The organism is Pseudomonas sp. AF03-9 (genome assembly GCF_020515815.1).
Taxonomy (GTDB): Bacteria; Pseudomonadota; Gammaproteobacteria; order Pseudomonadales; family Pseudomonadaceae; genus Aquipseudomonas.
On sequence record NZ_JAHPJF010000016.1, the window covers coordinates 1 to 57,671 of the forward strand.

Consider the following 57,671-nt stretch of genomic DNA (forward strand, 5'->3'; position numbering starts at 1 on the left):
GTTAAACTGCGATAGGGATGTATCTTCACAATCGTGACATTCTCGATTCTAATGCATTTGCTCTCATTTCTGATGGTTACCTAGGCTTAGGCAGCTCATGAACATTTATGACATGGTCTGTCGTTTAACATAATATACATTATGCGTAATACAATACACACCCAACAGGGGCGTTACAGGCCAGATTGCAAATCTCAAACCAAGGGTTACTCCCTGGCCAATGGCAATCCTCTCAACCCTCAACTCTTCTCGCTTCAAGGACTGTGTGCAGTGGTCAACTAATCCCGGACACGACGTTAAGTTTTTTCTCGGCCTGAGCCGGGCCCAGCCCGTCGTTGAACTGGTGCGCTCGAATCCAGTTGTACCGATGCATCAGGTGATAACTGATGTAGTGATACTCAAAAAAAAGGCGCTCCGAAGAGCGCCTCATTGTTCACCTTACTGCTCACTGACCGGCTTAGAGTCAGTAGACTCAGCCGCTCCGATCATGATGCGCTTAGGCTTCGCCTCCTCCGGTACAACTCTGAGCAAGTCAATACTCAGCAAGCCGTTGGCGAGCTTCGCGCCCTGCACCTCAATGTGATCCATCAAGCGGAACGACAGCCGGAACGCCCGCTGAGCGATACCTTGATGCAGGTAGGTGACATCTTCGTTGCTTTCTCGCTTATCACCAGCGACCGTCAAAACGCCTTTTTCAACCTGGATGTCTAAATCCGCCTCAGCAAGGCCTGCTACCGCGATGACAATTCGATAATGGTCATCGCCGTGCTTTTCGACGTTGTGGGGAGGATAGGAAGTTCCGGCCTCACTGCGAAGCGCCGATTCGAAAAGGTCATTGAAACGGTCAAAGCCGACCGAATGGCGGAAAAGTGGGGCCAACGAAAGAGTAGTAGCCATTGCTAAATCTCCTGAGTTTTCTCCAAGTGATTTGAGACGTGACCCTCATTCGGCATCACGTAAAACCCTAGGTAGGAACAGAAGACAAAAATTCAAGGGCGTTCGGAAAAATTTCCCTACGCAATAATCTTTATTTGTAATTTCGTGGCCTTTCAACGACATAGCAATGTTTGGGGCTCGGCGCTTTTGTAGTGCGTAAATCCGCAAGCATCGGTTACCCCTCAAATGTCAGGGGCTCCGGCCGGTAATTATGCCGTTGACGCGTGGTGGGTTATTTCGTGAATAAACGCCTTTCAGCCTTGGCAATACTGACAAAAAGGCGCCCTGACCCGCCTGACGCTATTCAAACAAGTTATAACTAAACTAAATAGTCATTTAGTTTAGTTATAATCAACCTACAATCTGAAACGATCCACCGACTGCGAAAGCTCCCCCGCCAACGATGACAATTCATCCGTCGTCGACGCAGTCGTGGCAATCACTCGGCTATTACTCTCCGACATGCCCGCAATCATCTCCACTTGATGGGCGATTTCATTGCTGGCCAGGCTTTGTTCGCCGATGGTGCGGGAGATGTCGTTGACCAACTCGGTGGTGCTCAACGTGGCCTGCAAAATCTCGCGGATGGCCCGTTCGACTTCCGCCGTCACCGCCATGCCTTTATCCACCTGTGCGACGCCCTCCTCCATGCTGGTCACTGCTTCCCGGGTGTTTTGCTGGATGCGTGCGACCATGCTGGCAATTTCCTGGGTGGACGTGCTGGTGCGGCCTGCCAGGCTGCGCACTTCATCGGCGACCACCGCGAAACCCCGTCCCTGTTCGCCGGCGCGGGCTGCTTCGATCGCGGCATTCAACGCCAGCAGATTGGTTTGGTCGGCGATGCCCTTGATCACTTGGATAATGCTGAAAATCGCCTCGGACTCCTTATCCAGCGTACGGATAACCTGGGCCGATTGCTGCGCCGAGCGGGCGATGCCGTCCATGTCACTGACGACTTGATGAATCACCCGGCCGCCGTCCTTGGCCAAGGACTCGGCCTGATGCGCCATATTCAACGCACGACCGGCGTGCCGGGTGATTTCCTCGATGCTGGCGGTCATTTCACTCGCCGCTGCCGCCATGGTGCTGGCCGCCGCGCTTTGTTGCTGGCTGCTGCCGGCCACTTCATGGCAGCCGTGGCTGAGTTTTTCACTCATGCCGTTGACGCCATGGGCGTTGCTGCGCACCACTTCGATCATGCCGCGCAAGTCGCGCTGCATGGTTGCGAGGCTGCGGATCAATGTGCTGGCTTCATCCTTGCGCGCCGGTTCGACAATCGGCTCGCTCAAGTTGCCTCGGGCGATGCTGGCGGCAATGCGGCTGGCGGCCTGCAGCGGCCCCATAATGCTCAACATGACCCAGCGGCCTTGCGCCAGCAGCAACAACAGGCTGGCAATCAGCACGGCGCCCAAGGTCAAGTTGGCGTTGCTGATCGTCTGTCGCGTGCCGACGCTGGTTTGTTGGGTGTTGGATTCGATCAGTTCGCTCAGGCCTGCCATTTGCTCTTCAAGCTGAGTGAAGGCGCTATTAAAGGTGCCCAGTTGCTCGCGTGCCGCTTCCGGATTGGCTAGGGCCAAAGTGACGATGCGCTCGCCGGCACTGATATAGGTGTCGAGGCTGGGTTTGATTTTTTCCAGGCTGGCCCTGAGCGAATCATCCAGCGGCAGCTTGAGGTTGTCCGCCAGGACCTGGCGAAAGTGCTCGGCGTGTTCCTTCAGCGAGCTGTTGACCTCGGCCTCGGTACTGGTGCTTTTGCCCAACCCCACCAACATCGCCGACAACACGTCCGCCCGCAGCGCGTCGTGCATCATGTCGGCTTCCATATGATTGCGCAGCACCGTCATGCTCTGCTCATTGTCCTGCACGGCGCTGCTCATCCGGCTGTTACCCACGTAGCTGGCCAGGCTCATGATCAAGGCGGTAATCAAGCCTGTCGCAATCAACAGCATCAAGCGTAGTTTAATCGTCATGCTGGTATCCCCGTGCCTGGCCGCCAATTGGGCTTCGCCTGAACTGTTATCGGCATCAATTGCTTGTTATTGAAGCCTAAGTTTGCGGATTTGCGCGGATACCTTAAGCTGGCCGGCCCTTGCTTGGCTGGAATAGCCCATGTCTCGAAGTATTGCTCGCCTCGCCCTGCTCCTGGGCTTGATCACCGCCGTCGGCCCGTTCGCCATCGACAGCTACCTGCCCGCGCTCCCCACCCTCGGCGCCAGCCTGCAAGCCTCGCCGGCTGCGGTGCAGATGAGCCTGACCGTGTTCTTCATGATCATCGGCGTGTGCCAGCTGTTCTATGGGCCGATCAGTGATGTATTCGGGCGCAAACCGCCGATTTACGCCGGGCTGGTGATTTTTGCGGTGGGCAGTGTCGGTTGTGCGCTGGCCCCGAGCATTGAAGTGCTGATCGGCTTTCGTGCGCTGCAGGCGTTTGGCGCCTGTGCAGGGATGGTGATTCCCCGGGCGATTGTGCGCGATCTGTACACCGGCCACGAAGCCGCACGCCTGATGGCCTTGCTGATGCTGGTGATGAGTGTTTCGCCGATTCTTGCACCGCTGGCCGGCAGCGTGGTGATTTCGATCTGGAGTTGGCGCGAAGTGTTTGCACTGCTCGCCGCGGTAGCCGTGGCGTGCCTGGTGATGACGGTCGTGCAGTTGCCCGAAACCCATCCCGCCGAACGGCGCCTGGGCAAAAACCTGGGCAACGCGTTTGGCAGTTACGGGGCGCTGCTGCGTGATCCGCTCTTTACCGGGCTTTCGGTCGTCAGCGGCTTCGGCCTGGCCACGTTCTTTGTATTCATCGGCAGCGCGCCGTTCGTGTATATCGAATACTTCGGCCTGACCCCCACCCAATTCAGCCTGTGCTTTGCGCTGAATGCGGCGTCGTTCTTTGCCATGAGCCAACTGACCGCACACCTCAGTGCGCGCTTTGGCCTCGCATCGGTGATTCGTTGGTCAGTGGTGGCAGTGGCAAGCGTATTGGGCACGCTGGCCGTGACCACACTGTGGGTCGACAGCCTGCCGTTGATGATGACGCTACTGTTCATCGGTTTCGGTTTTCTCGGCCTGTTGCTGCCGGCAGCGGGCGTTTTGTCCCTGGAGGACCACGGCGCGGTGGCGGGTTCTGCCTCTGCACTGCTGGGGGCGATTCAGATGATCACTGCAGCGGTGTCCATGACCGTGGTCGGCGTGTTTGCTGACCATACGCCGGCGCCAATGTTGATCGGCATTGCACTGTGTGCCGTCGCGGCGCTGCTGGTGACCCTGTGGACGTTACGCCGCTTGCCCGCTCACTTGAGCAGTGCCCCACCCTCCTCCTGATCCCGGGCAAGGCTCATCACAAATCAAACCGATCCACCGCCCGGCGCCGCTCGTTGTCCTCGCGCACGTCATAGCTGGCGGTGGTCTGGATATTGGTGTGGTGCGCCAGTTTCTGCGCAATCGACAGGTCATGCTCCTCGATCACCCGCGTGATAAATGAGCGGCGGAAATCATGGGGCATGATCTTCACGCCGACTTGCTCACCGCGCTGGCGGGCAATGTAGTAGATCGCGTGCTTGGTGATGCGTTCGCGGGTGATGTGGCTGCCCCGGCGGATGCGGTTGAACAGGAACGTGTCGTCGCTCTCGCCTTCTTTAAGCTGTTCACGCCGAAAATCCAGCCACGCCTGCAATTTGGCAAAAGCCCAGGCCGGCGCGTACTTGATCAGTTCCTTGTTGCCCTTGCCGATCACCCGCAAGCTGCGCTCTTCGAAGTTGATCTGCGCCAGGTCGAGGTTGACCGACTCCGACTTGCGCATGCCCGAACCGTACAAAATCCCGATCAGCGCCGCATCGCGCAGCCCTTGGGGGCGTGGGTCGGCGGCGCAGACGTCCATCATCTCGCGGATCAGCGTGCGCCGCAGGTTGCGGCCCTGGCTCAGGCGCGTGCCCGGCGTGGCCTTGACCGTGCGCATGCGCAACAGGTGTTCCTGGCTGATCAGGCTGAGGCGCCAGGCTTCATTCATCACGCCGCGCACTGCGTTCACGTACAGCGAAGAGGTGTTCGGCGCATAGCCGTCCTCGCGCAAGGCGGCGACCAGGGCGATCACATGTTCAGGTTGCAGCAGGTGCCAGTCGATGTCTTCGAGGTTGATGTCCTCGAAACCCAGGCGGTCGGCGGCGTCCTGCAGCACGTAGCGCATGGTCAGTTGGCTGGAGGGGGCCAGGCGGGTGAGGTAGAGGGTCAGAGGATTGCGAATGGACTCAGTCAAAATAGATCAGCCTTTGGATTAAATACCTCGAACAAACCATTGTTTAATCGAGGTATTTAGTGAATTGGCGAGGGCCGAGTCTAACCCAGCAACGGCCCTCGCACAAAGTCACGGCGCGACGTCGTCACCCTCGACAGAATCTTGCGGCTGGGTCTGGGTTTGGGTCTGGTTCCATTCGGTGTCCTGTTTCTGCATCAGGGCAAACCAGTGTTGGCGCATGAAGGTCAGGTACGCCTCGGGGGCCTTGGCGAAGTCTTTTTCCTCGCTGTAGCAACCCGGCAGCGGCAATTCGGTGCCCTGCTCCTTGTACTGGCTGACCAGCGCCTGCTGGGCGGCCACACCGCAATCCTTGGGCAGCGGCATGCCGCGCAGTGCGCCGGCCTCCTCGTCCCACCAACTGGCGCCATAGCGGTCGACGCCGCGCAGGCGGTATTTCTGGGATTTGCCCACGTGCATGATCAGCTTGAATTCATTGGGGCTCACGTCACTGGTGCAGGTACGCGAATAACCCACGGTGGCCTGGGTGATGCCATCACCGGACAGGTCGGTGACCTTGGTGGCATCCCGGTCGAAGCGAAGCGCCGCGTCGAATTCGCAATGCTGCACATCGTCGTAGAGCATCCACACGCGCTTGGGCCGGTTGCCATCGAGCAAATATTGCGCGGCATAGACAAATGCCGATTGGGTGCCATCGTCGTCGCGCTCGCTGAGTTGCTCGGCGAGTACCAGCAGGTTTTTGCCCTGGCGATCGTCCCATGTGTACGCGGCGATCTGCTTGCCGCGCACTTCGACCCCATCCGGCAGTTGCTCAATGCTGGTCAGCGCTACCCCAGCATCGGCCCGCACCGTCGTGACACACGCCACGGTCATCAACAACCCCATCAACACTGGCCGTAAAAGCTGCACGCTATTCATCCGATTACCCTGGCAAGAGAGCGCTTACTTTACCGGCACTTGGGGGGTATTGCAGAGAAGATTGTTGAATAAAATCGGTTACGGGCCCCTGCACGCGAGCGCTCGGCGCGATGTGTGGATCTTCTAGCTGAACACGGGCTGTCTACCTGTCAAATAAACGAGTTTTTCATATGCCTTTCATATTCGTACCACATTTTTGCGCTTAATCTTGGCTTCAGGACTTGAGAGCGAACCGCGACTTCCCCGACTAACCTGTTGATTACGCTTTACCTTTGCGTTTTATGAGCTTTACTTTAACCGCCTCCATGGAAGACCCCACGCCGTCTCAGGAAAGTCGAATGAATACGCCACTCCACCTTGTGTCAAGTCAGGCACGGCGCTGCCCGCCACTGATGACTGCTGTTTTCACGTTCCAAGTTGCTCTAGCCCCGAGGTCATGAATCTTTGAAACCCTACCCTATTCATTGTGTGTCGATCGTTATCCCGGTCTACAACGAACAAGAGAGCCTGCCTGAGTTGCTGCGTCGCACGACCGCTGCGTGCAAGCAACTGGCTTACGAATACGAAATCATCCTGGTGGATGACGGTAGTCGCGACAAATCCGCCCAAATGCTCGAAGACGCAGCCGCAGAAGATGGCAGCAACGTGGTTGCGGTAATCCTCAATCGCAACTACGGCCAGCACGCGGCGATCATGGCCGGTTTCGAGCAGTGCCGGGGCGAGGTGGTGATCACCCTCGACGCCGACCTGCAAAACCCGCCTGAAGAGATCCCGCGCCTGGTGGAGCAAGCCGCCCTGGGTTACGACGTGGTTGCCACAGTGCGCAACAATCGCCAGGACTCGGCCTTCCGCCGCTGGCCGTCACGCCTGATCAACCTCGCGGTACAGCGCTCTACCGGCGTGGCCATGACCGACTACGGCTGCATGCTGCGCGCCTACCGCCGCACCATTGTCGACGCCATGCTCGCCTGCCGTGAACGCAGCACCTTTATCCCGATCCTGGCCAACGGCTTTGCCCGGCACACCACGGAAATCCTGGTGCACCACGCCGAGCGTGAACACGGCGAATCCAAATACAGCGCCATGCGCCTGATCAGCCTGATGTTCGACCTGCTGACCTGCATGACCACCACCCCGCTGCGCCTGCTGTCGATCGTCGGTTTCAGCCTGGCCGGCCTCGGCCTGCTGTTCGCCCTCGCGTTGATCGTGCTGCGCCTGGCCTTCGGCGCCCAATGGGCCGGCGATGGCATGTTCGTATTGTTCGCGGTGCTGTTCATGTTCACCGGTGGCCAGTTCATCGGCATGGGGCTCTTGGGTGAATACCTGGGCCGCATGTACAGCGATGTGCGCGCCCGCCCACGCTTCTTTATCGAAAAAGTGCTGCGCAACACCCCGGCAGCACCGGCCCCCGTCGTCGTCGTTGACGGCCTGGTGTCCTCCCATACCACTTCTACTTCTCCTTCCGATCAGGTTTCGTCATGAATTCAAAAGCCGTTGTCTTCGCATACCACGATATTGGCTGTGCAGGTATTGAAGCCCTGCTGACTGCCGGCTACGACATTGCTGCGGTGTTCACCCACGCCGATGATCCCAAGGAAAACAATTTCTACGGTTCCGTCGCCCAGCTCTGCGCCCGCAACGGCATCCCGGTACACGCACCGGAAGACGCCAACCACCCGTTGTGGATCGAGCGCATCGCCAAGCTGAACCCGGAGTACATCTTCTCCTTCTATTACCGCAACCTGCTGAGCGAGCCGCTGTTGGCCACTGCCAGCAAAGGCGCGTTCAACCTGCACGGCTCGCTGCTGCCGAAATACCGTGGCCGCGCACCGGCCAACTGGGTCCTGGTCAACGGCGAAACCGAAACCGGCGTGACCCTACACCGCATGGTCAAGCGTGCCGATGCCGGCGCAATCCTGGCCCAGCAAAAAGTGCTCATCGAGCGCACCGACACCGGCCTGAGCCTGCACGCCAAACTGCGTGATGCCGCCACCAACCTACTGCGCGACGCCTTGCCGCAACTGGCCGCCGGCAAACTGAGCGAAACCGCCCAGGACGAAAGCCAGGCTACCTACTTCGGCCGCCGCACCGCCGCCGATGGCAAGCTGGACTGGAAAAAACCCGCTGAACAACTGTTCAACCTGGTCCGTGCCGTGACCCAACCTTACCCAGGCGCCTTCTGCGCCGTGGGCGAGCACAAGCTGATCGTGTGGCAGGCCGAGGTGGTCAAGGGCAATGAAGGCCTCGCCCCAGGTCGCGTGATCAGCGTCAACCCGCTGCGCATCGCCTGCGGTGAAGACTCCCTGGTGGTCAAGTTCGGCCAGCGCAACGAGAACGGCCTGTACCTGGCCGGCCCATCCCTGGCCGACGAACTGGGCCTGGTCGATGGCTCTGTACTGCGCGGCGCCGAGTCCGGCCGCAAGCCGCGTCGTACCCGGGTACTGATCCTGGGTGTGAACGGTTTCATCGGTAACCACCTGTCCGAGCGCTTGCTGCGTGACGATCGCTACGAGATCTACGGCCTGGACATCGGCTCCGACGCCATCGAGCGCCTGCGCAGCCACCCGAACTTCCACTATGTGGAAGGCGACATCAGCATCCACACCGAGTGGATCGAGTACCACATCAAGAAATGCGACGTGGTCCTGCCGCTGGTGGCCATCGCCACCCCAATCGAATACACCCGCAACCCGCTGCGCGTGTTTGAACTGGACTTCGAGGAAAACCTCAAGCTGGTGCGCTACTGCGTCAAGTACAACAAGCGCGTGATCTTCCCGTCGACCTCCGAGGTCTACGGCATGTGCCAGGACCAGTACTTCGACGAAGACACCTCCAACCTGGTGGTCGGCCCGGTCAACAAGCAACGCTGGATCTACTCGGTCTCCAAGCAACTGCTGGACCGCGTGATCTGGGCCTACGGCGACAAGGGCCTGAAATTCACCCTATTCCGTCCATTCAACTGGATGGGCCCACGCCTCGACCGCCTGGACTCGGCCCGTATCGGCAGCTCCCGCGCCATCACCCAGTTGATCCTCAACCTGGTGGAAGGCACGCCAATCCGTCTGTTCGACGGTGGCGAACAGAAACGCTGCTTCACTGACATCGCCGACGGCATCGAAGCACTGGCACGCATCATCGACAACGACAACGGCGTGTGCGACGGCCAGGTGATCAACATCGGCAACCCGGAAAACGAAGCCAGCATCCGTCAACTGGGCGAAGAGCTGCTGCGCCAGTTCGAAGCCCACCCACTGCGCGGCAACTTCCCGCCGTTCGCCGGTTTCCGCGACGTGGAAAGCAAGGCGTTCTACGGCACTGGCTACCAGGACGTGGCGCACCGCAAGCCAAGCATCGAAAACGCCAAGCGCCTGCTGAACTGGGAGCCAACCGTTGAGATGAGCGAAACCATCGGCAACACCCTGGATTTCTTCCTCAAGGAAGCCATGCTCGAAATCGCGGACAAGCGCTGATGCAGGCAGGTCTTCGCATTGACGTCGACACCTACCGTGGCACCCGTGAAGGTGTGCCGCGGTTGCTCGAATCCCTGGATGAAGCGGGGCTGAAGGCGACGTTCTTCTTCAGCGTTGGGCCGGACAACATGGGGCGCCACTTGTGGCGCCTGATCCGCCCGCAGTTCCTGTGGAAAATGCTGCGTTCCAATGCGGTCGGCCTGTATGGCCTGGACATCTTGCTGGCCGGCACCGCCTGGCCGGGCAAGCCGATTGGCCGCGACCTGGGGCATTTGATGCGCCAGGCCAAGGCCGCCGGGCATGAAGTCGGCCTGCACGCCTGGGATCACCACGGCTGGCAGGCCAATACCGGGCGCTGGAGCGAGGCGCAGTTGGTGGAGCAGATCCGCCGGGGCGTCGACACCCTCAGCGACATCCTCGGTGAGCGCATCGACTGTTCCGCCGCCGCCGGTTGGCGCGCCGATGAACGTGTGGTGCAAGCCAAGCAAGGTTTCAACTTTCGCTACAACAGCGATTGCCGGGGCACCAGCCTGTTCAGGCCGACATTGGCCGATGGCAGCGCGGGCACTCCACAAATTCCGGTAGACCTGCCGACCTTCGACGAAGTCGTCGGGCCGGTGGTGGCTGCCAAGGATTTCAATGGGTTCATCCTTGACCGCTTTGCCGAGTCGAAGCTGAACGTCTACACGATCCACGCAGAAGTAGAAGGGATTCTGATGGCCAACGATTTTCGCCAATTGCTCGCCCAGGCAGGGCAGCGCGGCATCGACTTCAAACCCCTGGGCGATTTGTTGCCTGCGGACCTGACCACCCTGCCCCAGCAACAGCTGGTGCGTGGCGCCTTGCCCGGCCGTGAGGGTTGGCTCGGAGTGCAGCAGGCATGATCCGGCGTCTGGCATTGCCCCTATTGCTGTTGGCCTTTGGTGTGTTCTACCTGTTGCCGCTGGCTACCCATGGCCTGTGGATCCCGGACGAAACCCGCTACGCCCAGATCAGCCAGGAAATGCTGCTGACCGGCAAGTGGGCATCGCCGCACTTCATGGGCATCCGCTACTTTGAAAAACCGGCGGCGGGCTACTGGATGATCGCGCTGGGCCAGGCGATCTTCGGGCAGAACCTGTTCGGCGTGCGTTTCGCCTCGGCGTTGAGCACCGGCCTGAGCATCCTGCTGGTGTACCTGGTGTCGCGCCGGCTGTGGAATGATCCGCAGAAAAGCCTGGTCAGCAGCGTGCTGTACATGAGTTTTGTCAGCGTCGCGGCCCTCGGCGGTTATGCCAACCTCGATCCGCAGTTCACCTTCTGGGTCAACCTGACCGGCGTGGCCTTGTGGTTCTGCTTCGACAGCACCACGCGCAATGGCCGCTTGGCCTCCTGGGCGCTGTTGGGTTTGGCCTGTGGCATGGGCTTTATGACCAAGGGCTTCCTGGCCTGGCTGCTACCGGTGCTGATCGCCCTGCCCTATGCCATCTGGCAGAAACGTTTGCGTGAACTGCTGGGCTACGGCCTGGTGGCCGTGGCGGTGGCGGTTGTGGTCAGCCTGCCGTGGGCGTTGGCGGTGCACCTGCAAGAGCCTGACTACTGGAACTTCTTCTTCTGGCACGAGCATATCCAACGCTTTGCCGGTGACGATGCCCAGCATGCCGAGCCGTTCTGGTACTACCTGCCGCTGCTGGTGGCGTTCTCGCTGCCGTGGGTTGCGCTGCTGCCATCCACCCTGAAACAGGCGTGGTTGCAAAAACGCCTGCCGAAAACCGCGTTCCTGCTGTTGTGGCTACTGATGCCTCTGGCGTTCTTCAGCCTGGCCAAGGGCAAGCTGCCTTCCTACATCATGCCGTGCCTGTTGCCGCTGGCCTTGTTGATGGGCTCGACCCTGGCCGACAAACTCGCCGAGGGCCGCAGCCGCGCACTGCGCATCAACGGTTGGTTGAACCTGGTGGTGGGCATCGTCGCGTTGCTGGCACTCACGTGGTTCCAATTGAAAAAGCCGGTGTACGAGCCGGGCCAGGAAACCCTCAGCCTGGTGCTGGTGTTCGTGTTCCTGTTCGGCTGGATCATTGCCAACCTGTTACAGGCAGCGCGCCCGCTGAAACTGTGGGCCGCACCGGTGCTCGGCAGTTGGTTGCTGGTGGCACTGGTGCCCGCCGCACTGCCCCATTCGGTGGTCTACAACAAGACCCCGGACCAATTCATCATCGATCACCTGCAAGCCCTGCGGCCGGCCACGGCACTGCTGAGCAATGACCTCGGTGCAGCATCGGCCCTGTCCTGGCGCCTGGCGCGGCCGGACGTGACGCTCTACAACACCGTCGGCGAAGTCAAATACGGCCTCACCTACCCGGATGCGACTCATCACAAGGTCGACACCACGCAGGTCCAGGCATGGATGAGCGATGCGCGCAAACAAGGTCCGGTCGGCGTGGTGATGCGCGTTAAAGGTGACGACGAAATCGCCGAAGTTGCACTGCTGCCAGCCGACGGCCAGCGCTTTGAACAAGGCAACATCGTGATTCTGATCTTCCCGCAGGTTGCTCCATGATCACCCTGCTCCTGTTACTGACCGCCTGCCTGCTCACGTGCATGGGCCAGGTCTCGCAAAAATTCGCCGTGGAAAGCTGGCGCGACCTGCCGGACGGTTGGGCGCTGAAACTTCGCTCGCCGTGGCTGTGGGCCGCATTGGTGTGCCTGGGCCTGGGCCTGCTGGTGTGGTTGCTGGTGTTGCAGCGCCTGGAAGTCGGTATCGCCTACCCGATGCTCAGCCTGAACTTTGTGCTGGTCACGCTGGTGGCACGTTTTGTCTTTCATGAACCCATCGATGGCCGCCATTGGTTCGGCGTGGCGCTGGTGATTGCCGGTGTTGTGCTGCTGGGGCGTCAGGTATGAGCCGCGTGCGTGGTTTTGCCCTGGCCTTGGCCAGCGTCGGCCTGGTCAGCGCGGCCCAGTTGGGCATGCGCTGGAGCATGACGCGCCTGCCGCTGCCCCACGAATGGCTGAGCACGCCCATCGATCTCGGTGCCCTGGGCGTGGTGATCCTGGCGATCTTCGCCTATGCGCTGTCGATGCTCTGCTGGCTCGGCGCGCTCAAGCACCTGCCCTTGGGCCGTGCCTATTCATTGCTGAGCATCAGCTACGCCCTGGTGTACCTGCTGGCGGCCAGCCTGCCGGTGTTCAACGAACAGTTTTCGCTTTCAAAAACCCTGGGGGTGGCGCTGGTCATCCTCGGAGTTCTGGTTATCAACTCCCACCGTGCTAGCCCCGCAAGCTCCAGGAATGCCCCATGAAAATCAGTGTATTTGGTAGTGGTTACGTCGGTCTGGTGCAGGCCACCGTATTGGCCGAAGTCGGTCACGATGTCATCTGCATGGACGTCGACAAGAACAAGGTCGAGTCGTTGCAAAAGGGCCATGTAACCATCTTTGAGCCGGGGCTGGCGGCGATGGTCAAGGAAAACCTGGAAAGCGGGCGGCTGCACTTTACCCATGACGAAAAACTCGCGGTCGAACACGGCGAAGTGTTGTTTATCGCCGTGGGCACGCCCTCGGACGAAGACGGCTCGGCGGACTTGAAATACGTGCTGTCGGTGGGCGATGCCGTGGCCCGTCACCGTGTCGACCCAGTGATCCTGGTGGAAAAATCCACTGTGCCCGTCGGCACCGGCGACACCCTGCGTGCGCACATTGAGAAAGCCCTGCACCTCGCTGGCCGGCACCTGGAATTCGATATTGTCTCCAACCCGGAATTCCTCAAGGAAGGCTCGGCAGTGGCCGACTGCCGCCGCCCGGACCGCATCGTCATCGGCTGCGAGCGCGAAGAAGTGCGCGAGGTCATGCGCGACCTGTACGCGCCGTTCAACCGCAACCATGACCGCATCATCTTCATGGACCTGCGCAGCGCCGAGCTGACCAAGTACGCCGCCAACTGCATGCTGGCCACCAAGATCAGCTTTATCAACCAGATCGCCGAACTGGCCGAACACCTGGGGGCCGACATCGAAGCCGTGCGCCTGGGCATCGGCGCCGACTCGCGCATCGGCTACCACTTCATCTACCCGGGCTGCGGCTACGGCGGCTCGTGCTTCCCCAAAGACATGCGTGCCCTGATCCACAGCGCCAAGGAAGCCAATTGCTCCAGCGACCTGTTGGAAGCCGTGGAAGCGATCAACCAGCGCCAGAAGAGCAAGCTGTTCGAACGCGTCAATGCATTCTTCAAAGGCAACCTCAAGGGCAAGACCTTTGCCATCTGGGGCCTGGCGTTCAAACCCAACACCGACGACATGCGGGACGCGCCCAGCCGTGTGCTGATGGAAGCCCTGTGGGCTGCCGGTGCCAACGTGCGTGCGTTCGACCCGGAAGCCATGCAGGAAACCCAGCGCATCTACGGCGACGACCCGCGCTTGATGCTGATGGGCACACCGGAGTCCACCCTCAGCGGCGCCGACGCGTTGATCGTCTGCACCGAATGGCAGCAATTCAAGGCGCCGGACTTTGATTTGATCCTCCAGCGCCTGAAAACCCCGGTGATCTTCGACGGCCGTAACCTCTACGACAGCGAGCGCCTTGCGCGCAAAGGCTTCCAATACTTCCCGATCGGCCGTGGCGACTCCTGCCAATTGCCGATTCCCCAGCAACAGTGGGTGCCGCAGGTTGTGGAAGCCTGATACGTGAACAAAGCCCAACCGCCCTTGATGAGTGCCCTGATCCGCCGACAGTCCCTGGTGCTTGGGCTGTTGGCGCTGCTGTTGTTTATCGCCGGCAACTGGCACCAGGCGATCATCGGGTTTGACTCGCGCTTTGTGCTATTTGCCCAGGAAATGCTGCGCCATGGGCCGAGCTTTTTCCCGACGACCTATGGCCAGCCGTACGCCGATTACCTGGCCACCTCGACGTTGTTGACCTGGCTGTTGTCCCTGCCCTTGGGCCAGGTCACCAGCTTTACCGCGTGGTTGCCGACGGCCATCGCCTCGGCGCTGATTGTGATCCTGGTGTACCGCCTTACGGCGCCCTACTCCACACGCTGGGGCCTGTTGAGCGTGGCGATGTTGGCGCTCAGCAGCACCTTCATCAGCGAAACCCGCGCCGTGTCCCTGGACCAGATGCTCGCCGCCGTGGCCCTGGCGGTGTTCTACCTGGGCTACGCCCACGATCACTTCGGCGCGGGCAAACGCCTGCACCTTGTGTATCTGTTGCTGATTGTCGGTTTTTCGATCCGCGGGCCGATTGGCCTGGTGATCCCCACGGGCGTGCTGTGCAGTTACTCCCTGCTCAACCGCCAATGGCGCCAGTTGTTCAGCTTTGGCCCATTGGCCCTGGCATTGCTGGTGGCGTGCGTCGGCCTGCTGTTGCTGTTGGCCAAGCTCAGTGGCGGCGAAGTATTCATGCAGGACGTGATCCGCATGCAGTTCCTGGGGCGCATGGACGGCAGCGAAGGCTCCAGCGGCGTGCTGTATTACTTCACCAGTTCCATGGGCAATTACGCCCTGGCCTACCCGGTGGCGCTGCTGGTGCTGCTGGCGGTGGCCGTCGGCGGCAAACGCACACCGGACCCGGCGTTGCGACTGGTGCTGTATTGCGCGGCGGCGGGTTTGCTGGTGATGCTCGGTCTGTCGATTCCCCAGGCGAAAAAAGCCCGTTATGTGCTGCCGATGTTGCCGATGGCGGCGATCATTGCGGCGTACCCGTTCCAGGTCACCCAAGGGCGTTTGTTTGCGCTGCTGCGCAGCCTGATACTGGGCCTCTGGACTGTGTTGCCGGCGCTGCTGGTGGTCGGTCTGGTAGTGGTACGCCGCCGTTACCCGGATGCTGTCGGCAACCTGGGCGTGATGTTTGGCGTGCTCGGTGCGCTTCAGGTCCTGGCGCTGCTGGCGTGGTTGAAACCGCACCTGCGCACAGGCGGTCCGGCACTGGCCGCGGTATTGGCGTTATGGACAACCTACATCGTGGTGGTCGAACCGCTGGAACGCAGCCTGTACGACACGCGTACGTTCAGCCTGGCGGTCAAGGCGCGGATTTCCCAGGACCCGGCACCTGTGGTGCTGCACGGGCTGGGGAAAGACGCCAAGGCAATCAAGCTGATGGTCAACCTCGATTGCGACCGGGTGCCGCTGTTCACCCAGTCGAGCAGCGACCTCACACCTTTACAGGCTCCGGCGTGGCTGGTGATGAGTGCGGCGGATTTTGAAGGCTTGCAAGAGCCACGCTTGCGCGCACTCACGCCGACCGTCAGCGGCGAATTCGACAAGAACCCCTACGTGCTGCTACACCTGAGCAACCCCCTACAACCGTGATCCTGCCGGCTTCGGCCGGTATTCCCGCGAAAGCTCCTACGCAGCTATGCGTAAAGGCTGGTGCCGTTTCCCTTTCCCGCTCCTGAATTCAAAATGTAAACTCGCTTGCCAGTTACGGTAACTATTTACTACCCCTTGGTTGAAGGGGACAGGACAAGGACGTTGTAACCCGCGACCTACATCGCCGTTACATCCATGAAAGGACTCTGCCGTGCCCACTGAATCATTCCCCGATACCCCCTCAACGCCTGCGCGTGAGCAGGTCCATGTCAGCTATGTGCCGATGCCGAGCCTGGACCGGCTGATGGGCCTGCGTGATGCCCTCGTCGCGCTGAAAGGTCCGCTGTCCAGCGACCCCAGGGTGCGCGAGAGCCTGCAACGCCGGCTGTTAAGCGAAGAGCATTCCAAACGCATACTCGGCAGCGCGAGCCCGCAACCGTCGGTTCACCCTAGCGCTTGAATTCATTTTTTTTGCATTTAACCTGCATTAATCTGCATTGGCGTGCCGCAATCCAGGTCGGCACACTATGTACGTTCCTTCCCCCAATGTTGGAACTTTCCAAAGGCTTAACCGGAATGCCCGGCAGGCCTTTTTTTTTGCCCGCTGTTTCAGGACCTTTTTAATGCTCGCTCGCTGGTTACCCACTGCCATCAATACCCGTCCCGCCGAATGGAGTCGTGCCGCCATCGGCATGGCCTTGGGCACGCTGCTCAGTGTGTGGGTGTGCGGCCAAGTATTCGGTATGGATGTCGCCCTGCATTTGCTCGGCCCCCTGGGCGCGTCGGCGGTCTTGCTGTTTGCAGTGTCGTCCGGCGCGCTGGCGCAACCGTGGTCAATCATCGGCAGTTACCTGTGCGCTGGGGTGGTCGCCTTGTTGGTCGCGCGGGTACTGGGCCGGACGTTGGGCAGTGCCTGCCTGGCGGCGGGCATGACCGTCATCCTGATCTGCTGGCTGCGCTGCCTGCATCCACCGGCCGGCGGGCTGGCGATGACCCTGGTACTGGCGGACCCAGCATCCATCGCCCTTGGCTGGCAGGAACTGGCCCCGGTCATGCTCGGCGCCGCAGCGCTGCTCGCCTGCGCACTGGCCTACAACAATGCCACCCGCATGCGTTACCCCAAGGGGCAAGTGGCACCACCCGCTGCAGTGCTGGGCAACACACCCGTGGTGACCGACCCGGCAATCACCGCTGCCGACCTCAAGCTGGCCCTGGCGGAAATGGAGCAGTTCTACGATGTGCAGCCGACCGAGCTGGAACAACTGATCCACGCGGCGGAAGGCCATGCGCGGCGCCGTAGCATTGGCGATGTGCTCGCCAGTCGCGTGGCCTGAGCGGCGTCGTTCGTGCGACGAGCGGCGTATTGCACCTGACCTGGCAGCGGCTAGAGTCATTACAGCACTTGAAGTTGTCTGCTGTTCACCACGCTGTCTGGGCACCGCTGTACCAGTAACGAAGACAAGGACTACCTGGCTTTGGGACGGTATAACGCGAGCCCCCGACGTGTGCCTGTCGCCATCTTCCCGCCGGTTCTCCTGTTCAGGTGTATCGAAAGATCCACTCGGAACAGGAGACAATCCATGGGCGTTACCCTGCAAACTCTGTTGCGCTCGCCGCTGTTCGAGCCGCGTCTACGCCATCGGCTGCCCCTCAAGGCCTACATGGACCTGACGATCCAGCGCATGCACGCGATTTTTTCCGGGCAAATCGTCAGCAATGAACAGTGGCTGGGGCAAGCGCAGCAATCGGAGTTCTCCAGGCTCTGCGAGTGGATGGGCTACCTCGGCGCCTTCGACTATGCGCTGCACTCATCGCTGGTCGATCACATGATTGCCGTCGATGCACTCCTGAACCACGCCAGCCCGACGCAAATCGCGCACTACCGCGACGAAGCGATCGGCATGCACAAGGTCTACTCCTTTGGCTGCACTGAGGTCGGTGGCGGTTCCGACGTGCGCAATACGCAGACGACCGTGACCTACCACCGGCAAACCCATCGCCTGATACTCGATTCCCCCTCCCCCGAGGCCTGTAAATGCTGGATTGGCAACGCGCTGTATGCGGCCCAGGTAGTGATGGTGCTCGGGCGCCTGATCGTCGATGACGAAGATCAAGGCCTCCACTGGTTCCGTGTGGTGATCCGCCAGCGTGAAAATGGCCGCCTGCGCAAGGGCGTGAAGATCATGGCCTGCGACCCCAAGGGCGGCATTCACGCCAATCAAGTCGCGGCGATCCGGTTCTGCCAGTTGGAACTGTCGGTAGACGCGCTGTTGCAACGCCACGCACATTTCAACGACGAGGGGACGTTCGTCAGCGATTTGCCGCGAGATCGACGCTTTATCGCGGCGCTGAAAACCTTTCTGCAGGAGCGTGTGCTGTTTCTTACCGGGATTCGCCAAAATGCGGGGCTTGCGGCGCACCTGAGTTACCGTTTCGCCTGCCACCGTCAACTCCACCGTGACGGCGGCACCGTGGCGCTGCTGAGCCAGCCGTTGTTTCGCCAGCGTCTCTATGCGGTCCAACTCAAGGCAGTCGCGTTGCGCCTGCTGGAGCAGGCGGTAATCCGGCGTTTCGAGGCGCACTGGGCGCAGGTGCCGCGACGTCAGGAACTGCACGTGCTGGCCGCGCTGAGCAAGGCCGTAGGCGCATGGATGGGCCTTGACGTGATTCGTCTCTGCCGCGAACTGTGCGGGTCCCAGGGCTTTCATCAGTTCAACCAGATCGCCACGCAAGTCATCGACTGCGAGGTTGGCTGCACCTTCGCCGGGGACAGCACGATGATGGCGTATCAGGTGATCAAGGATGCGTTGGCGCGCCCGCGGTTTATTCTCGATGCCCCCACTAACCTTGGCCAGCAAGTCGAGGCAACCCTCGTCGCGCGGTGCGCCACGGACGCAACGTTCACCCACGAACAGGCGTTGGGCCTGGCATACGCCAGGGCCTTGGACCTAGTGATTGAAGAAGCCGAGGCCCAGCATCTGCTGGACAGCCCGACACTCGACGACCTGATCAATAGTTTCGCCGCGCCGCTGCATCCCTGGGCGATGTTCAGCCGCGAAGGGCTTGCCCGGCATGCCACCCAGGCACAGGTCGAAATGCTGGCAGCCTGGCTTAAACCGCCCCAGTGCTTGATCAGCGCATATATCGACGCGCCGGATTACGCCCGGCAATTCACCCATAAACTCTACGAGGAGCAGTGACATGGCCCTCCCGGATTTTTCCAACCCTGCGACCATTGGCGAGCCTTACGAGGCCTTTGCCTACCTGCGCCATCACCATCCACTGTACTGGTGCGCACACCACAAGGCCTGGTTTTTGACACGGTTTGACGACGTTTCCGCCGCGTTGACCGATACACGACGCTTTTCGTCCAACGGCATGCGTGCATTGGTCAACGCACAGCTGCCCGCCAAGCAGCGTGCAGCGCTGGAGCCCTTTATCGAAAAGGCCTCGCGGTGGATGTATTCCCAGGACGGCAAGGACCATGAGCGCGGGCGCAAAGTGCTGGCCAAGGCCTTCACGCCCCGGGCCATTGATGCGCTGGCGGGCGACATAGAGCGCATCGTTGACCACCTGCTGACGCAACTGGGCCCGCAGCCCGAGTTGATGAGCAAGCTGTTCAACAAGGTCCCGGCGCTGATCCTGGCGCAGATGTTTGGCATTGCGGCCGAGGACGCGCTGAAAATCCGGCATTGGACGGATGCCATTATCGTGTTCATGGTGGGCAGCACCGACCCCGCGTTTGGGCCGCGCGAGGCGTTGCAGGCCATGGAGCAGATGTACGCCTTCTTCTCCCGACTCGTCGAAGCGCGGCGTCTGGCGCCGGGAGACGACCTGGTCAGCCAGGCTATTGCCAGCGGCGACCAGCTTGCAATGAGCCACGAGGACCTGTTGGCGCAGCTGGCGTTTGTGCTGGTCGCGGCGACGACGACCAGCGCGGACCAACTCGGCATCATCTTGTTCTATCTGCTTACCCATCCCGCCAGCCTGGCCGAAGTCAGGGCCGACCCGAGGCTGCTCCCCGGCGCTATCGAAGAAGCCTTGCGCATCTGCCCGGCGGGTCAGCTCAGCCATCGCGTGGCAACGCAGGACGTCACCTTGCATGGTCAGACCATCCACACAGGTGACGTGGTGTTCCTGATCCGGGCAGCGGCCAATCGCGATCCCCGCCACTTCAGCGACCCCGACCAGTTCGACATCCATCGCCAGCAGCAGGATCACTTGGCGTTTGGCCGTGGGCCGCATTTCTGCATGGGTTCGATGCTGTTCAAGCTGGAGGCGAAGATTGTCTTCACCCGCTTGCTGGCACGGTTTGCGCACATTGGCCTGCTTGAGCAAGCACCACCGACATGGCGTACCAACAGTTTGCAGTTCCGGGGTCTGAGCCAGATCCAGGTGCGCCTGGCCCCTGCGTCCAGCGAGATTACCCGCTGTTTCTCCGCCGCGCCGTGGGAACAAAAAGCCGGGTATTGCCGCGCACTGCGGGCCGGCAACCTGGTCATCACCAGCGGTACGGTGGCGTTTGACGACCACGGCAACCCCTACGCGCCCGGCGATGCCTACCATCAGACCCGGCGCTGCCTGGAGATCATCGAAACCGCCCTCAAGCAATTGGAAGTGGACAGGACCCTCGTGGTCGCCACGCGCATGTACACCACTGACATGCGCCTCTGGCCGCATATTGCCAGGGCGCATCAGGAGTTCTTTCAGGCTTGCCCGCCGACCACCCTGTTGCTGGAGGTCAAGGCGCTGATTGCGCCCGCCTACGTGATTGAAATCGAGGCACAGGCATGGACCGGCCACTGATCACCCCCGAGAGCATGCGCGCGGCGGTGCGTGCGGCGGTGGTCATGTCGGTCCGGGACCTTGACGTTCCAGGCCCGCACCGCGCGGTCCGGGTGCGCGTCTATCGACCGGCGAGCCCGACGCCTGCGCCTGCGTTGCTGTATTTCCACGGCGGTGGTTGGGTCGCGGGGGACCTGGACACCCACGACAGCTTCTGCCGGGTCCTGTGCGAGTGGGCCGGTTGTGCGGTGGTGGCCACGGACTACGCCAGGCCGCCTGAGCAGCGCTTCCCGGCCGCTGTCGAGGATTGTTACGGCGTCACGCAGTGGTTGGCGCGCCAAGGCCCGTCGATGGGCATCGACGTCAATCGGATCGCGGTCGCCGGTGGCGGATCAGGCGCAGGCCTGGCGGCGGTGATCTGCCAGCTTGCCCGCGACCAGGGCGGCCCCTCGATCGGCTTCCAGTTGCTGCTCTACCCCCTGCTCGACTGCCTGGCCCGCAACCGTTCGCGAGCGGCGTACGCCTCGGGATATGGGCTGACAGCCGAGCTGCTGCGCTGGTATCTGAGCCTGTATGTGCCCGAGGGGGTGTCACTCGCGCACCCGTGGTTGTCACCCGCACGACATGCTTCATTGCGTAACCTGCCCAATGCGCTGATCGTGACGGCCGGTTGCGATCTACTGCGCGATGAGGGGCGCGCCTATGCACGCCACCTGAAAAAAGCCGGTGCGGCGGTGCGCCACGTTAACTACCCTGACATGCAGCATGGGTTTATCAATTACCCGGCCCAGCACGCCGCGGCGCGCAAAGCCATACAGCTGTGCGTTGAGGCCCTGGCCGGATATTTTCAGGCGCAGCCCGCAGGCCGTGCGTGAACCTGCATAAATGCAACAACGACCTGCATGATTCCACGTTGTACTGGGCAAATTTGCACTGGTAGGATCGCGAGAAGGTTCGCCCGCGAACATCTTGATAAAGACAATAAAAGCAGGGAGTTAGAGATGACTGCTCAGGTTTCATCGCAAGCAAGCCACGCAGCAATTCATCCGCAAGACGTATTGGTCGAAGTCCGCAACCATATCGGCCACCTCACCCTCAACCGCCCCGCCGGGTTGAATGCCATCACCCTGGACATGGTCCGCAGCCTGACCCACCAGTTGCACGCCTGGGCGGATGACCCCGCAGTCTACGCCGTGGTCCTGCGCGGAGCGGGTGACAAAGCCTTCTGCGCCGGCGGTGACATCCGTTCCCTATATGACAGCTTCAAGCAAGGCGATACCTTGCACGAAGACTTCTTCGTCGAGGAATACGCCCTCGACCTCGCTATTCACCACTACCGTAAACCGGTCCTCGCGCTGATGGACGGCTTTGTCCTGGGCGGCGGCATGGGCCTGGTGCAAGGCGCCGACCTGCGCGTGGTCACCGAGCGCAGCCGCCTGGCGATGCCGGAAGTGGCCATCGGTTACTTCCCGGACGTTGGCGGCAGCTACTTCCTGCCACGCATTCCCGGCGAGCTGGGGATTTACCTGGGGGTTACCGGCGTGCAGATTCGTGCCGCCGATGCGTTGTACTGTGGTTTGGCGGACTGGTACCTGGACAGTGCCAGGCTGACCGAGCTGGATCACAAGCTCGATCACCTGCAGTGGCACGAGTCGGCCCTCAAGGATCTGCAAGGCGTACTGGCCAAGCTCGGCGTACAGCAATTGCCCGACGCCCCGCTGGCACGCTTGCGCCCGGCCATCGACCACTTCTTCGCTTTGCCGGACGTCCCGAGCATCGTCGAACAACTGCAGCAAGTCACCGTAGCCGATAGCCATGAGTGGGCGCTGGCCACCGTCGGCCTGATGCAAACCCGTTCGCCACTGGCCATGGCCGTGACCCTCGAGATGTTGCGCCGTGGCCGGCGCCTGCCGCTGGAGCAATGCTTCGCCCTGGAGCTGCACCTGGACCGGCAATGGTTTGAGCGCGGCGACCTGATTGAAGGCGTGCGTGCGTTGATCATCGATAAAGACAAAGCCCCACGCTGGAACCCGCCGACGCTTCAGGCATTGGACGCCAGCCACGTCGATAGCTTCTTCCAACACTTCAAGCACGTTGCGAGATAAGTTATGCAAGACATTGAATACACAGAAGAACAAGTGATGATTCGCGACATGGCTCGCGATTTCGCCCGGGGTGAAATCGCCCCCCATGCCCAGGCCTGGGAAAAAGCCGGCTGGATCGACGATGCACTGGTCGCCAAGATGGGTGAGCTGGGCCTGTTGGGCATGGTGGTCCCTGAGGAATGGGGGGGCACCTATGTGGATTACGTGGCTTACGCCCTGGCTGTCGAAGAGATTTCCGCCGGTGACGGCGCCACTGGCGCACTGATGAGTATCCATAATTCAGTGGGTTGCGGGCCGATCCTCAACTACGGCACAGCTGAACAGAAACAAACCTGGCTGGCCGACCTCGCCAGCGGCCAGGCGATTGGTTGCTTCTGCCTGACCGAGCCCCAGGCCGGTTCCGAAGCACATAACCTGCGCACCCGTGCCGAACTGCGTGACGATCAGTGGGTGATCAGTGGTGCCAAGCAATTCGTCAGCAACGGCAAACGCGCCAAGCTGGCCATCGTGTTTGCCGTGACCGATCCCGACCTCGGCAAAAAGGGCATCTCGGCGTTCCTGGTACCCACCGACACCCCCGGTTTTGTGGTCGACCGCACTGAACACAAGATGGGCATTCGTGCCTCGGACACCTGCGCCGTCACCCTGAACCAATGCACGGTGCCTGCGGCCAACCTGCTGGGCGAGCGCGGCAAAGGCCTGGCCATCGCCCTGTCCAACCTCGAAGGTGGCCGCATCGGTATCGCCGCCCAGGCCCTGGGCATCGCCCGCGCGGCGTTTGAAGCGGCGCTGGCTTATGCCCGGGATCGTGTGCAGTTCGACAAGGCGATCATCGAGCACCAGAGCGTGGCCAACCTGCTGGCGGATATGCAAACCCGCCTGAATGCCGCGCGCCTGCTGATCCTGCACGCCGCACGGTTGCGCAGTGCCGGCAAGCCATGCCTGTCCGAAGCGTCCCAGGCCAAGCTGTTTGCTTCGGAAATGGCGGAGAAAGTCTGCTCGTCAGCGATGCAGATCCATGGTGGGTATGGGTATCTGGAGGATTACCCGGTGGAGCGTTACTACCGGGATGCGCGGATCACGCAGATTTACGAGGGGACCAGCGAGATCCAGCGAATGGTGATTGCCCGTGAACTCAGGCACTACCAACTCTGACTGACACACTGCAAAACAGTGTGGGAGCGGGCTTGCTCGCGAATGCGGTGTGTCAGTCACGGGTATTTCAACTGATCCACCGCTTTCGCGAGCAAGCCCGCTCCCACATAAGCCGCTCCCACCCGTTGGGAGATCGAATTACCTGTCTTTGAACTGCGGGGCACGCTTGGCCACGAACGCGGCCATGCCTTCTTTCTGATCCTGGGTCGCAAACGCGGCATGGAACACCCGGCGCTCAAAGCGCACGCCTTCGGACAGGCTCACTTCAAACGCGCGGTTCACACTTTCCTTGACCATCATGCTGATCGGCACCGACTTGCCGGCAATCAGCGTGGCGACTTTCAGCGCCTCTTCCAGCAATTCATCAGCCGGTACGATCCGCGCCACGATCCCGCAGCGCTCGGCTTCCACCGCATCGATAAAACGCCCGGTCAGGCACATTTCCATGGCCTTGGCCTTGCCCACCGCGCGGGTCAGGCGCTGGGTACCGCCCATGCCCGGCAGCACACCGAGGTTGATTTCCGGCTGGCCGAACTTGGCGCCATCGCCGGCCAGGATAAAGTCGCACATCAGCGCCAGCTCGCAGCCGCCGCCCAGGGCAAAGCCGTTGACCGCTGCGATGATCGGCTTGCGGCGGTTGGCCACGCGATCGCTGTCGCTGAACAAATCGTCGAGATAGATCTGCGGGTAGGTCAGCTCGGCCATTTCCTTGATGTCGGCGCCGGCGGCGAAGGCTTTTTTCGAGCCGGTCAGCACGATGCAGCCGATGTCAGGGTTGGCTTCCAGGCCATCGAGCGCCTGGTTCAATTCGCTGACCAGTTGTGCATTCAGCGCGTTCAGGGCTTGGGGGCGATTGAGTGTGATCAGCCCGACGCGGCCCTGGACGTCAAGCAAAATGGTTTCGTAACTCATGTGGCGGCTCCTTAGAGATTGCGTGAGATGACCATGCGTTGAATATCGCTGGTGCCTTCGTAGATCTGGCAGACCCGCACATCGCGGTAGATCCGCTCCAGGGGAAAGTCGCTCAGGTAACCGTAACCGCCGAGGGTTTGCAAGGCGGCGGAGCAGACTTTCTCGGCCATTTCCGAAGCGAACAACTTGGCCATCGAGGCTTCTACCAGCGCGGGCTTGCCGCTGTCACGCAGGGCGGCGGCGTAATGCACCATTTGCCGGGCCACCGCAATTTGCGTGGCCATATCCGCCAGGCGAAACGCCACGGCCTGGTGCTCGATCAGCGCCTTGCCGAAGCTTTCGCGCTCACGCGCATAGTCACGTGCCGCTTCAAAGGCCGCGCGGGCCATGCCCACCGATTGCGAAGCGATGCCGACGCGCCCGCCTTCCAGGTTGGCCAGGGCGATCTTGTAGCCCTCGCCCTCCTCGCCCAGACGGTTAGCGACCGGTACCTTCACGTCTTCAAACAGGATCTGACAGGTGTCCGACGCGTGCTGGCCGAGCTTGTCCTCGACCCGCGCCACGGTGTAGCCGGGCGAATCCGTCGGCACGATAAACGCACTGATGCCACGTTTGCCCGCCGCGGGGTCGGTGACTGCAAACACAATCACGATCCCGGCGTTTTGCCCGGAGGTGATGAACTGTTTGCAACCGTTCAGTACATAGTGGTCGCCTTCCAGGCGCGCACGGGTTTTCAGGCTGCTGGCATCGGAGCCGGCCTGGGGTTCGGTCAACGCGAACGCGCCGAGCATGGCACCGCTGGCCAGGGGCTTGAGGAATTGCTCTTTCTGCTGATCGTTGCCGAACTTGAGGATCGGCACGCAACCGACCGAGTTGTGCACGCTCATGATGGTCGAGCAGGCACCGTCGCCGGCGGCGATCTCTTCCAGGGCCATGGCGTAGGCCAGGTAGCCGGTGTCGCAACCGCCCCACTGCTCCGGCACCAACATGCCGAAAAAACCCAGCTCGGCCATTTCACCGATGGCTTCCTTGGGGAAACGGTGGTCGCGGTCCCATTCGGCGGCGAAGGGTTTCAGGCGCTCCTGGGCAAATTGCCGGGCAGCTTCGCTGATTTGCAGTTGTTCGTCATCTGGCAACATGGTGAGTCCTTAATACAGGCATTCGACGGCCATGGCCGTGGCTTCACCACCGCCGATGCAGATCGCGGCAACGCCACGCTTGAGGTTGTTCTGGCGCAGCGCCGACAGCAGCGTCACCAGGATGCGCGCACCGGACGCGCCAATCGGATGGCCCAGGGCGCAGGCGCCGCCATGGATATTGACCTTGGCGTGGGGGATTTCCAGCTTGCTCATGGTCACCAGGCTGACCACGGCGAAGGCTTCGTTGATCTCGAACAGATCGACGTCAGCCAGGTTCCAGCCGGTCTTGCTCATCAACGTACGGATCGCTCCCACTGGTGCCACCGGAAACAGCCCTGGCTCATCGGCAAACGCCGCGTGGCCGTGGATCACCGCCAGCGGCTTCAAGCCGCGTTTTTGGGCCTCGGACTGGCGCATCAGCAGCAACGCCGCCGCCCCATCGGAAATCGAGCTGGAGTTGGCGGCCGTCACAGTGCCCCCCTCACGGAACGCCGGTTTCAGGCTGGCGATCTTGTCAGGCTTGGCTTTCGGTGGTTGCTCGTCATGCAACACCGTCACTTGTTCCTTGCCGACGGTGACCTGCACCGGGACGATCTCGGCGGCAAATTTGCCATGGGCGATGGCTTCCTGCGCACGGGTCAGGGAGGCAATCGCGAACGCGTCCTGGGCTTCACGGCTGAAACCGTTGTGCATCGCACAGTCCTCGGCGAACGTGCCCATCAGGCGGCCCTTGTCGTAGGCGTCTTCCAAGCCGTCGAGGAACATATGGTCGAGCACGCGGCCGTGGCCCATGCGGTAGCCGCTGCGCGCACGATCGAGCAGGTACGGCGCGTTGGACATGCTTTCCATGCCCCCGGCGATCGCCACCGCAATGCTGCCGGCCAGCAGCGAGTCATGGGCGAGAATCGCCGCTTCCATGCCCGAGCCGCACATCTTGTTGAGGGTGGTGCAGCGCGTCGACTTGTCCAGGCCTGCGCCCAACGCCGCCTGGCGTGCCGGTGCCTGGCCGAGGCCCGCCGGGAGCACGCAGCCGAACAGCACTTCATCTACGGCGTCACTGGCAATGCCTGCGCGCTCAACTGCCGCACGAATTGCCGCCGCGCCCAGTTGCGGCGCGGTCAGGTTCTTGAGTTCGCCCTGGAAGCCGCCCATGGGCGTGCGCACGGCGCTGACAATTACGATGGGATCAGTCATGGTCATTCGCTCCTTACTTGGCCGCCATGCGCAAGGCACCGTCGAGACGGATCACCTCGCCATTGAGCATGCTGTTTTCAATGATGTGCCGCACCAACGCGGCGTATTCGGCCGGTTTGCCCAGGCGTGGCGGGAATGGCACGCCAGCGGCCAGGGAGTCGCGTACTTCCGGGGTCATGCCGGCCATCATCGGCGTTTCGAAGATGCCCGGTGCGATGGTCATCACACGGATGCCAAAGCGCGCCAGTTCGCGGGCGGCGGGCAGCGTCAGGCTGGCGATGGCGCCTTTGGAGGCAGAATACGCCGCCTGGCCGATCTGCCCGTCGAACGCGGCCACCGATGCGGTGTTGATGATCACGCCGCGCTCGCCGTCGGCATTCGCTTCGGTCTCGGCGATGGCCGCTGCTGCCAGGCGCAACAGGTTGAAGCTGCCGATCAGGTTGACATTGATCACCTGGGCAAAGCTGGCCAGGGCATGGGGGCCGTTCTTGCCGAGAATTTTCTCGCCACGCACCACACCGGCGCAGTTGACCAGGCCGTGCAAGCCACCAAACGCGGTCACGGCAGCCTGCACCGCGGCCTCGGCGGCCGCTTCCTGGCTGATGTCCGCCACGGCGGCGCGGGCGTTGTCCCCCAGTTGCTTGGCCTTGGCCGCGACGGCCTCGGCATTGAGGTCCACCAGCATGACTTTGGCGCCAGCGGCAACCAGCATCTCGGCCGTGGCCGCGCCAAGGCCCGAAGCACCGCCGCTGATCAGGAATACCTTGTTTTCAATCTGCATCATCGTGTCCTTAAAAGTGGATCAGGCAACCGCCGCTTTGGCGATCTCCTGGTTACGCAAGATAAAACGCTGCAACTTGCCGCTCGGGGTCTTGGGCAGGTCGCTGACAAATTCGATTTCCCGTGGATAGGCATGTGCGGCCAGGCGCTTGCGCACATGCTGGCGCAGTTCTTCGGCGAGCTCCGGGGTGGCGCGGTATTGGCTGTTGATCACCACGAAGGCCTTGACCAGTTCGGTGCGCTCCGGGTCCGGCTTGCCGACCACCGCCGCTTCGATCACAGCCGGGTGCTCGACCAGCGCGCTTTCCACATCGAACGGGCCAACGCGGTAACCGGAGGTGGTGATCACGTCGTCACTGCGCCCGACAAAGCTGATGCTGCCATTGGGGTTCAATTCCACGGTGTCGCCGCTCAGGTAGTACTTGCCGACAAACGCCTTGGTCTTCACGCCGTCATAGCCGCCGAACCAGCACATCGGCGACTGTTCGCGGTCGATGGCGAGGATGCCGGGCTGGCCGGCGGGCAACTCCTGATAATCATCGTCCAGCACCACGATACGGTGGCCCGGCGAGGCAAATCCGGCCGAGCCCACATGCACCGGGTGTTCCAGGCCATGGTGATTGCACAGCACCATGCCCAGTTCGGTCTGGCCATAGTGGTCGTGGATGGTCACGCCGAGTTGGTCGGCAAACCAGCGGATCACTTCCGGGTTGAGCGGCTCGCCGGCGCTGCTGACGATGCGCAGCTTGCCCTTGATTGCGCGCGCGAACTGCTCACCGCCGGCGATCAACAGGCGGTAGGCGGTGGGCGAGCCGGTCAGGTTGGTGATCCCGTATTTGTTGATCACCCGGCAGGTGCTTTCCAGGGTGAAGGGGCCATCGTAGAAGGTAATCGGGTGGCCCATGGACAGCGGCCCGGTCACGCCGAAATAGATACCGTAGGCCCAGCCCGGGTCGGCGACGTTCCAGAACGCGTCTTCGGGGCGCAGGTCCACGGCGTCGCGGGTGTAGCTCTGGAATGCCACGATGGCCTTGAGTGGCACAGACAACGCTTTGGATGGGCCGGTCGTGCCGGAGGTGAACATCAGCAGGAAGGGATCGTCCGCGCCCAGTAACACCGGTTCGCACACGTTGGAGTAGTTGGGCAATTCGGCCCAGAAACTGAAGTCGCCGCGCACCAGGCCTTCGCCCTTGGCGCCGCTGACCGTGACGATGGTCGGGCAGCCGTCGACTTCCGTCAGCTTGGGCCGGTTTACCGCATCGGTGACCACCAAGGCGGCGCCGGAGCTGTTCAGGCGGTGCTCGATGGCCTTGGGCCCGAAGGCAGTAAACAGAGGTTGATAGACCGCACCGATGCGCCACGTCGCGAACACCACCACCAGCAGTTCCGCCGTGCGGGGCAACAGCCCCGCCACCTTGTCGCCGCGCTTGACGCCCTGGGCCAGCAAAAAGTTGGCGAAGCGTGCGGCCTGGTCCTGCAAGTCGGTAAAGGTCGACGTAGCGCTGCGCCCGTCCTTGCCTTCCCAGAACAACGCGATGCGCCCCGGCAGTGCGTGGCGGTCGCAACATTCGACGCAGGCATTGAGGCCTTGCAGGTTGCCGGCGAGTGCGGCGTCAACGGTGTGCTGGTAGTCAAACCCGGTGGTGGCAGCCAAATAGTCACGCATCGCTTCAAATCCTTCTGCATTGTTATTTTAAGGACGTAAACCGTGGAAATAGTCGCTCCAGAGCGCTGCAGCAGCAATGGTCAAAGCTTTCAAGTTGGCTGACTGCTTTGGCCAATCATCGATCGCGCTGATCGACCGGTCAGCCCAAGCGATTGGACGGCCCTGGCGCAAGCTTCTAACCTGAGGGCCTGCGCCACCAAAGAAGTCCCCCTGCCGATGATCGTCCGTCCCAAGCCCAACTTGCTGGGTATCCTGTTCTCCCTCAAGGGTTCGATTGCCAAGCGCATTGCCTTGCGCAGCCTGCTGGTGACGCTGCTCGCGTCGGTGATCGTGCTGGTCGAGACGTGGCACCCGGCGTATTTCTCCAAGGTCAACGCCACGCCCTTCACTTTGCTGGGGTTGTCGTTGTCGATCTTCATGAGTTTTCGCAACAACGCCTGCTACGACCGTTGGTGGGAAGGTCGCAAGCAGTTGGGGCAGATGATCATTGATGTGCGCTCACTGATCCGTGAAACCCAAGTACTCGGCGATTCGCCAGAGCGCACCGGGTTGTTGCGCGGTTTGTGCGGTTTTGCCCATGGTTTGATCGCGCGTTTGCGCCACGAAGACGAAGCCCGGGCGATCACGCCCTGGATCGGCGTAGACGCAGCGCACCCGAACCTGCCCGACAATGTGCTGCAGCAACTCGGCGCGCGCTTTTCCCGACTGTGCGAGCAAGGCGTGATCAGCGAGTGGCGCTACACCCAACTGGAAACCCGACTGGTCAGCCTGAGCCAGGTGCAGGCGTCGTGCGAACGGATCAAGAGTACGCCGCTGCCCTTCCCCTACACGTTGTTGCTGCACCGCACCATCTACCTGTTCTGCATTTTGCTGCCGTTCGCCATGGCCGAGCCGCTGGGCTGGTTGACGCCAGTGTTCACCGCCATCGTCAGCTACACCTTCTTTGGCCTCGACGAAATTGGCGATGACCTCGAAGACCCGTTCGGCTTCGACGAAAACGACCTGCCGTGCAATGCCATCGTGCGCAACCTGGAGCGCGAACTGCGCGCCGCCCTCGGCGAAAGCGACTTGCCGCCCGCCCTGGAACCTGTGGAGTACGTGCTGACCTGATGCCGGTTTGACACTCGCGTTGGTCTGACCGAAGCTGACGGCTTTGTAATACTTTTCGGACGCCTGCATGTCTAAGTCACGCCGTTACGCCATCGTCGGCCTGTGCGCCCTGCTGTTTTTTGTATTGCTCGCCTGGTATTTCTCCCGCTCCACCCAGGTGGCCGTGCCGCCGGCGATTGCCCATGGTTATTCAAAAGCCCTTAAACAGGCGCATAACGGCGAGCCTGGCGCGGCCCGCGTGCTTTACCAGCAATTGGCGCGGCCGGACCTGTCGCCTGAACGGCGTGCCGCGCTGCACGCTGAACTGCCCAATTACCCCAGCCCGCAAGCCTTGAAACTGGCTGACAAGGACCTGGCCAGCGATTCCCCGCTGGTACGCGAGGCCGCGATCCACAGCATCGTCGGCCTGGTGCCCAGCGGCCAGCGCACACTGCTGCTTGGCCCGGCGCTGGACGACCCGCAGCAAAGCGTGCGCTTTGCCGCCGCCAATGCCCTGCTCGGCCTGTCGCCCGACACCCTGGGCCTGTACTTCGGCCCGTTGCAGCAAGTGCTGGACGAATTCGTCAAATACCTCAAGGCTCAGCCCGAATCTGCCGAGGGCTGGATTCAACTGGCGCGCCTGTACATCCACAGCGCCCTGCTGCCGGACGCGCAAAATGCCCTGGAGCAAGCCATGCGCTTGCAGCCCGACAACCTGCAAGCCGTGGTCGCACAGATCGAATTGCTGGATAAACAGGGCAAAAGTGAAGAGTCGCGCCAATTGCTGGCACGGCAACTGGCGGCGCACCCGGAATCTGCCTACCTGCAACACGCACTCGGCCTGTGGCTGCTGCACCATGGTGAGCGTGCCTATGCCCTGCTCGGCCTGTCCAAGGCGGTAGAGCTGGAGCCGGACAATCAGGATTACCGCTACGACCTGGCCACCACCCTGCACGCCCAGAACGAACTGGAAGCCGCGCAACGTCAGTTGGAAGAAATCGTCCAGCGTCACCCTGCCAATCGCAAGGCCCGTGTGCTGCTGGTCAACTATTGGAAGGAAAGCGGCCAACTGCAGAACGTACAGGTGTTGCTCGCCCAGCTCGAACAACAAAACCCGGACGATCCGGCCTTGCAGCAAGGCTTGTAGCCGCACTGCAAAAACTTGTAAAAACCCACGCAACTTGTACAAATATCAGAATCCGTTGAACGGTCACAGGCCACTACGGTCAAGTAAATATGGCGTGCCCAAGGCGGTGCGCTCCTCTATTTGTATGTGATCCGAGGGCAATTCTTGTCTACATCCAACGAGCTGTTCAGTGAAAAGGCGGCCATCGGCATCGAAGGTCTTGACGACATTCTTTGCGGTGGGCTCTCGCGTAGCCATCTGTTCCTGCTGGAAGGTGAACCCGGCACTGGTAAAACCACCGTCGCCCTGCATTTTTTGCAGGCCGGTGCGAAAAACGGCGAAACGTCTCTGTACATCACCTTGTCCGAAACCGAGCGCGAGTTGCGCCAGGGCGCCAAGTCCCACGGTTGGGACCTGGATGACAACATCAATATCTTCGAATTGACTCCACCCGAAAGCCTGCTCAACGCCGACCACCAGCAAAGCCTGCTGTACTCCTCCGACCTGGAGCTGGGCGAGGCCACCCGGCAGATCTTCGAGGTGGTCGAACGGGTCAAGCCGTCCCGCGTGGTCATCGACAGCCTGTCGGAGATCCGCCTGCTCGCGCAAAGCTCGCTGCGCTATCGCCGGCAGATCCTGGCGATCAAGCATTACTTCGTGCGCTATGACGCCACGGTGCTACTGCTGGACGACCTGACCACCGAATCCCTCGACAAGACCGTGCACAGCGTCGCCCACGGCGTGATCCGCCTGGAAGAACTGACGCCCAACTACGGCGCGGAACGGCGCCGGGTACGGGTGGTGAAGTACCGGGGGCAGAAATACCGCGGCGGCTTCCACGACTTCACCATCCTGCAGGACGGCGTGCATGTGTTCCCGCGCCTGGTCGCGGCCGAACACCGTGGCGGCTACAACCGCCAGACCCTGACCAGCGGCATCAAGGAGCTGGATTCGTTGCTCGGCGGCGGTATCGAGACCGGCTCCAGCAGCCTGATCCTCGGCCCGGCGGGTACGGGCAAGTCACTGATCTCGATGATCTTCGCGGCCGCTGCGGTGGCCCGTGGCGAGAAAGCCGCACTGTTTATCTTCGATGAAGAACTGGGGTTGTTGTTCGAGCGCATGAAAAACATGGGCATCGACCTCCAAGCGCTGCAAGCCACTGGCAACCTGCTGATTGAACAGGTCGACGCCGCCGAACTGTCCCCAGGCGAGTTCTCCCACCGGGTGCGCCGCGCCGTCGACGACAGCGGAATCAAGACCGTGGTGATCGACAGCATCAACGGCTACCAGGCCGCGATGCCGGAAGAGAACGCGCTGATCCTGCACATGCACGAGCTGCTGCTGTACCTCAACCGCCGTGGCGCAGCGACCTTCATGACCGTTGCGCAACACGGGCTGGTGGGCGACATGCAGGCGCCGGTGGACATCACTTACCTGGCCGACACCGTGATTTTGTTGCGCTACTTCGAAGCCATCGGTGAAGTGCGCCGCGCCATCTCGATCATCAAAAAGCGCACCGGCGCCCATGAATCCACGATCCGCGAATACCGCATCGGCAGTCGCGGCATGACCGTGGGCGAACCGCTGAACAACTTCCAGGGCGTGCTGCGGGGCATTCCGACGTACATGGGCGCCGGTTCGCCACTGCTAAAGGACCTGGGGTAGTGCCGGGCCTGTCACCCCTCTCCGAGCGCGCAATCATCCTTGCGCCAATGGGCCGCGACGGCTCGTTGGCGTTGATGATGCTCAACGAAGCCGGCTACGGCGGCATGGTGGCCAGCGACCTGGGCGCGCTGAGCGCGGCGCTGGAGCAAGGCGCCGGCCTGCTGATCATCGCCGCCGAAGCGCTGCGCGGTGTGGCGTTGGAGCCATTGTTGGAGTACCTGCAACAGCAACCGGCCTGGTCGGACTTGCCCATCGTGTTGCTGACGCACCACGGCGGCAAAGAGCAAATCGGCACCAGGCAACTGAGCGGCTTGCTCGGCAACGTGACGTTCCTGGAGCGACCGTTTCACCCGGTGACCCTGATCAGCCTGGTGAGTACTGCCTTGCGCGGCCGCCGCCGGCAATATGAAGCCCGTGATCGCCTGGTCGACCTGAGCGAAAGCGAGTCACGCCTGCAACGCACTCTGGAAACCCTCGAACAACAGGTGGAAGAACGCACCGCGCAGCTGCGCCACAACGAAGATGCGTTACGCCAGTCGCAGAAAATGGAAGCGGTCGGCCAACTGACGGGCGGCATCGCCCACGACTTCAACAACATGCTCACCGGCATCATCGGCAGCCTGGAGCTGCTGCGCCGGCGGGTGTCGCGGGGCAAGCTGGACGACCTGGACAGCCTGATCGATTTGGGCGTCACTTCTGCCAACCGCGCGGCTGGCCTGACCCATCGTCTATTAGCGTTTTCGCGGCGCCAATCCCTGGATTCCAAGCCCGTGGAAATCAACCGTTTGGTCACGGCCATGGGCGAGTTGCTGCAACGCAGCATCAACGAAAGCATCGCCCTGGATATGAGCCTCACCGATACACTATGGACCGCCGAAGCCGACCCCAACCAACTGGAGAGCGCCCTGCTCAACCTGGTGATCAACGCACGGGACGCTATGCCCAATGGCGGCAACCTCACTGTCGAAACCAGCAACCGCCACCTCGACAGCGTGTTCACTGCCGCTTACGGCACCTTGAAGCCCGGTGACTACGTGGAACTGAGCGTCAGCGACACGGGCTGTGGCATTCCCGAGAGCGTGATAGGACGGGTCTTCGATCCGTTCTTTACCACCAAGCCAATCGGTCAAGGCACAGGCCTGGGCCTGTCGATGATCTACGGGTTTGCCCGCCAATCCCATGGTCATGTGACGATCCATAGCGTGGTCGGCAAGGGCACCACCGTCAGCTTGTTCCTGCCGCGTTTTGTCGGTGAAATCATCGCGAACCAGACGGCTGATCCGACATTGCTGCCCCTGGCCGTTGCGGGCGAGACGGTGTTGATTGTCGAGGACGACCCGGCTGTGAGAGTACTGGTCAGCGCCGTGCTCAAGGAGTTGGGTTATGGCTTTGTCGAAGCGGGCGACGCTACCACAGCGGTACCGATCATTGAGTCCGATCAGCGTATTGACCTGCTGATCAGCGACGTCGGTTTGCCAGGGATGAACGGGCGCCAGTTGGCAGAGATCGGTCGGCAGCTGCGACCGGAGCTCAAAGTGCTGTTCATTACCGGTTATGCCGAGCATGCGGCGGTGAGAGGAGGTTTTCTTGATCCGGGCATGCAGCTGATCACCAAGCCGTTTACCTTTGATTTGTTGACAGCGAAGGTCCGGGAAATGATCAGAGGGTAAAACGGGGCCTGCCAGATCAGGCCCCGCGCCTTCCAATGCGCTTAATCGATTCGATCAAAGACCTCTCTTTTCATGGCGGCGTCCAACACTTGGGGCGGATGCCCGCCTTCGATCAGTTCGAATGTACCGTCCGGCTTTATATCAATACCTGAAGCAGTGACGATTACCGTTGACTGGGGTTGCCTGTTGATAATGTCCAGCAGCGGCTGTTGATCTGCGATGGTTTGCTTCAGAGAGCTTGCCAGCCCCTGCGCGCTACGCGCGTTGTCACCGCCGACGAAGATCACTTTGCCGCCATTGGCCAACGATGCATCCAATTGCTTCAACAGCGGCAGCATTGACGGGTCGGCTACGCCACCTTGCAGATGTATCAACGTACGTTTGTGATAGATCCCGTCCTTCAAATCGCTCAGCACTGCCAAGGCGGTGCAATCACTGATCCCTCGTGTGTACAACGTCGAGGTGGCATCCAGGGTGTGTGCTGATTCGGTGACCGGCACGTATATCCGCTCCGACACCGCTGGCGTGGTACTGCCCGGCAGCTGGCCGGTGTTCGGCGTGGACGTATCAAGACGGGTTTCGTACAACTGCTTGGTCGATTGTTCATCCACGCTCGCCTTGCTGGCCCAGCCTTCGTCATGGGTACTGACCCTGAATTCGAGCTTGTCACCGCTGGTACTGTAGGTCCGATAAGGGGTCGCCGGTTTTTTCTGGGTAAACAGTGCTTGCAGGCCATCACTCATGGATTTTTCGGTAGGAAATGTGACGAGACCCAGGTTTGGATCATAAAAAAAGAACTGTTTGCCTTCGCCGTCAAATTTTACGCCCGCCATCATCGAGTGGCCGGGGGAGTCGATCATCAGGGTGGTGGACGTTTCGGCGCGGCTCAGCTCGCCGATCAATTCATGATGTGATATCTGCCGCACGTTGTTGCCAGCATGGAACGTTGTCGGCGTAGTGACCTGTTTTTGTACGTCTTGCAGCGTTTTGGCAAACGTTATGGACGCTGGATGAGTAGGCTTCGCGGCCGCGAGGAACATATTTTCAATCAGCGTCTGAGCTTTACCCTGCTCAAGCGCAGAGGCCATGATTTTTGCCAGTGCAGCACATTGGCCTTGCGACAGCGAACTGACCTGACTGAGGTAAAACCGCTGCGGATTAGGGATGAAGTTCCCTCCCGTCGCCTCGATGATCGACTGAGCCTGCTTGACGCCACTGAACGCATGCTGCACGGCGAGGCGCTCCTGCTGTCGGACCAGGGCGCCAATCTGCGCCGCACTCAGTCCATCGGTGCTTGCCAATTTCATGACCTGCTCAGCGTTCAACTTGGAAGAAAAGCCCTTAACGGAAAAAGGGTCGCCACGGGTGTAGCCGCTGTTGTATTCAGCACTCGAAGTCCCGCTCTTGAACCTCTCTTTGAGCGCCTGGAATTCTTTCCGGATCCGTTTGGATTGCTCGGACAGCGGTACTGCGGCGCCTTGCCAGTTTTCCAGGAGCTCGTCACTGCTCCGTAGCGAAGGCGTAAAGTCATCCAGTGCCGCCCCAAAGGGTTGCCCCGAGATGGGGTCGTAGCCGTACCACTTGCCGTTGTGCAAAACGGCGGTACTCTCGGCAACTGCCCCATTAATCTTGTAAGTGCCCGTCGCCGCAGCGTCGAAATTGCGACTGGCCTTGAACACGTCATAGTGCCCCGCAGCGCCGCGGGCCTGATTCAACGCCGCCTTGACACGGGTTAAACCTGAGCGGCCCGCGGCCGCCACTGCATCTTCGACACCCGGTATCGGGCTTAACGCCCCAATTGCGCCGCGCCCGACAATTCGCCCCACACTCCAGGCCTTGGCTGTCGTGGAGCCTGCGGCATTCAGCACGCGCCCTGCCTGCCCAGCGGCGGACGCGCCCGCGAGAGCAAAGCCAAGCGTGTCGAAGAACAGGTCCTGAATACCTCCGTCTACATTGCCACGGCTGAAGTTGACAATGGCCGAGCGAAGCGGGATCAGGTTCAGCAGAAATTCACGAATCTTTCTAATCGGCGGCACTTCACCTTCAAACGTCGTCAAGCCTCTGCTTTCCCTGACAATCTTCTCGGACACCTGATCGTACATATTGTCCCGAACCAGTTGCGCGATACGAAAGGTCCGGCTGCTGTTGTATGTCTGGGGTACTGCATCCGTGGGCGCTCGCTGGGCAAAGCGTTGCTCGTCTTCGGCTTCGGTCGACACTTTTTCTATATAACGTCGATCTGCCGGAATGTCGGCGTAAGCCTTTACCTTGATCTTGTCATCATCGAGCGGCCTGGGGTGCAATTCGTACCGATATTGGAAGGCGCGATGACCAACCACGAAATCACTTTCAAGATCGGGCCGGCGAGTGATCTTGTGTTGATTGGGATTGACTTCGTAAATGTGCACTTGGCCTTCGTACTCGGCACGGACCAGCAGAGGTTTCAGCTCGTCCGGCTGGCCGCGCCGCCAATACGGTGGGGATGTTGATTGATGATGGATCAGTTCCTCACGATAGACCTCGACCTTGCCATATTCGAGGAACTTACGGTCCTCCAAGGGCAGGTTGGTCAGCAGATGCACAAGGGCGAAAAACTGGCTTATTTGCAGTTGGACCAAATGCGCCTGGACCTTCTCTTCGAACTGTTGGTTGAAGTTGGGCAGCGTCATGGTTTTCGCTTGATTGACGATGTTGGCTATCGGCACGCCTGAATCATTCGACTGCCACCGGGTAGCCACGTATCGAGGGGCGGTGGCGGCTCGGAATGAGTTTCTGGGAGGGATTACTAGAGTTGTATCGAGCAGCCTGCCCTCAATAACCAGGTCCACAATCGAATAGGGGCCAGGCAGATCGTTGTTGCGCGGCACTTGATAAATGCATTTTTTTTCGTAGTCGGTACCTTCACCAAAGTGTTCCTTTAGCCAATCCAGTGCGATCTGTTTACGACTCGGGATGTCGGCACGCTGGATAGCCGAAGCAGTGGTCAGCTCGCTTACGTGCTCATCGAAGGCCGCACGTATGCGCGAGAGTTCCTGGCTGGAGTAATTGTCAGAGGGGCTGGCAGAAATAATCCCCCTGCAGACGGCCCAGTCAATGATTGCGAGGTCCTGGGCATGCTGGGCAACCCTTTGATCCACTCGCGTGACCGGCTCAATATTGTCAAAGGCCATGACCTGGGCGTAGGTCATTGTCGCTACGCTGCCAGGCGCCTGAGCTTCGATACGCGCGACTGCCGTACACAGGCTGACCCAGCTATGGGAGCCGATCACCATCCCTGGCGGCATATCCCGGACCAGAAACTGTGGAGCCTTGCGGGCCAGTAACAGATGAGCCGCAGTGGGCGCCATGGCTTCGCTGGCACGATTGAGGGTCTTGAGATGCTCAGTCAATCCAGCAACGACCGTTGACGGCGATTTGCCCCAGGAGCGGCTATCGTTCAGTTCGAATCCGGCCACCCGGTTGCGCGGTGGCGGTTGCACGGCCCCCAGGACGCTCTCTCGGTCGAGCGAGGCTTGCAGCCCCGCCAGGAGCCAATCGTTATCGCTGCCGGGCGTGGAAACTGCGCCCGCCTTGGAACGCAGCCCACGCCCGAACTCTTGGGCGGCCGGCGAGTTGAGCAAGGCGTTAATGACGCGCGCTGGATCGCCGGCCTCGGCGCTGCTCAATTGCAACTTCGATGTCAGCAAGCCAAACAGCCCACCCTCATCGGGCAGCTCCAGTGTTTGCACGGGGTGGTAGTAGGCCCCAAGCAACTGTTCATGAGACAACGGTTGCGACCAGGACAACGCTCCGCCGTAATTACCAAACGGTTGCGTGGGGAGTGCGGGGCGCTGTGCGTAACTCACCAGGTTACGCAGTTCGCCGAGGCTGGTTGGCAGGTTCCAGCCATGGTCTTGAATAAACCGCTTGAGACTCACCATTTCCCCAGCTTCAAGAGTGTTCAACTGCGCGTAAGCAGAGCCCGGCTCGACCTTCATGAGGCAGATCTGGAGGAGATTGGCGATACGCTCGTTGGACTGTTGAGCCAACTGCTCCTTCGTCATTCCCGGAGGGTTCAGGCGTACCTGTTCCTTGTATAACGCAAGTTGTTCTCTGAGGCCCGCATACACCGCCTGCGTAAAATGCTCTTTGTTTTTACTGTCTGGGGCGATAACCGCTGTGGAGCTTACGCGTTCAGCTTGGGCCTGCAAGGATGTGCCAACCGGAGTCTCAACGGTGCGCTTGGCACGCGAAGCGATGGCGTTTTCCGATGCAGGCATCGCTTGCGGCTGGGCGACGGGCGCAGGCGCGGTCTCTGGCTGGCGTGGCGGGACCGTGAAACGTGCAGCAGGGGGATAATTGGCGATAACCATTCAAGTTTCCTTCGTCAGTTAAGCGCATCGAGCCTTCAGAAGCTGAAGGCACAAATGTCTGAACTGAGTGAAGGGAACTAAGGCCGTGATTCCGCTACCTGTCGCGAGAAAGCATGACCGGGTGTATCAGAAGAAATACATCACGCCAGTAAGCGCTGGATGTGTTCGTGTAGGGTATCCAGGTCAAACGGCTTGGCCAGGATCGGTGCGTTGCGCGTAATCGGGCTGTTGCAGTCGAGAATTTCCTGCGGGTAACCGCTGATAAAGATGACCTTCAATTCCGGGCGCAACCTGATCGCCGGCTCGGCGATCTGCACCCCGGAAATCCCGCCGGGCAGACGATAGTCAGTCACCATCAGGTCCAGGTGTGGTTTGCTCGCAAGGATCTCGAACGCCTGCTCCCCATCGATCGCCTTCAACACTCGATAGCCGAGGCCGGCCAGATATTCGCCCAGCACGAACATAATCGATTCGTCGTCTTCGACGATCAGTACAACATCTTGTGCATCTTCACTCATGGGAAGCCTTTGTCCGGTCAATTGCTGCTGTTACGACCATGGGGTCACGCAGAAGGTTGCGTCGAGGTGACGATTGATTTCATGCCGACGCCTCGAGGGGCAGGCACACCCGGAACAGGGCGCCCTCGCCTATCTGGCTCTCGACCTCGATGGTGCCGCCATGGGCCGCAACGATCTGCTCGGAAATAAACAAGCCCAGGCCCAGGCCCGCCGCGACATGGCTGGCCGAGACGCGCTCGAATTGCTGGAAAATCCGCTTCTGGTTGTCGGCACTGATGCCGATGCCTCGGTCACGTACTTCCACCCGCGCTTCGCCGTGCTCGCTGTACACGCGCACATCCACCGGGCTTTTGGCCCCGTAGCGCAACGCGTTGGTCAGCAGGTTGCTGACCACCTGCTCGATGCGGAACTCATCCCACAGGCCCTCGACCGGCGCCTCGGCGACCAGGTGCATCGAGGAGTTGGCCGCCGCCACTTGTGGGGCGAAGTTCTCGACCAGATTGCGCACCAGTTGCGTCAGGTCAAACCGTGCCGGGCGGATCGACAGCTTGCCGGTGCGGATACGCGACACGTCGAGCATGTCTTCGATCAGGCGGATCAAGCTCTGGATCTGGCGCTCATCGCGGTCGACCATGGCGTGCATCTTGTCCAGGGTGAACGCCGCGGCGTTGTCCCGGGCCAGGTGCATCTTGCGCAGCTGGGTTTCGAGGATCAGCCCGTTGAGGGGCGTGCGCACTTCGTGGGCGACAATCGACATGAAGTCGTCACGCATGCGCACGGCCTGCTCCAGCTCGGCCTGGGTGGCCTGCAAGCGCGTGAGCAGCAGCTCCTGCTCACGGCGGCTGCGTTCCAGGGCTTCGACCTGCTGCTTCATCGCCTTGCTCTGGCGATACAGGTCGACGAACACATTGACCTTGCTCTTGACCGCGTGAATATCCAGCGGCTTGTGCAGGAAGTCGACGGCCCCGCTTTCATAGCCCTTGAACGCGTAGTTCAGCTCGCGCCCGGCAGCGCTGACAAACACGATAGGGATGTTTTTGGTCTTTTCGGTGCCGCGCATCAACTCGGCGAGCTCGAAGCCATTCATGCCGGGCATCTGGACATCGAGGATCGCCATGGCGAACTCGTGTTCCAGTAACAGCGACAAGGCCTCGTCGGCGCTCAATGCCTTGTAGACCTGGCGATCCTCGCGCTTGATCAGCGCTTCAAGGGCCAACAGGTTTTCCGGCAGATCGTCGACGATCAGCAATTTGGCCTGGACAGTACTTAACATGGGGAATATTCCAGGGAAGCCAGCAATGAACCGATGCGGCTCAAAGTAAGAATGTGGTCAGGTGCGTGCAGCGCCAGGGCCGCCAGGGGCATCACGGCAATGCGTGCCTCCTTGGGGTCCTGCACGATGGTGGTACCACCCGATTGCTTGACGTGGGCCAGGCCGCGCGCGCCATCCTGGTTGGCGCCGGTCAGCAGGATCGCCAGCAGGCCGGCGCCATAGGCATCGGCGGCCGAGGCGAACAGGTAGTCGATGGCCGGGCGGGAATGATGCACGCGGTCTTCCTGGCTCAGGGACAGGCTGCGGTCGTTTTCTACCGACAGGTGATAACCAGGCCCGGCAAAAAACAACGTACCGGCCTCGATCAATTCCTTGTCCCGTGCTTCGCGCACCGGGATGCGCAGGCGTCGGGCAAAGACCTCGGCCAACTGGCTGCGGCGCTCGTCCGGCAGGTGCAGTACGGCAATGATCGGCAAGCCAAAGCCTGCGGGCAGCTCAGCAAAAATACCCAGCAACGCCTCGACGCCGCCGGCGGAAGCGCCGACAACGATGGCTTCAATCCCGTGAATCGGGTTGGCTGCTGCGTCATTCATGATTTTCGGTAGATCCGTTCTTGCTTGACCAGCGGTTCGAATTGCTTGCTGTAGGCGGAGAAATCCAGGGTTTCTTTGCTGCCCAGCACCAGGAAGCCGCGATGGCACAGCGACTCATGGAATAATCCAAACGCACGATCCTGCAATTTTTTATTGAAATAAATCAATACGTTACGACACGAAATTAATTGAGTTTCCGAGAATACGCTATCGGTTGCCAAGCTGTGGTCGGCGAAGGTCACGTTCTCGCGCAATGTCTTGTCGAAGATCGCGTAATCGTAAGCCGCGGTGTAGTAGTCGGCAAATGAACGTTGCCCACCGGCCTGCTGATAATTGGCGGTGTAGGCCCGCACGTTTTCCAGGGAGAAGATCCCCTGCTTGGCTTTGTCCAGGGACGCCGGGTTGATGTCCGTGGCGTAGATGATCGTGCGTTCGAGCAAACCCTCCTCGCGCAGCAGGATGGCCATGGAGTACACCTCCTCCCCCGTGCTGCAGCCGGCGATCCAGATCTTGATCGACGGGTAGGTCTTGAGCAGCGGCACGACTTCCTGGCGGATCGCCAGAAAGTGCGAGGGGTCGCGAAACATCTCGCTCACCGGGATCGTCAGGAATTGCAGCAACTGCATGAACGCGGCCGGGTCGTGCAGCACTCGCTCCTGCAAGGCGGAGATCGTCGCGCAGTCGAATTGGCGCAGGGCGTGGGCCACACGGCGTTTTACCGACGCACCGGAGTAGTCGCGAAAGTCGTAGCTGTACTTGAGGTAAATCGCCTCGATCAGCAGGCGCAGCTCAATATCGCTGCTTTTTTCCAAAAAACTTCGCTCCACTTAAATGCGTTCCATCTTCGGTAGCCAGACGCGGATCAATGAGAACAGGCGGTCCAGATCAATCGGCTTGGCCAGGTAGTCATTGGAACCCGCCGCGAGGCAACGCTCCTGATCGTCCTTCATGGCCTTGGCCGTTACGGCAATGATCGGCAGCTTTTTCCAGCGCGGGTCCTGGCGGATCAGGGCCGTGGCCTCGTAACCGTCCATCTCCGGCATCATCACGTCCATCAGCACCAGGTCGATGTCCTCGACTTCATTGAGTTTGTCGATGGCTTCGTAGCCGTTACGCCCGATCACCACCACCGCGCCTTTGTGCTCCAGGGCGCTGGTCAGGGCGAAGATGTTGCGCACATCGTCATCCACCAGCAGGATTTTGCGCCCCTCGAAGACCTTGTCGCGACTGCGGGCGGTCTTGAGCATCTTCTGACGGTCATGGGACAACTGGGATTCGACTTTGTGCAGAAAGAGTGTGACTTCGTCGAGCAGGCGCTCCGGCGAGCGGGCGCCCTTGATGATGATCGAGCGCGAATACTTGCGCAGTTCGGCCTCTTCATCGCGGGTCAGGTTGCGCCCGGTATAGACAATGACCGGCGGGAACGAGCAGATGTCCTCGGTGGCCATGCGCTTGAGCAGTTCGTTGCCAAGCATGTCCGGCAGCTTGAGGTCGATGATCATGCAGTCGTAGACGTTGGTGCGCAGCAGGTCGAGGGCGGCCTGGGCGTAGCCGACGTCGGTGATCTCGATGTCATCGTCGCCGATCAGGCGGGCAATGCTGTCACGTTGCAGGTCATCGTCCTCCACCAGCAGCACGCGCTTGACCTTCTGGGTCAACTTGGCTTCCAGGCGCGCAAACACGTCCTTGAGCTCTTCGCGGGTGGTGGGTTTGACCGCGTAGCCGATGGCCCCCATGTGCATGGCGGCTTCGACGCGGTCTTCCACGGAAATCACGTGCACCGGGATGTGGCGTGTGTTGGCGTGTTCCTTGAGGCGTTGCAGCACGGTGAGCCCGGAATGGTCCGGCAGGCGCATGTCCAGCAGGATTGCGTCGGGCAGATACTCTTCGGCGAGGTTGTAGCCCTCGTCCGCACCATGGGCCACCAGGCACTGATAACCGAGCTCGTGGGCCAGATCGAACAGGATGCGCGCAAAGTTCGGCTCGTCTTCCACCACCAAGATGCAGCGTGTGGCGAACGGTGCTTTGTCACGGTCGTCGGCGAAGCGTGGGATCAATGTGGCATCGGCCACCGGCAGCGGCGAGACCTTCACCGGCGCCGGCGCCGGTGCCGGCACTACCACGACTTGGCGCGGAGCTTCGATGGGGGCGGCGTCTTCCCCGCGCTCCACATATTGCTCCGGCAGCACCAGGGTGAACACGCTGCCCTCGCCCGGCACGCTGGTGACGCTGATGTAGCCGCCGAGCAGGGTCGCCAGGTCGCGGGAAATCGACAGGCCCAGCCCGGTGCCGCCGTAACGGCGGTTGGTGGTGCCGTCGGCCTGGCGGAAGGCTTCGAAGATGCTTTCCTGTTGGTCCGGCGCAATCCCGATCCCCGAATCGCGCACGGTAAAGGCGATGCCCTCTCCTGGCACGCCGGACACCGACAGGCTCACCTCGCCCTGTTCGGTGAACTTGACCGCGTTGGATAGCAGGTTCTTGAGGATCTGTTCCAGACGCTGGCGGTCGGTGAACAGCATCGCGGGGGCATCGTCCTGTATATCGACCTGGAAGCCCAGCTTGCGGTCCGCCGCCAGGGGCTCGAACATGCCGCGCAGGCCGTCGACCAGGCGGGCGACGCTGGAAGTCTCCGGACGCACTTCCAGTTTGCCGGCCTCGACCTTGGAAATATCAAGGATGTCGTTGATCAGGTTGAGCAGGTCATTGCCGGCGGAATAGATCGATTCGGCGAACTTGACCTGCTCGGCGCTGAGGTTTTCCTGCGGGTTTTCCGCGAGCAGTTTGGCCAGGATCAACGAGCTGTTCAGCGGTGTGCGCAGCTCGTGGGACATATTGGCGAGGAATTCGGACTTGTACTTGCTCGAGCGCGTCAACTCGTCGGCGCGGTCTTCCAGTTCGAGTTGAGCCTGGCTCAACTCGGCGTTCTTGCGATCCAACGCATCGCGCTGGTCTGCAAGCACCTGGGTCTGCTCGGCCAGTTGCTCGTTGGTCTGTTCCAGCTCGGCCTGCTGGATTTCCAGGTGGGTCTGGGACTCCTTGAGGATGCGCGACTGTTCTTCGAGCTCTTCGTTGGCGGTCTTGAGCTCTTCCTGCTGCACTTGCAGCTCTTCGTTGAGTTGCTGGGTCTCGGCCAGCACTTCCTGCAAACGTTGGCGATAACGTGCGGCTTCGATGGACGTACCGATGTTGCCGGCGATCAGTTCCAGCAGCTCGACGTCACGTTCTTCCAGCGGGCGCAGGAAACCCAGCTCGACCACGCCATTGACACGGTCGTCGTCGCTGGTGGGCATGACCAGAACGCTACGGGTCGGGCCTTCGCCCAGGCCGGAGCTGACCTTGAAGTAATCCACCGGCACATCATCCAAGCGAATCAGGCGATCAAGCTGGGCAGCTTGCCCAACGATGCCTTCGTCGCTGTAGATCGCCTGTTCCAGTTGCTCCTGCTCGCGGGAAAAACCATAGGTGGCCACACGCTTGAGGCCGCCGTGTTCTTCGCGGACATACAGCGCGGCGACAACCGAGCCCATGTATTGGGCAAAAAATTGCAGGATATTGCGGCCCAGCATGTTCAGCGTCAGTTGGCCGAGCACTTGCTCTGCCAGCTCGGTCTGGCCGTTACGCAGCCAGGCTTGCTGCTCCAGACGCCGTGCGATCTTCTGTTGAGACGCGAGGTTTGCGGCGTAACTGGTTGACAAGGAAAGTAAATTCTTCCTGCCAACGTAGGCTAGAAACCCGCTCAAGCCGAGTACGAACGCCAGGTACAGCGTGACGCTGATCACCGTGGCGCGGGTGACTTGTTCGTTGCGCGAGAGCCGGAACTGCTGCTCCATTGCCACCGCGTCGTCGTATTCCTTGCGGATCTCATCGGTCAGGCGCTTGCCCCGACCGGCCTTGACCGCGCTGCGGTAGTCACCGGAGTGGCGCTGCATATCAATCATCGATTGAGCGTAATTGTTCCACTCGCTTTGCAGGGCTTCGAGGCGCTTGAGGCGGTCGAGTTGCTGCGGGTTGTCCGCCACCAGTTCCTGCAAGTTGCGCAAGTCGGCAATGATGCGCGGCTTGGCGACCTCATAGGGGTCGAGGAAGTGCTCGTCACCCGTGATCAAGAAACCGCGCATGCCGGTTTCCAGGTCAACCGTGAGTTTTGACGATTCATTGAGGTTGTTGATCACCCGATCGGTGTGTTCAACCCACTGGATTACCGACAAGAGATAGGTAATCAAGCACACGAAAAACACCGCACTGAGCACGCCCACACCCAATGGCAGTGCCACATTTCGGCTCAGGAGAGTACGGAAGCTCTTTTCATCGACAGACGTCGCGGGAGTCATAGGCATGCCTTGGCCGAGTGGGGAAAAACCGGGAGTTTGCCCCAAAGGTGGGCGAGAGGCCATGTTTGCCCGTCGTTTTTACTCGAATGCCTTACCACGCGCTTACGGGTAGCCACACAGTCTTAAACGAAATTTCGGTCCTCTTGCAGGAACGCTCACCTCATTTCGGGCAACCCATGGCATGCCGAACCGATAAAAGTGTGCCTCGCCGGCACCTCTCCTCCCTTCGCAGGTACGCCCAAATGATAATAGGCTTGCTCCCGTACGGAATTTCCAGCGCTTACGACAGTTTCTATTGCGCGCCCGTCACCGTGACCGAAGGGCAAGATCCCCCGGACGCCGATGCGTTGCCCAACGCTCAGCATTCACAACCTGTCACTCCTCCCCCCTTGGTAGCGCTCGCCAATTCGGCGAGGAACACGGTTAACCCCCATCCACTGGGCGACTTGAGTGGCGCTCTGTCCTGGCCAATACCGTTGAGTAACGACGAGCAGGCGCGCCTGACAGCGTTCGCTCAACGTCATACCCATCACCTTGGAACCCAACCATCGGTTGCGAGCACACCGGGGGGGATATTGGAGTTCCTGCGCTATCAGCTACCGCTCTCGCCGCAGACCTTGAACAGTCCGGCCAAGCTGCTGGACGCTCTGCTCAACAGCCCAGCAGCCAAATTGATGGGAAAGGCGCTGCGGGAACATATGCAAGGCATTGCAACAGAACGCAGCGATACCGATTACCTGCTCGCCGCCATCAACCTTCAGCTAGACCCGGACCTAGCCACAGCGCTTGACCGGAACACAGTGGCCGGTTTCGACCTGGCGGCCCAAGCGCATATCGGTCAGCCTGCGTCGCTGGTGGTTGAGCGCTTGCAACAGCATCTGGTCGCTCAAGGCCGGTCCAGCCTCGCCACGGCGGCGGCCGATGCCCATCTGCTACTGGCGAGCCGAGCGCCTGCATTCTTGATCAAAGACATTCCCAGCAACATCACCTACGGCAGCCCGGCCTGGCTCAACCTGGACGTTGCAGCGACAACCGTTGACGCCCAGACGCCCGGAAAGGTCCCCAACATGACCTTTCTCCAAGTTATGCAAGCAGCCGAATTGGCCGCGCAGTCCAATCCAGCCGTTACCGAAAGTGCACAAAAAGCCGCCCTGTTGAACTGGGGCAACGCCCACGGCGTGGTGGCCAGGAAAGCCGATCACCTCTACACCCCTGAAGATATGAAGACATTGTTCGATACGTTCAATGCCCGTATTGCGCAGATGCTTGGCGCCACAGAAACCTTGGATAAAGCGTTGCCATCGCGCAGGGAAATGGCACTGGCGGAGCTGAGCAGGCGCTTCCCCGGCAAAGAAGCGTTATTCGAAGTCAAAGCCATCAAGGTGCTGCAACGTTACTTTCCCGATAACGGATCACCTGCGAGAGAAACCGTTATTTTAGCCGGCGAGCACTCGATGCTTGATGTCGCCATGATGAGCCTGAAGAACAAAAACCTGGTTTTTCGCTCGAAGGACAGCCGGCTTCCGATGGCCGAGCTGAACGCCAATAAACGGTTCAGGGTCCTCGACGCGTTTGAAGCCGAATTTGCCAAGGGGATCGAAGACAAGAAAAAAGCCGTCGGCACCAGCATCCAGCACCTGATAGCTCAACTCCCTCTGGAAGACCGACAGAACTTCGAATATGGCGAAGTCCGGTTCTTTCAAAACAAGGCCTACCAGTTAGGCACCGATTTTTTTGATCAAACCCCACTTCCAACCGACAAGGCGCTGATGGTCAGCGTCAAGCGCAATGGCAAGACCACCGCGTACTCAATCGACTTTGACAAAGGCAGCATCACCCATGCCTTGCCTTGGCAGGCAGAGGTCCGCGAGACGCGAGATGGCAGTAGAGTCAGCAAAACCGAAACGTTCGGCGATACCCTCTTGGCCCGCGCAGCGCCAAGGTCGTTGGAGGCTATCCCGGACAGCTTTGCTTCGCCGCGTACCCAGGCGATTGCCGACACGTTTGTCAAACATTTTGATCTAGACAGTCAAGACATCAAAGACCACGCCAAAGGCTCTACCACCGAAGACCTGCGCAATAGGAAGATTGCCAGCATCGTCGATGTCATGCTGGACGTGATCCCCTTTCGCTCGGCTATTGTCAACTTTCAAAAGGGCAATTTCGGCGATGGTGCGTTTGATCTGGCCTTGGATATTTTCGGTTTTCTCACCGCTGGTGCAGGCACAGTCGGCAAGGCCGTCAAGATTGGCAATTCGACACTCTCTACGGCGACCAAAGCCTACAAGGTCAGCAAAGTCATCGGTGCGGCCGCAATCAGCACGTTGAACCCCCTCAGTGGCGCGGGTGACTTGGCGCTGGGCACCGCCCGGCTCGCCAGCAACGGTCTCAAGCGAATTGGCGCCAGAATGCTGCAAGGCATCAATGAGCTGCGGGGGGCAACCGGCAGCTATGACGTGCTCAAAGCCGCCAGCAAACACCACACCTTGGCGGCATATGGCACCCTCCCTGTCGACGGCCAAAGCGTAGCAACCGGCGCCGTGCTCAAGGATGGCAAGTGGCATGCCTTTGATGTCGACAACATGCAGCCTTATGGGGGGGCCTTGCAGGGCTTTGTGCCGACTGCCGTTGCGCAGGACGGTGCAGTCAAGGCGCTTGATAGTCATCTGCTCAATTGGTTGGCCACGGTGGTTGCCCCGAACCCACCCACCCAGGATCTTCCATTGGTATTTCAGAGGGTCGTCAGCCAGGCGAAGGCGATCGATGAGGTGTCTTATTTGCGTGGATACACTTCAGGCAGGCCGGACGACATCCCAGGGTATTTTCCATCCATGAACCTGGAGCAACTCAAAGAGTTGGCTGTCGACAGTCATCGAACGCCTGAGCAGGTGGGAACTTTGTTCAGGGCCTTAGAAAAGAAACGCATCGAAATCAGCCTGAGTAACTCGAAGATATTCAGTGACGAAATACGCGCGGCGGGTGGAACGTTGATCCCCATGCCCCAAGGCTTTTATTTGAGCCAGGCAGACGTCCTCTCCGAGGGCGAATGCGCCGTGCTCGCCAATGCAATGGCGCTGGCGATTGAAAATAACAAGTCAGAGATATTGATCGGGAATTTCTTTACCTCGATTGCCGATCTGAACAATCCCAAATCGATCAAATTTCGCCAGGACCTGACCCGTTTCCAAGGCATCCTGGAAAACCGCGTTCATGGTCTGCAAACACCAACGCAGGCGGGCCATCAGACGATCATTGACGATTTGGCCAATGCAGCGGCACCCACACAGCTGCTGATTCGCGATCGTGGCCATGTAGTACTGGCCGGTATGAGTATGCAGAACAACACAAAGCAATGGTTTTACTACGACCCCAACTTCGGCCTGGTCAAGTTCCCGACTGAAGAGGCAATGAGGAAGGGCCTGGACAGCGCGCTGAGCAGCGGCCGCTCGAATGTGCTGATGCAGCCTTATGGCGCAGACAGAGCCCGCCCTGAGTACAAATATGCCGAGTTCAACGAGTTGGAGTTGATGCAGAGTACGGGCAGTATCACCAGCCTGCATGGCTTGTTTAACACGGCGATATGACGGGCGGGACATTCGTTGGGGATACCGGCACAATGCCGTGCCTGTTTCGGGAACTTGCCGGGCTTGATACGACTCACTAGAGAATCGTCTGTCAACTGACCAAGACCGGCACCTTCACTTTTCAGGAATTTTCACTATGCCCCCGCTCGCCTCCACCATCCTTGTAGTCGAAGATGACGCCATCGTGCGCATGCTGATCGTCGACGTGCTCGAAGAACTGGAGTTCAGTGTGCTTGAGGCCGCGGATGCCGAAGAAGCGCTGGCGTTGGTCAACAATCTGGATCAACCGATCGACCTGATGATGACCGACGTTGGCCTGCCAGACATGGACGGCAAGCAACTGGCGGCCAAGGTACGTGAGCTACGCCCCGCGCTGCCGATCCTGTTTGCCAGCGGCTATGCGGAAAACATTGATGTACCGCCTGGCATGCAGGTGATCGGCAAGCCGTTCTCCATCGACCAGTTACGTGACAAGGTCCAGTCGATCCTGCGCACCGCCTGACGCCAACGCCGTACGAGTGCCGCCTGCCCGGGCGGCATTTTTGCATGGGCCGGTCAGGGATTAACGTGACGTTGGGCCAATAAAATTGGAAACTCGGCGCTCTGATTCCCCGCCCTCTAAATAAGCTCTCTGGAAGGACGCAACAACATGATTGGAAAACCGACGCGCCTGCTGTTGGCGAGCCTCTCGATACTCATGAGTACCGGCGCCCTGGCCGACTTCACCGCCAGCCCCGCCGAAGCCCGCGCCATTGCCAAGGAAGCCTATCTGTACGGCTACCCGGTGGTGGCGATGTACAAGACGCTCTACACCCAGGCCGTTGATAAAGGCGGTGCCAACTTCAAGGCGCCGTTCAATCGCATCGCCAATTCCGCCCAGGTGCTCACCCCCAAGGACTCCGCCGTCGCCTCCCCCAACGTGGACACGCCCTACTCCTTCGTCTGGATGGACCTGCGCAAGGAACCCCAGGTACTGACCCTGCCCAAGATCGACGACAACCGTTACTACTCGGTGCAGTTGATCGACCTGTATACGCAGAACTTCGCCTACCTGGGTACCCGCAGCACAGGCAACAATGGCGGCCACTACATGGTCGCAGGCCCAGGCTGGAAAGGTCAGCAGCCGGTGGACATCGACCGCGTGCTCTACAGCGAAAGCAACATTGCCTACGCCCTGTACCGCACGCAGCTGTTCGATGAAAAAGACCTGGGCAAGGTCAAGCAGATCCAGGGCGGCTACAAAGTACAGCCCCTGAGCAGCTACGTGAAACAGCCGGCCCCGGCCGCCGCGCCCAGGATCGAATGGCCCAAGCCCATGGCCACCATGACCGAAGGCCCGCAGCTGTTCCGCTACCTGAACTTCATGCTGGCGTTTGCTGCGCCCCAGGACAGCGAAAAAGACCTGTTGGCCCGCTTCGCCAAGATCGGCATCGCCGCAGGTGCGCCATTCAAGGTCAACCAGTTGAGCGCAGAACAGCGTAAAGCCCTTGAGGACGGAATCAGCGATGCCCGGGCCGAGTTCGCCGCCTTCAAGAAGGACAAGCTCGACACCAACCAGGTGACCAGGGCCGATCTCTACGGTAGCCGCGACCGCCTCAAGAACAATTACCTCTACCGCTACGCCGGCGCCGACCAAGGGCTTTTCGGCAGTTCCAGCGATGAAATCGCGCACCTGAAGTACGTCCTCGACAGTGACGGCAAACCGGCCAACGGCGCGCGCCACAGCTACACCGTACACTTCGCCAAGGACCAACTGCCGCCGACCGATGCGTTCTGGTCGCTGACCATGTACGACGCCAAGACCAAGCAGCTGGTGCCCAACCACAAGAAACGCTACGTGATCAATTCACGCATGTTGGCAGACCTCAAGCCTGACGCCGATGGCGGCGTGACGCTGGCGTTGCAGCACCACGAGCCGCCGAAAGCCGAGCAAAGCAACTGGCTGCCCGCCCCGACCGGGCCGTTCTACGCAGTGCTGCGCATATATCTGCCCAAGCCCGAGGTAGGGAGCGGCCAGTGGAAACTGCCGCCGCTGACACCGCTCAAGTAACACCCTGCTGTTTATGGAGTTGTACTGCATATGACTTGCTGGAATGTCCTCGGCCTCACCCCGGACGCCGATAGCCGCGCAATCAAGCGTCAATACGCGGCGTTACTGAAAAAGACCCGTCCGGATGACGACCCCGAGGGCTTCCAGCGCTTGCGCGAAGCCTACGAAGCGGCGTCGGCGTGGAGTGCGCAAGCGTACGACGAGGCCCCCGAGGTGCTGGTCGAGGAAACGGGCATCAGCCTCGACCAGCGCTATCAAGCCGCGATGGCCGACGGCACGCTGCTGCTCTTCGAAATTCACCTGTTGCAACGCAGTGTCGATGGCGAACTCGACGCCGCCGACACCCGGTGGGCGTTCGAAACGTTCAATTGGATGACGGCCTGGCAGCGCCTGGAACTGCCCGTTGCATTGATGCAAACCCTGGAATACCAACAACGCACCGCATTGCAAAAACCTCTGTACGAGGCCCTTGAGCAACAACACGACGGGGCATTCCTAGCCGCCTATGCCGCACGGAACGAGCGTACGTGGGTGAGCAAATACCCCCACGCCGACTGGTTCAACGAATGGCTGGCCAGGCTGCTGGCAAACAACCGTTATTGGTCGAGCGCGGTGTTTGACGCGGTCTGCGTCGGCCAGGGCTGGCACGGTGGCGCGGACCACAGCTGCCCTGCCGATGAGTGGGCGTTGCTGCTGCGCCGCCAGCAGGCACCGCTGTTCCTGGCCCAGCAGCGTGCACTGGCCGAACAGCCGCCCTACAGCCCCCAGCAACGCGCCGCCCGCTTGCTGTTGGCACCGATGACACTCGGTCAGCGTCGCGCATTTGCCCAGCGCTTGGATGAAGACGACTGGCAGGCTTGCCAGGCACTCAGCGCGGACATCTACGCCGAACACGTCGCCGTGGCCGAAGCGATGCCCGGTGGCACCGTGTATTTCTGGCAAGGTTGGGACAAGAGCCTGGACACCTGGCCATGGTTGGTGGCGCTGCTGTTGGCGTGTGTGGTCGGCACCTTCGGGCAGGCCGACACCTTGCACGGCAACGTCGTCCCGACTGTCGGCCTAGGGCTGTTGTGGTCGCTGGCCTTTGCAATAGGCGCGGGTGTGGCATGGCAGGTCTGGCGGCCGCTGGCGCATCAATATCGCTTGCAGGACGAGCGCCTGAGCCAGCGCCTGCCGCGCTGGCTCAGCCCCACTCACCTGCCCTTGCTGCCGCTTCGTGATCTGCTGCCCGGTGGGGTGCTCGTCGCCGTCCTCGGTTACTGGTTCGGCCCCCTCGCCAGCCTGACCCTGGTGCTGGCACTGGCGTTGATCGGTGCAGTCAAGCGGCCGTTCATGAACCAACACACGCCGTGGTCCGTGCGCAACCCGCGCAAGACCAACCTCGCTATTGCGCTGTGCGTCGTCGGCGGCATCGCGCTGTACGGCGGCTTGAAGGTGCTCGACAACCACTACTTGGTCACTCGCAATCAAGGCCTGCAACAGTGGACCGAGCGTTTGTGCAGCCGCATGCCGCGCACCGCCGAACACTGCCAGGCCCCTGCGACGCAGGAGCAGTGGTATGGCCAGGAGGCTGCACAATGAATTCCAATTGGTTTATTGCCCTCGGCATTGCGCTGGTCATGGGCCTGTTTGGCCTCGCCGGTGCCGCCAGGCAAGTGCAACTGGTGGGGTTGTGGTGGGACCAACGCGATGGCGCCGACACGGCAATGGCCAGCGCGCTGGCACCGCTCATCGATTGCGTCAACCGCGTCGACCGCGATACGCGGCTGGTGTACTACCGCCGCGCCAACCCGAACCTCAGCGATGGGCAGTCAACACTGTACCCCGCCGGCTATCCGCACAACCGCAGCGAATTCGGCGATACCACCGAGCCCGAGGCGCGGGTGATCCAGAAAGATGTCTGCGGTGAAAACATCGCGCTCAAACTCAAGAGCCAGCAACCCGGTAGCCGCTTGATCGGCGTAGCCGAGCGGTTCGTGCCGAGCCTGAATGCCATCACCGGGTTGATCTACGCGTCCAAGTCGTCCCAGCCACAGTCGGCGGCCTACGAACGCTTGTTCAACGACAACATGTTGGCGCTGCTCAGGAAGAACATGCTCAAAGAAGGCGCGGCCTACACGTCGATCTCCGCCGAGCTGCGCCGCGCGCTGGAACGCGAGGAACAGCGCTTGCGACCCGCGCAACTGACCCTGCTAAAAGCTCGTTTCGGCGAAGACCTGCACTGGCACGTGCTCAATTACATGATCACAGCGCGCCAGGCAATCAACCAGGTCGACCAGGGCATGCGCAACGCCAGCCTCACGCCCCAAGCGCTGGCGACGCTGGCGGCCGCCGTGCAGGTGGCTGGCGAGAACACTGAACGCTTCGCCAAAGGTGTCCCGCGCACCGCCCGCGACGAGGACGCGGCCTACCTCTGGTACAGCGTCAAACCGAGCGTCGACGCCTACCTTGAGGCGATGCATGCGTTGCTCAACGATTGGCTTGATCACGCGTCGCCGCAGCAACTGAGCGACGACTATTATGTCGTCGCCCGCCGCTATGACAGCCTGCTCAGCTACTACAATCGCCAGGCGCGCAACACGTTCTAGGGTCTTTTCAGCTTTAGATAAGACTGATGCAGGTCTGATGCCCAGCCATCGATCACACTCTTGACGTCATCGGCCTTCATTACCTGCGCGTCGTTGGCCAGCGGCTTGCCGGTGCCTTTGCGCACCACTTGGGCAAGCACCTTGCCGCTGGCCCCGTCGAGAAACTGTGCCTCAGTGCCCAACGTGGTTTCCTGGTCACGGATACCCGCGCCGGTACTCACCGCCGCCACGGCCAGCGCCACCGGAATGTACTCGTAAGGCTTGAGCGCTTCGGTCTTGCTGCTGACGGCGGTTATCGCTGCGCGTACCACGACCACCCCGGGGCCTGGGGCCTTGGCCAGCGGCAGGGATTTCTCCAGTTCACGCTTGAGCGCCTGGTTGTAGTAGGCGTTGATGCCATTGAGGGTGCTGTCGGGAATTTTTGCGCTGGCTTGGGGCTTGGGGTAGAACTGGGTCGGCTCGATAAACACCGCGTGGTAGCGGCTCAGGTCGAGCTTGGGATCGACCCAGCGCATCACTTCGGCGCCCGACGGCGACTTGGCCTCCTTGAGCTGGCTGTAGTCGGAAAGAAACCCGGAATATTCATCCGGTTGCGTGATTTTGCTGGCGCAGCCTGCCATTGCGATGGAGGCAACGCACAGCGCGCTGAGCATTAGTCTTGGTTTCATCACGGCACTCCTTGGCGATCATCACTGAAACATCGAGCTGTAGGTATAGCCAACTCTGGAGAAATAGCCGGCTCAGCTGCGTTCACGTGGAATCAGGCCCTGTAACTGCGAGGCCAGGAAATTCGCATCAAAGCCAAAGGTGTCCGGGTCTTTGAGGCCGTTGGTTTTCTTCCATAACCAGTCGTTTTTATCCGCCGGCAACACCAGCGAGACACTGCCGTGACGCGCGGCCGTCAGGCCCATTACCGCCACCGAGATCAAGCCGCCCGCACCCATGACATCCGGTACAAACTCCACGGTCTTGCCGGTGATCTGCACGTTCAACTTCTCGGTCTTGAAGGTCGAGGTCTCCACCGGGACGCTCGGGCCGCTCGCCACATAAGCTTCTCGGTGGACTTCAAGCAACCCGACTGTCTTGACCGGCTCCAGCCACTGCTCAATCTGCCCGAACAACTCGCCTAGCTTTTGCGCCCAACGGGCCGACTGCACATCAAATTGCTGTTTTTTGTGCGCTTCGGTGTTGGCGTAATGACGAAGCATCTCGCCCAGTTGCTGTACATCGTCCATTGCGGAACTCCTTGGGTGAGCCAGGTCGCGAGGGCTGATCATGGCAGATGCCGTCACACACCGTACGATTAAAGCCCGGGGCCATTGCGGTGCAGTGCGATAAAAGCGCAGGTCCCGCGATAAATAGCGGATCAGCGCCGCCAATGGCCTTGTTTTCATAGCAAACAAACTGATCCGCATTAATGAGCTTTTACTGAGGCTGTTTTGTTTTTGTCACTCTTCCTACAGTGCCCGCCACTTGGAACCGTGGGAGGACTGAGCATGAGCACAGCAACAATCGGACAGGCCTATAACTATAAAGTCGTCCGTCAATTCGTCATTGCCACCATCGCCTGGGGTGTTGTCGGCATGGCCATGGGCGTGTGGATCGCTTCGCAGCTGGTCTGGCCGCAAATGAACCTTGATCTGCCCTGGACCACCTTTGGCCGCCTGCGGCCCTTGCACACCAGCCTGGTGATTTTTGGCTTCGCCGGCAGCGCACAGTTTGCCGCCAGCTATTACGCGGTGCAGCGCACTTGCCAGGTGCGGCTGTTTTCCGACCGCTTGGCCGCGTTTACCTTTTGGGGTTGGCAGTCGGTCATCGTGATCATGCTGGTCAGCCTGCCGCTGGGCTACACCACCACCAAGGAGTACGCCGAAATCGAGTTCTCCGGTGCGGTGTGGATGGCGGTGGTGTGGGTAGCCTACGCGGTGGTGTTTTTCACCACCGTGGTACGGCGCAAAACCCGGCATATCTACGTGGGCAACTGGTTTTTCGGCGCGTTTATCCTGGTGATCGCCATGTTGCACGTGGTCAATCACCTGGCGATCCCGGTGGATTGGTTCAAGTCCTACCCGGTGTATTCCGGGGCGACCGATGCGATGGTGCAGTGGTGGTACGGACATAACGCCGTAGGGTTTTTCCTGACGACGGGCTTCCTCGGGATGATGTACTACTTCGTGCCGAAACAAGTCGGGCGGCCGGTGTATTCCTATCGCCTGTCCATCGTGCACTTCTGGGCATTGATCACCCTGTATATCTGGGCAGGGCCCCACCATTTGCACTACACCGCGCTGCCGGACTGGGCGCAGTCACTGGGCATGGCAATGTCGCTGATCCTGCTGGCGCCGAGTTGGGGCGGGATGATCAACGGCATGATGACCTTGTCCGGCGGTTGGCATCAGTTGCGCACCGACCCGATCCTGCGCTTTTTGGTGTTGTCGCTGGCGTTCTACGGCATGTCCACGTTCGAGGGCCCGATGATGGCGATCAAGACCGTCAACGCCCTGTCCCACTACACCGACTGGACCATCGGCCACGTGCACGCCGGCGCGCTCGGTTGGGTGGCGATGATCACGTTCGGCTCGCTGTACCACATGGTCCCCAAGGTGTTCGGCCGCGAACGGATGCACAGTGTGCCGCTGATCAACCTGCACTTCTGGCTGGCGACCATCGGCACGGTGCTGTACATCGCCTCGATGTGGGTCAACGGTATTACCCAGGGCCTGATGTGGCGGGCGGGGAACGATGATGGCACCCTCACCTACTCGTTTGTCGAAGCCTTGCAGGCCAGCCATCCGGGGTTTGTCGTACGTTTCGCCGGTGGCGTGTTTTTCCTGGCGGGCATGCTGCTGATGGCCTACAACACCTGGCGAACTGTGCGCAGCGCCGACGTGCGCATGGCCCAGCTAGATGCGCGAATCGCCTGATGTGGGGCTGGTTGCTGTTGATGTGCCTGTATGGCGCCGTGGAGTACTGCTTGCGCGGGCAATCCGAGCAGAGTCTGGATGACGCCAGCCTGCTCCCCTTCGCCGACGATCCCGAGGTGGCACAACGGGTGGAGCAGGCCACCGGCAAACAGGTCAACGCGGTTGCACCGGAACATGCCAAACCGGGCTGGATCAACCTCGACATGTGAAACTGCACCGGCGATTTGGTGGACAACTGCGTATGACTAATCCGTGGTCGATGGGTAAGGTGGGCCGACTACCCCTGTCAGGAGCATCGCATGCGCACCATCGGCCTTATCGG

At 60.7% G+C, this 57,671-nt stretch carries 45 protein-coding genes and 1 pseudogene (1 of these 46 running past the window's edge); 28 read left to right on the plus strand and 18 right to left on the minus strand.

Going from position 1 to position 57,671, the window contains the following annotated elements; genetic code table 11:
- Positions 1-438: 438 nt before the first annotated feature.
- The 3 genes and pseudogenes from LIY36_RS19920 to LIY36_RS27910 form a co-directional block, all read right to left on the minus strand.
- On the minus strand, positions 439-897 hold the full coding sequence (locus LIY36_RS19920; protein WP_226456777.1) for an Hsp20 family protein: 459 nt from the start codon (positions 895-897) through the stop codon (positions 439-441).
- A gap of 395 nt (positions 898-1,292) precedes the next feature.
- Entirely contained in the window at positions 1,293-2,156 is an 864-nt protein-coding gene (locus LIY36_RS27905; protein ID WP_370694914.1) for a methyl-accepting chemotaxis protein, read from the minus strand.
- Positions 2,151-2,906: pseudogene (locus LIY36_RS27910) on the minus strand (MCP four helix bundle domain-containing protein); the annotation flags it as partial. The pseudogene LIY36_RS27910 and the gene LIY36_RS27905, both read right to left, overlap by 6 nt.
- Before the next feature lie 139 nt (positions 2,907-3,045).
- Between LIY36_RS27910 and LIY36_RS19930 the strand changes: the two are divergent.
- Positions 3,046-4,254, plus strand: a complete 1,209-nt coding sequence (locus tag LIY36_RS19930; RefSeq protein ID WP_226456779.1) for a multidrug effflux MFS transporter — start codon at positions 3,046-3,048, stop codon at positions 4,252-4,254.
- Between the two features lie 16 nt (positions 4,255-4,270).
- On the opposite strand, the gene LIY36_RS19935 is transcribed toward LIY36_RS19930, so the two are convergent.
- Both LIY36_RS19935 and LIY36_RS19940 read right to left on the minus strand, forming a co-directional pair.
- Positions 4,271-5,185: a site-specific integrase gene (locus LIY36_RS19935; RefSeq protein WP_192300071.1), complete on the minus strand. Its 915-nt coding sequence runs from the start codon at positions 5,183-5,185 to the stop codon at positions 4,271-4,273.
- 108 nt (positions 5,186-5,293) lie between these two features.
- On the minus strand, positions 5,294-6,100 hold the full coding sequence (locus LIY36_RS19940) for a M949_RS01915 family surface polysaccharide biosynthesis protein (protein WP_226456780.1): 807 nt from the start codon (positions 6,098-6,100) through the stop codon (positions 5,294-5,296).
- A gap of 444 nt (positions 6,101-6,544) precedes the next feature.
- Between LIY36_RS19940 and arnC the strand changes: the two genes are divergently transcribed.
- The 15 genes from arnC (at position 6,545) to LIY36_RS20015 (ending at position 23,895) form a co-directional block, all read left to right on the plus strand.
- Positions 6,545-7,582: an undecaprenyl-phosphate 4-deoxy-4-formamido-L-arabinose transferase gene (arnC, locus tag LIY36_RS19945; protein WP_226456781.1), complete on the plus strand. Its 1,038-nt coding sequence runs from the start codon at positions 6,545-6,547 to the stop codon at positions 7,580-7,582.
- Positions 7,579-9,570, plus strand: coding sequence for a bifunctional UDP-4-amino-4-deoxy-L-arabinose formyltransferase/UDP-glucuronic acid oxidase ArnA (gene arnA / locus LIY36_RS19950; protein WP_192300068.1), 1,992 nt, complete (start codon positions 7,579-7,581; stop codon positions 9,568-9,570). Before arnC ends, arnA begins: the two co-directional genes overlap by 4 nt.
- Positions 9,570-10,454: a 4-deoxy-4-formamido-L-arabinose-phosphoundecaprenol deformylase gene (arnD, locus tag LIY36_RS19955; protein ID WP_226456782.1), complete on the plus strand. Its 885-nt coding sequence runs from the start codon at positions 9,570-9,572 to the stop codon at positions 10,452-10,454. Before arnA ends, arnD begins: the two co-directional genes overlap by 1 nt.
- Positions 10,451-12,106 carry a lipid IV(A) 4-amino-4-deoxy-L-arabinosyltransferase gene (gene arnT / locus LIY36_RS19960; protein ID WP_226456783.1) on the plus strand — a complete coding sequence of 552 codons (1,656 nt, stop codon included), beginning with the start codon at positions 10,451-10,453 and terminating at the stop codon, positions 12,104-12,106. Before arnD ends, arnT begins: the two co-directional genes overlap by 4 nt.
- The gene (gene arnE / locus LIY36_RS19965) at positions 12,103-12,450 is read left to right on the plus strand and encodes a 4-amino-4-deoxy-L-arabinose-phosphoundecaprenol flippase subunit ArnE (protein ID WP_192300065.1); all 348 of its coding nucleotides are present in this window, start codon (positions 12,103-12,105) and stop codon (positions 12,448-12,450) included. Before arnT ends, arnE begins: the two co-directional genes overlap by 4 nt.
- On the plus strand, positions 12,447-12,848 hold the full coding sequence (gene arnF / locus LIY36_RS19970; RefSeq protein WP_226456784.1) for a 4-amino-4-deoxy-L-arabinose-phosphoundecaprenol flippase subunit ArnF: 402 nt from the start codon (positions 12,447-12,449) through the stop codon (positions 12,846-12,848). Before arnE ends, arnF begins: the two co-directional genes overlap by 4 nt.
- A complete protein-coding gene (locus LIY36_RS19975; RefSeq protein WP_226456785.1) occupies positions 12,845-14,224 on the plus strand; it encodes a UDP-glucose dehydrogenase family protein in 1,380 nt (459 codons plus the stop codon). Before arnF ends, LIY36_RS19975 begins: the two co-directional genes overlap by 4 nt.
- Positions 14,225-14,227: 3 nt before the next feature.
- Positions 14,228-15,850 (plus strand): ArnT family glycosyltransferase, encoded by a 1,623-nt coding sequence (locus LIY36_RS19980; protein WP_226456787.1) that lies wholly within the window; start codon positions 14,228-14,230, stop codon positions 15,848-15,850.
- Between the two features lie 211 nt (positions 15,851-16,061).
- A complete protein-coding gene (locus tag LIY36_RS19985; RefSeq protein WP_329959615.1) occupies positions 16,062-16,310 on the plus strand; it encodes a hypothetical protein in 249 nt (82 codons plus the stop codon).
- Positions 16,311-16,473: 163 nt separating this feature from the next.
- Positions 16,474-17,184 (plus strand): HPP family protein, encoded by a 711-nt coding sequence (locus tag LIY36_RS19990; RefSeq protein WP_192300061.1) that lies wholly within the window; start codon positions 16,474-16,476, stop codon positions 17,182-17,184.
- 246 nt (positions 17,185-17,430) lie between these two features.
- The gene (locus LIY36_RS19995) at positions 17,431-19,050 is read left to right on the plus strand and encodes an acyl-CoA dehydrogenase family protein (protein ID WP_226456788.1); all 1,620 of its coding nucleotides are present in this window, start codon (positions 17,431-17,433) and stop codon (positions 19,048-19,050) included.
- Between the two features lies 1 nt (position 19,051).
- Positions 19,052-20,656 carry a cytochrome P450 gene (locus LIY36_RS20000; protein ID WP_226456789.1) on the plus strand — a complete coding sequence of 535 codons (1,605 nt, stop codon included), beginning with the start codon at positions 19,052-19,054 and terminating at the stop codon, positions 20,654-20,656.
- Entirely contained in the window at positions 20,641-21,510 is an 870-nt protein-coding gene (locus LIY36_RS20005; RefSeq protein WP_225595627.1) for an alpha/beta hydrolase, read from the plus strand. Before LIY36_RS20000 ends, LIY36_RS20005 begins: the two co-directional genes overlap by 16 nt.
- Before the next feature lie 126 nt (positions 21,511-21,636).
- Positions 21,637-22,740, plus strand: coding sequence for an enoyl-CoA hydratase/isomerase family protein (locus LIY36_RS20010; RefSeq protein ID WP_226456790.1), 1,104 nt, complete (start codon positions 21,637-21,639; stop codon positions 22,738-22,740).
- Positions 22,741-22,743: 3 nt separating this feature from the next.
- A complete protein-coding gene (locus LIY36_RS20015) occupies positions 22,744-23,895 on the plus strand; it encodes an acyl-CoA dehydrogenase family protein (RefSeq protein ID WP_226456791.1) in 1,152 nt (383 codons plus the stop codon).
- A gap of 138 nt (positions 23,896-24,033) precedes the next feature.
- On the opposite strand, the gene LIY36_RS20020 is transcribed toward LIY36_RS20015, so the two are convergent.
- From LIY36_RS20020 to LIY36_RS20040, 5 genes are read right to left on the minus strand one after another with little or no spacing between them, the layout of a single operon-like run.
- A complete protein-coding gene (locus LIY36_RS20020; RefSeq protein ID WP_226456792.1) occupies positions 24,034-24,807 on the minus strand; it encodes an enoyl-CoA hydratase in 774 nt (257 codons plus the stop codon).
- An 11-nt stretch (positions 24,808-24,818) separates the two neighbouring features.
- A complete protein-coding gene (locus tag LIY36_RS20025; protein ID WP_226456794.1) occupies positions 24,819-25,946 on the minus strand; it encodes an acyl-CoA dehydrogenase in 1,128 nt (375 codons plus the stop codon).
- A gap of 9 nt (positions 25,947-25,955) precedes the next feature.
- Positions 25,956-27,140: an acetyl-CoA C-acyltransferase gene (locus LIY36_RS20030; RefSeq protein ID WP_370694897.1), complete on the minus strand. Its 1,185-nt coding sequence runs from the start codon at positions 27,138-27,140 to the stop codon at positions 25,956-25,958.
- Positions 27,141-27,153: 13 nt separating this feature from the next.
- Positions 27,154-27,921, minus strand: coding sequence for an SDR family NAD(P)-dependent oxidoreductase (locus tag LIY36_RS20035; protein ID WP_192300054.1), 768 nt, complete (start codon positions 27,919-27,921; stop codon positions 27,154-27,156).
- Between the two features lie 21 nt (positions 27,922-27,942).
- Entirely contained in the window at positions 27,943-29,586 is a 1,644-nt protein-coding gene (locus tag LIY36_RS20040; RefSeq protein WP_226456796.1) for an AMP-binding protein, read from the minus strand.
- A gap of 216 nt (positions 29,587-29,802) precedes the next feature.
- On the opposite strand from LIY36_RS20040, the gene LIY36_RS20045 reads away from it, so the two are divergent.
- The 4 genes from LIY36_RS20045 to LIY36_RS20060 all read left to right on the plus strand — a co-directional run bounded on the left by LIY36_RS20045 (position 29,803) and on the right by LIY36_RS20060 (position 35,136).
- Positions 29,803-30,696 carry a bestrophin family protein gene (locus tag LIY36_RS20045; RefSeq protein ID WP_226456798.1) on the plus strand — a complete coding sequence of 298 codons (894 nt, stop codon included), beginning with the start codon at positions 29,803-29,805 and terminating at the stop codon, positions 30,694-30,696.
- A gap of 67 nt (positions 30,697-30,763) precedes the next feature.
- Complete coding sequence (locus LIY36_RS20050) at positions 30,764-31,822, plus strand: tetratricopeptide repeat protein (RefSeq protein ID WP_226456799.1); 1,059 nt, start codon at positions 30,764-30,766, stop codon at positions 31,820-31,822.
- A 144-nt stretch (positions 31,823-31,966) separates the two neighbouring features.
- Positions 31,967-33,466: an ATPase domain-containing protein gene (locus LIY36_RS20055; protein ID WP_226456800.1), complete on the plus strand. Its 1,500-nt coding sequence runs from the start codon at positions 31,967-31,969 to the stop codon at positions 33,464-33,466.
- On the plus strand, positions 33,466-35,136 hold the full coding sequence (locus LIY36_RS20060; RefSeq protein ID WP_226456801.1) for an ATP-binding protein: 1,671 nt from the start codon (positions 33,466-33,468) through the stop codon (positions 35,134-35,136). Before LIY36_RS20055 ends, LIY36_RS20060 begins: the two co-directional genes overlap by 1 nt.
- 41 nt (positions 35,137-35,177) lie before the next feature.
- On the opposite strand, the gene LIY36_RS20065 is transcribed toward LIY36_RS20060, so the two are convergent.
- The 6 genes from LIY36_RS20065 to LIY36_RS20090 all read right to left on the minus strand — a co-directional run bounded on the left by LIY36_RS20065 (position 35,178) and on the right by LIY36_RS20090 (position 46,203).
- Complete coding sequence (locus LIY36_RS20065; RefSeq protein ID WP_226456803.1) at positions 35,178-39,488, minus strand: hypothetical protein; 4,311 nt, start codon at positions 39,486-39,488, stop codon at positions 35,178-35,180.
- Between the two features lie 140 nt (positions 39,489-39,628).
- Positions 39,629-40,006, minus strand: a complete 378-nt coding sequence (locus tag LIY36_RS20070) for a response regulator (RefSeq protein WP_192300047.1) — start codon at positions 40,004-40,006, stop codon at positions 39,629-39,631.
- Between the two features lie 79 nt (positions 40,007-40,085).
- Entirely contained in the window at positions 40,086-41,279 is a 1,194-nt protein-coding gene (locus LIY36_RS20075; protein ID WP_226456804.1) for a hybrid sensor histidine kinase/response regulator, read from the minus strand.
- Positions 41,273-41,872, minus strand: a complete 600-nt coding sequence (locus tag LIY36_RS20080; protein ID WP_192300045.1) for a chemotaxis protein CheB — start codon at positions 41,870-41,872, stop codon at positions 41,273-41,275. Before LIY36_RS20080 ends, LIY36_RS20075 begins: the two co-directional genes overlap by 7 nt.
- A complete protein-coding gene (locus LIY36_RS20085) occupies positions 41,869-42,699 on the minus strand; it encodes a CheR family methyltransferase (RefSeq protein ID WP_370694898.1) in 831 nt (276 codons plus the stop codon). The genes LIY36_RS20080 and LIY36_RS20085 overlap by 4 nt, the downstream gene beginning before the upstream one ends.
- Complete coding sequence (locus LIY36_RS20090; protein ID WP_226456806.1) at positions 42,700-46,203, minus strand: response regulator; 3,504 nt, start codon at positions 46,201-46,203, stop codon at positions 42,700-42,702. It abuts the gene before it with no gap.
- Between the two features lie 476 nt (positions 46,204-46,679).
- On the opposite strand from LIY36_RS20090, the gene LIY36_RS20095 reads away from it, so the two are divergent.
- The 5 genes from LIY36_RS20095 (at position 46,680) to LIY36_RS20115 (ending at position 54,425) form a co-directional block, all read left to right on the plus strand.
- Positions 46,680-49,787, plus strand: coding sequence for a hypothetical protein (locus LIY36_RS20095; RefSeq protein WP_226456807.1), 3,108 nt, complete (start codon positions 46,680-46,682; stop codon positions 49,785-49,787).
- 136 nt (positions 49,788-49,923) lie between these two features.
- A complete protein-coding gene (locus tag LIY36_RS20100) occupies positions 49,924-50,289 on the plus strand; it encodes a response regulator (protein ID WP_192300042.1) in 366 nt (121 codons plus the stop codon).
- Between the two features lie 147 nt (positions 50,290-50,436).
- Positions 50,437-51,837, plus strand: coding sequence for a DUF1254 domain-containing protein (locus LIY36_RS20105; protein ID WP_226456809.1), 1,401 nt, complete (start codon positions 50,437-50,439; stop codon positions 51,835-51,837).
- 30 nt (positions 51,838-51,867) lie between these two features.
- Positions 51,868-53,418 (plus strand): J domain-containing protein, encoded by a 1,551-nt coding sequence (locus LIY36_RS20110; RefSeq protein WP_226456810.1) that lies wholly within the window; start codon positions 51,868-51,870, stop codon positions 53,416-53,418.
- Positions 53,415-54,425, plus strand: coding sequence for a DUF3829 domain-containing protein (locus LIY36_RS20115; protein WP_226456811.1), 1,011 nt, complete (start codon positions 53,415-53,417; stop codon positions 54,423-54,425). Before LIY36_RS20110 ends, LIY36_RS20115 begins: the two co-directional genes overlap by 4 nt.
- Here the strand turns inward: LIY36_RS20115 and LIY36_RS20120 are convergent.
- Entirely contained in the window at positions 54,422-55,093 is a 672-nt protein-coding gene (locus LIY36_RS20120; RefSeq protein WP_226456812.1) for a DUF3313 domain-containing protein, read from the minus strand. The two genes, LIY36_RS20115 and LIY36_RS20120, sit on opposite strands and share 4 nt — an antisense overlap.
- A 72-nt stretch (positions 55,094-55,165) precedes the next feature.
- On the minus strand, positions 55,166-55,660 hold the full coding sequence (locus LIY36_RS20125) for a hypothetical protein (RefSeq protein ID WP_226456813.1): 495 nt from the start codon (positions 55,658-55,660) through the stop codon (positions 55,166-55,168).
- A gap of 261 nt (positions 55,661-55,921) precedes the next feature.
- On the opposite strand from LIY36_RS20125, the gene ccoN reads away from it, so the two are divergent.
- From ccoN to LIY36_RS20140, 3 genes are all read left to right on the plus strand, one after another.
- The gene (gene ccoN, locus LIY36_RS20130; RefSeq protein WP_226456815.1) at positions 55,922-57,349 is read left to right on the plus strand and encodes a cytochrome-c oxidase, cbb3-type subunit I; all 1,428 of its coding nucleotides are present in this window, start codon (positions 55,922-55,924) and stop codon (positions 57,347-57,349) included.
- On the plus strand, positions 57,349-57,558 hold the full coding sequence (locus tag LIY36_RS20135; RefSeq protein WP_192300035.1) for a cbb3-type cytochrome c oxidase subunit 3: 210 nt from the start codon (positions 57,349-57,351) through the stop codon (positions 57,556-57,558). Before ccoN ends, LIY36_RS20135 begins: the two co-directional genes overlap by 1 nt.
- Before the next feature lie 90 nt (positions 57,559-57,648).
- A protein-coding gene (locus LIY36_RS20140) for an aspartate/glutamate racemase family protein (RefSeq protein ID WP_226456816.1) crosses the window boundary here: on the plus strand, positions 57,649-57,671 show its beginning. It continues 670 nt past the right edge of the window; only the first 23 of its 693 coding nucleotides appear in the window; the start codon lies at positions 57,649-57,651; its stop codon lies off the right edge, out of view.

Bases quoted from the DNA above. Each gene is read 5' to 3' on its own strand.
- LIY36_RS19920 (WP_226456777.1), bottom strand. From the start codon at position 897: ATGGCTACTACTCTTTCGTTGGCCCCACTTTTCCGCCATTCGGTCGGC.
- LIY36_RS27905 (WP_370694914.1), bottom strand. From the start codon at position 2,156: ATGCAGCGCGACTTGCGCGGCATGATCGAAGTGGTGCGCAGCAACGCC.
- LIY36_RS19930 (WP_226456779.1), top strand. From the start codon at position 3,046: ATGTCTCGAAGTATTGCTCGCCTCGCCCTGCTCCTGGGCTTGATCACC.
- LIY36_RS19940 (WP_226456780.1), bottom strand. From the start codon at position 6,100: ATGAATAGCGTGCAGCTTTTACGGCCAGTGTTGATGGGGTTGTTGATG.
- arnA (WP_192300068.1), top strand. From the start codon at position 7,579: ATGAATTCAAAAGCCGTTGTCTTCGCATACCACGATATTGGCTGTGCA.
- arnD (WP_226456782.1), top strand. From the start codon at position 9,570: ATGCAGGCAGGTCTTCGCATTGACGTCGACACCTACCGTGGCACCCGT.
- arnT (WP_226456783.1), top strand. From the start codon at position 10,451: ATGATCCGGCGTCTGGCATTGCCCCTATTGCTGTTGGCCTTTGGTGTG.
- arnE (WP_192300065.1), top strand. From the start codon at position 12,103: ATGATCACCCTGCTCCTGTTACTGACCGCCTGCCTGCTCACGTGCATG.
- arnF (WP_226456784.1), top strand. From the start codon at position 12,447: ATGAGCCGCGTGCGTGGTTTTGCCCTGGCCTTGGCCAGCGTCGGCCTG.
- LIY36_RS19975 (WP_226456785.1), top strand. From the start codon at position 12,845: ATGAAAATCAGTGTATTTGGTAGTGGTTACGTCGGTCTGGTGCAGGCC.
- LIY36_RS19990 (WP_192300061.1), top strand. From the start codon at position 16,474: ATGCTCGCTCGCTGGTTACCCACTGCCATCAATACCCGTCCCGCCGAA.
- LIY36_RS19995 (WP_226456788.1), top strand. From the start codon at position 17,431: ATGGGCGTTACCCTGCAAACTCTGTTGCGCTCGCCGCTGTTCGAGCCG.
- LIY36_RS20000 (WP_226456789.1), top strand. From the start codon at position 19,052: ATGGCCCTCCCGGATTTTTCCAACCCTGCGACCATTGGCGAGCCTTAC.
- LIY36_RS20005 (WP_225595627.1), top strand. From the start codon at position 20,641: ATGGACCGGCCACTGATCACCCCCGAGAGCATGCGCGCGGCGGTGCGT.
- LIY36_RS20010 (WP_226456790.1), top strand. From the start codon at position 21,637: ATGACTGCTCAGGTTTCATCGCAAGCAAGCCACGCAGCAATTCATCCG.
- LIY36_RS20015 (WP_226456791.1), top strand. From the start codon at position 22,744: ATGCAAGACATTGAATACACAGAAGAACAAGTGATGATTCGCGACATG.
- LIY36_RS20020 (WP_226456792.1), bottom strand. From the start codon at position 24,807: ATGAGTTACGAAACCATTTTGCTTGACGTCCAGGGCCGCGTCGGGCTG.
- LIY36_RS20025 (WP_226456794.1), bottom strand. From the start codon at position 25,946: ATGTTGCCAGATGACGAACAACTGCAAATCAGCGAAGCTGCCCGGCAA.
- LIY36_RS20030 (WP_370694897.1), bottom strand. From the start codon at position 27,140: ATGACTGATCCCATCGTAATTGTCAGCGCCGTGCGCACGCCCATGGGC.
- LIY36_RS20035 (WP_192300054.1), bottom strand. From the start codon at position 27,921: ATGCAGATTGAAAACAAGGTATTCCTGATCAGCGGCGGTGCTTCGGGC.
- LIY36_RS20040 (WP_226456796.1), bottom strand. From the start codon at position 29,586: ATGCGTGACTATTTGGCTGCCACCACCGGGTTTGACTACCAGCACACC.
- LIY36_RS20045 (WP_226456798.1), top strand. From the start codon at position 29,803: ATGATCGTCCGTCCCAAGCCCAACTTGCTGGGTATCCTGTTCTCCCTC.
- LIY36_RS20050 (WP_226456799.1), top strand. From the start codon at position 30,764: ATGTCTAAGTCACGCCGTTACGCCATCGTCGGCCTGTGCGCCCTGCTG.
- LIY36_RS20065 (WP_226456803.1), bottom strand. From the start codon at position 39,488: ATGGTTATCGCCAATTATCCCCCTGCTGCACGTTTCACGGTCCCGCCA.
- LIY36_RS20070 (WP_192300047.1), bottom strand. From the start codon at position 40,006: ATGAGTGAAGATGCACAAGATGTTGTACTGATCGTCGAAGACGACGAA.
- LIY36_RS20075 (WP_226456804.1), bottom strand. From the start codon at position 41,279: ATGTTAAGTACTGTCCAGGCCAAATTGCTGATCGTCGACGATCTGCCG.
- LIY36_RS20080 (WP_192300045.1), bottom strand. From the start codon at position 41,872: ATGAATGACGCAGCAGCCAACCCGATTCACGGGATTGAAGCCATCGTT.
- LIY36_RS20090 (WP_226456806.1), bottom strand. From the start codon at position 46,203: ATGACTCCCGCGACGTCTGTCGATGAAAAGAGCTTCCGTACTCTCCTG.
- LIY36_RS20100 (WP_192300042.1), top strand. From the start codon at position 49,924: ATGCCCCCGCTCGCCTCCACCATCCTTGTAGTCGAAGATGACGCCATC.
- LIY36_RS20105 (WP_226456809.1), top strand. From the start codon at position 50,437: ATGATTGGAAAACCGACGCGCCTGCTGTTGGCGAGCCTCTCGATACTC.
- LIY36_RS20110 (WP_226456810.1), top strand. From the start codon at position 51,868: ATGACTTGCTGGAATGTCCTCGGCCTCACCCCGGACGCCGATAGCCGC.
- LIY36_RS20115 (WP_226456811.1), top strand. From the start codon at position 53,415: ATGAATTCCAATTGGTTTATTGCCCTCGGCATTGCGCTGGTCATGGGC.
- LIY36_RS20120 (WP_226456812.1), bottom strand. From the start codon at position 55,093: ATGAAACCAAGACTAATGCTCAGCGCGCTGTGCGTTGCCTCCATCGCA.
- LIY36_RS20125 (WP_226456813.1), bottom strand. From the start codon at position 55,660: ATGGACGATGTACAGCAACTGGGCGAGATGCTTCGTCATTACGCCAAC.
- ccoN (WP_226456815.1), top strand. From the start codon at position 55,922: ATGAGCACAGCAACAATCGGACAGGCCTATAACTATAAAGTCGTCCGT.
- LIY36_RS20135 (WP_192300035.1), top strand. From the start codon at position 57,349: ATGTGGGGCTGGTTGCTGTTGATGTGCCTGTATGGCGCCGTGGAGTAC.